Raw genomic sequence first — 51,643 nt, forward strand, 5'->3', positions numbered from 1 at the left:
GGTGGTGTGAGAGGTCGGATAATCAATTAATGGTTATCCTCCTACTCGATTTTAAAAGTAAGTTTCTAAAAAAGTGAAAATCGTGTTACTAAATGCTTTATCCATAGTTGGGTCAGTGGCATACTCAGGTAAGCAGATAAAGTGTGCATCACCTTCTCTGATAAAAGTCTCCACATTATTAGGTGCAACACGCATGAGACGTTCAAAGCTTGAATAAGGAACCTGAGAATCTTGCGTAGAATGCATGAGTAAGGTGGGTCTGTTATTTAACTTTTTCATAGCATTTAGTGGCGTAAACTTTAAGTTATTAAAGCCATATGTAAAGCCAAGATAAGCATTAATAAAAGGTTTATCGAGAGCTGTAAAGAAGTCTGGCACGCCAAAGCGCTTCATTTGGTCTGTGAAAACATCTGTCCAAGAAGAATAAGCAGAACAACTAATTACACCATCAATTTCAGGAATTTCTCCTGTAGCAATTAAGGCCGTTGCACCCCCCATAGAGGTACCAAAGACAATGATAGGTAAATCTTTAAGCTTATCATCTTCTAATATAAAATCAACGCCTGCTTTCACATCCCGCCATTCTTTCATACCTAAGCAGACAATATTTCCTTCACTATCGCCGTGGGAACGCATTTCAATTAATAAACTATCATATCCATAATCAGCAAACATTTTAGCGTAACTAAAAAATTCGGTAACTGAAGGGCTTTGGATTCCTGAAAGTAAAATAATAGTTCCTTTGGTGTTTTCAGCTTCTACATGCCAAGCAGCAAGATGTAATTGGTCAGTTGTTTCTAAACTAATGGAACTAGCATCCAGCCCATAACTACTAGGGCTACATATCTCAACATCCATATGTTTATGTGCCATTTCATTAATCATAGTGCTAGGGATTAAAAATAATAACAATATAAATCCCAGAATTAAAATGCCTAAAATAACAAGTAAAACTTTTTTCCATCGCATTTTTTTAGCCATAATATTTCCCCTTTAAAATAGTATAGATTTCACTTTTATAGAATTTAGTTATTCATTAGGTTATAGCTATGTGAAAAACCTATTTATGTGATGTATCATTTAAAGTTATAGTTGGCTTCTCTATAGCTCAAACAAAAGCTTAAAAAATAAGACAAAATAGTTTTAAAACATAATAATATTGTATCATATTAAAGGCGAAATTAAAAAGACTGCATCTATATCTCTATTTAAAATATATATTTTTAATCTGCCAACCATTTTCATTGACATAGAGTGTAATATCTGCAATGAAGTTACCTTCTTCAGGAATAGCATCATCATTCCAAAGTGTACTTGAGATAGATTTTGTGCCGAAGTTAGCGACTACCTCAGAGATGCGATAAGTTTTGGCGTACTTCGTTGAAACACTTATCGTAGCATTTTTTACTAAAATAATAGGGGCACTATTGCCTGCACCGCAAGGTAGGAAGTAACGTAGTTGCGTTTCAAGCTTTAAAAAATCATAATCATGTGCATCTTCAATATATTTATCCACATAAACTTTAGGGGTCTTATCGTAGTCTGTGAGTGTACTTGCAGCATTTACAGCAGCAGCGAAAGCTTCAATTTGTTCAATTGAAGTGGCTTTAAGGCCGCATGCCATAGGGTGACCACCTCCACCATCAATAAGATGAAGGAAGGGTTTAAAGCTTTGGAACATATCATATTCTTCGATAGAACGTCCTGAGCCTTTGTAAGTTCCATGAATCGTTTTAGCAAATACAACAGTTGGACGATAATATTTTTCTTTGATTTTACCAGCTACTAGCCCCACAACACTTTCATGAGCTGTTTCATCAATTTGAATAATAATATCAGGTAGTTCACTAATACGAGAGACCTTTTCATCTACTCTGGCGATAGAATCCATTTCTTCTTCTTGACGACGTTTATTAAGATCATCTAAATGTTTTTTAGAAAGGACGAGGTCGTTGTAATCTTTTTTCATTAAATATTGCAAAGCAGTTTCAGCACTTTCTAGACGACCACAGGCATTAAGACGTGGTCCGATTTGGAAACCTAATGTACCTACAGAAATACGAGAGTTAATAATTGTTGCCGCAGGAATTGCATTTTGATTTAATGCACTAAGGCCTGTTTTAACCATATGTCTGTTTTCGCCAACGAGAGGCGCCACATCACAAACGGTACCTAATGCTACAAGGGACTGAATACGTGCAATAAGGGCAGGACTAGGTTTGACCTTAAAATGTGAGAGAAGTGCTTGGCCTAATTTGTAGGCAATGCCAACACCAGCTAAGGTTTTATAAGGGTAAGCACAGTCTTCTTGATGTGGATTAATGGTAGCATCTGCATTAGGAAGGATGGCAGGTAATTCGTGGTGATCAGTAATAATAACTGTCATGCCTAAGGATTTAGCATGAGCGACAGCTTCAGTAGCAGAAATACCATTATCTACGGTGATAATAAGTTTTACACCAGCACGATGCGCCGCCTCTACAATGCTAGGATTAAGTCCATAGCCATCAGTTTCGCGAACAGGAAGGTAGTGATCCATGTGTGGATAATTTAGAGCCTCAAATACAGAAAGTAATACATATGTACTTGTGACACCATCCACGTCATAATCGCCAACGACACGTATTTTTTCATTACGTGACATAGCTTCCTCAATAAGCTTAACGGCAAGATGAATATCTTTAAGTCCATCAAAATGCTTAGGGCGTTTGGTCCCTATAATATATTCTTTTACTTCATGTAAATCAAAGTTATTACGTTCACAAATAATTGCCGCAATGAAATCGTATAAGTCATAAGTTGCAGCAACTTCTTGTATGATGTCAACTTGCTGCGGTGTATAGTTCTTTTGGGCATGTTCTAAAATAGCTTTCATACAAATCTCCTATCTAATAGTCATAAAGGTATTGTAGTCCATAGAAAACATAAATGCTAGTACTAAAATTTAGAAAGGATACTTAAAAAAGTACTAAACAAAATATAGATTAAAAAAATTTGCAAGGGTATAAATATTTTATGTAAACATGACGAAAATAATAGATGTGTATAATTTAAAGTGATGTAGGAGGATAAGATGACTTTTAAATGAAATTTTGATGCATTTAAGGCACAAGAGTATTATGTTCAAGCTGTTAAAGAAAAAAACATTGCTAATAATATACCTGGAATGAACATGAAACAGGTAAATAGCAATAAGCTTAAGATAGAAATAGACGAAATAGCTATCGATAGCATTAAGATTTCAAATATAGATAGGATCCAGCAGGCAGATATATCAGGGGTGTTTAAAGTAATCTATAAGGAAGGATTACCTGAATACTTAACAGAAACGGAGACTGAACTGAATACAGTCTATAAAAGAGAAATGGAAATCAAAGTGGAAAGAGAAGGGGATAACTGGAAGATATCTCAAGCTTCAATATATCCAAAAGAAAAAGCGTAGGAAAAGGTAGTGGAGGAAAGAGCATGAATGAACAAAATAGCAATAAAGCTGCCAATAAAAGTTTATTATTAAGAATCATTACTGTACTGACTATTATTATAGTAACAATCTGTACAACGTTAGGTGCAATTAGTTACAATAAATCAGCCAACTTAAATAGTTAGGCATATATTGATTTAATTCATAAGGATATAGAATTTTTAAATAAAACGTTAGGTGACATATTAGAAAATACAAAGCGTAATGCACATCTTATTGAGAACTATGAATATATAAAGGAAGATTTAACGGCGGAAGATATTGATAAAATTAATACATATTTTGCATTTTTAATAGAAAATAGTCCAGAAATTATTAATATCATTTACTGTACAGATGAAACAATTTATATGTATCCACCAAGTGATTATGCAGATGGGAAAAAACCAAAAGAACTAAGTTGGTACACTAGTCGCGTTAATCAAGATGGATATATGTGGGAACCGCCTTATATTGATGCTGCAACAGGTGAGTGGGTTATTTCTTTATTCAAATCCATTAAAAAAGATGGGAAAACTTTAGGCCTTTTAGAATTAGATATTTCACTAGGACAAATTGAAGAGGTACTTGCTGAAGTTAATACAGGTGAGATTGGGCATATGATGCTTGTAGATGAAGCAGGCATTATCCAACATCATAAAAATAAAGAGATGATTGGCATGAGTATACCAGATGAGGAATTATTAGACTTTACGGTAGCAAATGAGTCAGGTGAATTAGAATATCAGTCTATGAGTGAGAAAAAGATTGTAAGCTTTAAGTCATTAACATCTACAGAAGGCACTTTTAACTGGAAGGCAGTAGGGGTGTTATCTAAAGTAGGCGTAGCACGATTAAGTAGGGATTTATTAATCAGTACAGCACTTACAACACTTTTACTTACAATTGTTGGGATTGTCATAAGTAGTATAGGTATGAAATACATCATTAGAAGATTAAAAGACTTCTCAGAGCAGTTTGAGAAAATGGGAGAAGGTTATTTAAATATTCAAAGTGATGATAACGGCAAAGATGAAATTGGCCAAATGGCACGTGTATTTAATAGCATGATTCATAAATTAAATGCTTTAATAAAGACTACAAAAGCAACTTGTACAGAGCTTCTAGAAAAATTTGTAGAAATAAAAGGCGTTTCAGAAAGAACAATTTCTACCTCTAATGAAATCTCAAATGCCATTGAGAATGTATCAAATGGTTCTTCAGAGCAGGTTAGACAAACAGATGAAATGGTAGAGCATTTTGATGAACTTTCAAGTGCCATGACACATATTACAGATTCAATTCATGAGGTAAATGAATTATTTGGGCAGGCAAAACAGATTAATGACGCAGGAATGGAAGTAGTAGACCATCTTGTAAAAATTACTGAGCAGACTAATGAATCAACACAACATGTGAAGGATACAATTTATGCTATCAATAAAAGTTCTATTGAAATTGATTCTATTGTAGAAACTATCAATTCTATTTCTTCACAGACCAATTTACTTGCATTAAATGCTAGTATTGAAGCTGCACGTGCAGGTGAAAGTGGTAAAGGATTTGCTGTTGTTGCTGAAGAGGTTAGAAAACTAGCGGAACAAGCTGGGGACTCAGCAGGTGAGATTAGAAGTCTTATTGACCGTGTTAAAGAGCAGACAATGAGTGCTGTAAAAGAAATTGAGGAAACAAGAAATACAGTGGAAGCACAAAATGAAGCTGTTAAAAATACAGGAAATTCATTTGAAGCTATTTCAGTATCTATTGAAAATCTATCTTCCAATGTGGCACAAATTGATTTACTTAATAGAGAGATGATTACTATTAAAGGTAAGATGTTTGAAATTATTCAAAATGTAGCCAATACAGCCAAGGATACATCGAAATCAACAGATGAGATGTCGGCATATATAGAAGAACAGCTTGCAACAATGACAGAGATTATTGAAATGTTAAATGCCTCTTCAATTACGGCAACTGAGCTTAGTGAATCAATTAAAATGTTTAAAACTGAATAAAGGCTTTAGATATTATATCTTTATACGTTATATAAAAAAACGTTATATAGAAGGACGTTATATAGTTATATAGAAGGACGTTATTATAGAAAGAAAGGACATGCAACTTTTTGAGAAGCATGTCCTTTTATGATATATTTAGTAGAATATGTATATATTTTTTTACAGGGGGAGTTGAAAGTCTTAAAAAGGTATATTATAATGACAAGGAACAAATAAGTAAGAACATTATACAACTTCAGACAAGAAGTCTGCATATAATGGTTAATAAGAAAACAGCTATACAAATAAAAGCAATGAAGGAAAGAGTATTATATAAGGCTATGTCAGAGAATAATCCATTTGGCTGCGAGGATTTCATAGAACTCATATAAGAAGTGCATTCTGGAGCTAAATATGTGAGCAAAGTTTTTAAGCATTATGGTTAGAAATGCTTAGGCTAGCATATTTCGTAGACCTGCGTTAAAGGTGAGAGATGAAGCAGAAAATTATTTTAAGGCTGCTTTAATCAGAGTGGAACCGCGAGACACCTTGCCTCTGAATATGGAGGGAGGGCTTTTTTTATGCCAAAAATTACTTCTTATAAATTACTTAGGATGGATATGGCTTAAGTAATAGAATGGAGGATTATGATGGGAATAATAAGAGAAGAAATACGAGTTATTAAAGAAAGGGACCCTGCAATTAAAAGTAGTGCAGAGGTACTTTTATATCCTTGTTTTTATGCTATTTTGTTTCATAGATTAGGTCATTTCTTTTATAAACATAAATGGTTCTTTATAGCAAGGCTTATTTCGCAGATTAGTAGAGGTTTAACAGGAATAGAGATTCACCCAGGTGCTAAGATTGGTAAGGGGTTATTTATTGACCATGGTATGGGCGTTGTCATTGGGGAAACTTGTGAGATAGGTGATAATGTTACAATTTATCATGGGGTAACATTAGGCGGAACAGGTAAGGATCATGGTAAACGTCATCCTACTATTGGTAATAATGTTATGATAAGTACAGGTGCTAAGGTATTAGGTCCCTTTAAAGTTGGGGATAATTCACGTATAGCAGCCAATGCCGTTGTACTTCAAGAAGTACCAGAAGATAGTACAGTAGTAGGTATACCAGGTAAGGTAGTAAGAATACAAGGCAAACGTGTAGACCCTTGCAAAGAATTAGACCAAGTAGATGTACCAGACCCTATCAAAATGGAACTTTGCAGGATGAATAGTCGCATTAAGGAACTTGAAGAAGTGATTGAAAAGATGAATACACAGCTAGAGACCAATATTAAGTTACAAGAAGAAAATATTCCAGATAATGCTAGTGATGAAATATGTAAGCAGTGTACACAAGATGAGACCTGTTATATGTACTATATTTAAATGTATAATAATGAAGAAAGAGGGATTAAAATGATTAAGATTTATAATACACTTACAAAACAAAAAGAAGAGTTTAAACCAATTGAGCCAAATAAAGTGCGTATGTATGTATGTGGACCAACAGTTTATAACTTAATTCACATTGGAAATGCCAGACCTTATATTGTATTTGATACAGTACGCCGTTACTTTGAAAGTGTGGGATATGATGTAAATTATGTTCAAAACTTTACTGACGTAGATGATAAAATCATTAAAAAGGCTAATGAAGAAAATCGCACAACAGATGAAGTCGTAGAGCAATATATTGCTGAGACACTTAAAGATGTAGGACACCTTAATGTGACACCAGCGACACATCACCCACGTGTTACAGAAGAGATGGATAACATTATTAAAATGATTGAAACACTTATTGAAAAAGGTTTTGCCTATGAAGTAAATGGCACAGTTTACTACAATACAGCAGCCTTTGAAGGTTATGGGAAACTTTCTAAGAAAGTACTTGAAGAATTAGAAGCAGGTCGTAGTGAAAGGGTAACACTTACAGAAGAGAAAAAACATCATATGGACTTTGTGCTTTGGAAACCTAAAAAAGAAGGCGAACCATACTGGGAAAGTCCATGGAGTCAAGGACGTCCAGGATGGCATATTGAATGTTCTGCAATGGCAAAATGCTATTTAGGGGATACAATTGATATCCATGCAGGAGGTGAAGATTTAGTCTTCCCACACCATGAAAATGAAATTGCTCAAAGTGAAGGGGCAAATGGCACAGAATTTGCACATTACTGGATGCATAATGCTTTCTTAAATATTGATAACAAAAAAATGTCTAAATCACTTGGTAACTTCAAAACACTTCGCGATGTAGGTGAAATGTATGGTTATGATGTCGTACGTTTCTTCATGCTTAATGCGCATTATAGAAGTCCACTTAACTTTAGTGCAGACCTTATGGAATCAGCTAAAAGCAGTTTAGAACGTATTAAAAATGCTAAAACAACACTTGAGTTTGCATTAAGTCATAGTCAAAGTGAAACTTTAACAGCAGAAGAAGAAAATCTTCTTAAAGAATTACCAGGCTTTGAAGCGCGTTTCCATGAAGCAATGGAAGATGACTTTAATACAGCTGATGCAATTAGTATCATCTTTGAACTTGTTAAATTTGCAAATACTTATGCTAAAGAAGGTGCTTCAAAACAATTCGTTAAAGCAGTACTTGACTTATTCAACAAATTAAACGATATATTAGGTTTATTATATGCTCAAAAAGGCGATACTGAAGATGGCTTAAGTGATGCAGAAATCGAAGAGTATATTGAAAAACGTAAAGCAGCTAAAAAGGCAAAAGACTTTGCAGAAGCTGACCGTATTCGTGAGTTCTTAAAAGATAGTGGCGTTTTAATTGAAGATACTAGAGAAGGTGTACGCTATAAAAGAGTGTAGGAGATAATATGAAAAATACAGTAGTAGAAAAATTGCTAGAAGTAACATCAGGGCCAATGTGCCATAAGGCAAATAGTTATTCACCATTGGCACTAGCATATATTGGTGATGGTGTATATGAAATGTTTGTGCGTACTTATGTCATCAACAAAGGAAATGCACCTGTTAATAAAATGCATAAGGCTTCTAGAGAACTCGTAAGAGCTAGTGCACAAGCTAAGATTTATTACCTTATTGAAGAAGCTTTAACAGAAAATGAGATGGCTGTTTTAAAAAGAGGCCGTAATGCGAAAAGCATTTCAGTGCCTAAAAATGGTGATGTTACAGAATACAGACATGCCACAGGTTTAGAAGCCCTCATTGGATACTTGTATATAGATGGACAAATTGAGCGTATTAAAGAGCTAATTGACTTAGGCCTTAGACGACTTCATGAAGCAGAGACAAAATAAAAGGCTTAAAAAAGGAGAAACAATAATGACAAAAGGTAAACATATGCCAAAGGGTAAAAAAGAAGGTTTTAGAGAAAGCGTTAAAGAAGAAAGCTTCAGAAAAGATAACTTCAAGAAAGATAATTCCAAAAAAGAAGGTTTTAAAAAAGGTGGTTTTAAAAGAAATCGCTTTGAAGAAGAAAACGTTGAACCAGTAGAAATTGATGAAAATGTACTCTTCGGTAGAAATGCAGTAATTGAAGCCTTAAAAGGTGAAAGAACAATTGATAAAATCCTTGTTCAAAAAGGTGAAAAAGAAGGTTCAGTTATTAAAATCATCAGTGGGGCAAAAGCTAAAAATATCGTAGTTCAAGAAGTAGAAAAATCTAAACTTGATGAACTTACAGGACGCGAAAAACATCAAGGTGTTGTAGCTTATGTAGCAGCACATGAATATGTAAGTGTAGAAGAGATTTTAGAATATGCAAGATCAAAAGGAGAGCAACCTTTCGTTCTTATCTTAGAAAATATTCAAGATCCACATAACTTAGGTGCAATTATCCGTACAGCGCATACAGCTGGTGTACATGGTATCATTATTCCTAAGAGAAGAGCAGTAGGCCTTACAGGTACTGTTGCTAAATCTTCAGCAGGTGCCTTAGAGCATACTAAAGTAGCAAAAGTAAGCAATATCCAACAGACAATCAAGGAACTTAAAGAAGAAGGCTTATGGATTGCTTGTGCAGATATGGGTGGTAAAACATTATTTGAAGAAGACCTTACAGGTCCAATCGGTATCGTAGTGGGCAGTGAAGGGGAAGGAATCTCTAGACTTACACGTGAAAATTGCGACTATATTGTAAGTGTACCGATGTATGGCAAAGTAACATCGCTTAATGCTTCAGTAGCAGCAAGCATTATGGTTTATGAAGTTGTAAGACAAAGAAATTTTAAATAAAGACATGAGAGTGGCTGTAGCAAAGAATTCATAATTTGTTACAGCCACTTTTGCTATTATATAGATTTCACATTTATAAATTGTAGTTATTCATGATTTTTAGTCATGTGAAATCATTGAGAGAAACCAATTTACCTACACGTATATTTCAAGGTTTTAGTTGGTTTCTCCCTGTATATATAGTTAAAATATACAAAATTTATAAAAAACTATATACAAATGGCAATAAATTCCGAAATATAGACGATTAGTTAAATAGATTAAGGGGGGATGAATGTGAGGCATAAATTAGGGGGGCAACAAAGAGTCACATTAATGTTAGTAGTTTCTCTTATATTACAACTATTTGCAGGAATGAATGTTTATGCTGAAGGCAGTAGTATAGTAACAAAACATTTAGGAGGAATGACGGCTATTATTAATGAAATCGTACTTAAGGATAATCAGACGAATGAAGAGAAAACGCAAGAAAACATTGGAAATGATAAAGAAAATGCCATTACAAATGATGAAATAGTTAATGTTTATTATAAAATACATTTAGATAATCCTATGGATTATACAACTGGAGAAGCACTTGTAATTGAATTACCAGAAGCATTAAAAGTAAATACAACTGAAGAAACGTATATGAGTAGAATCATAGCAAGTAGCGAAGATGGCGGGGATAAAGTAGAAATAGGAACATGTGAAATAGATAAGACGACAGGTAAAGGAAATATTAGATTTTATGACAAAATAAAAGCGATAGATGTTGATTTTATGGATATTACAGTAGGAATTCAAACAATAGCTCATGTAGAAGCAGGAAATAATGAAGATGAAATTATTAAATTACCTTTTATAATAGAAGAAGTCAAAATAGAAGTACCTGTTTATATGAAAAAGACTGGGGATAATCCGGGTTCAAATACGGAAGTACCTACTATTGAAAAATCTTGTGTAGGATTTGATGCATCCACAGGAGAAATGATATGGGAAATCAATATACAAGGTGGAACAGAGGATGTTTCCAATATAAGACTTGTAGATTATTTCGACGAAACGCAAATGGAATTTAAGAAGGCATATTGGGAGGGTGATACAACTGCATTAAAAACAGAAAAAAATTATGTGCAAGATAATACACGTACACTAGAAATAAATATAGGAGATGTGTTAGCTAGAAAAAAGAAAACCCTATTCATTACAACAGTAGTTAAAAATAGTGCATTAACAAAAGAAGAGGCAGGTAAGATGCATAGCTTCACGAATAATGCAAAGCTAATAGACCAAGCTGGGGATGATTTGACGCCTGAAGTAAAGGCGATGCAAGATGTTAAAGTAGAATGGATTAGTAAGGATGGAAATACAGAGGCAGCAGGTGTACGCACAATTAGTTGGAAGGTTAAAATTAATGCCATACATAGTAATATAGGTGGATATATTGTAACGGATAAGCTACCCAAAGGATTAGAATTAGTAACAGATAGTGTGAAACTAAGAAGAGCTGATGGCACCGCAGTTGAGTTTGGAAGCGTTCAACAAGGGGGAATATAGCTGAGGGAGAGTATATTTATAAGCCGTATAATTTAGAGCAGACGGAACATGTAAAATATAGTAAGGAAGGACTTACAATAGATGAGGATATAACCTATATTGGAGAATTACAATATCAATTTCCAGGGGAAGCGGATTATACAAGTTATGAACTTACTTATGAAACTAAAGTGACAGCAAGTAGTATTGAAAATGTTAATAAGAAGGCGATGTTTTATAATTATGCAGCACTAGGTGATGGAAAAGATATTTTACAATATGATTATGAAGGAGTAGGCTATGAACCTAACCTTATTGAAAAAACAGGAGAATATAGCAGAAGTAATCATACAGCCACATGGACAATTACAGTGAATAAAAGTTGCTTGAGCATAAAGGATAGTAAGGTTATAGATGATATTCCTGAGGAATTCGAATTAAAAGAAGATAGTGTTCGAATAAAAGTGGCGGGAGAAGCGGACAGAGTAATTGGTAGGGAAAAATCTATAATTGATGACGATATAAGTGCCTATTATACATTAGAGGGTCAAAAATTAACGATTAATTTTATTGGAGAAATGAAAAAAAGTTATGAGGTTGTTTTTGACACACCTATAAAAGAAAGTAATAAAAAACTGTATACAACGAATTTAGGAACAATTAAACGTGTAAATGAAGCAATACTATATGATAGTAATGAAAAATCTTTGACAGAAGAGCCTGAAAAATGTGAACTAGAAATAAAAAGTTGGATGACAGATAAGATTGGTGCCACATATAATTATGCGACGAGAGAAATAACTTGGCTTATACATGTAAATTATAATGCCATGTCCATCACAAATGCTAGAGTAAAAGATATAATCCCTGCTGGGCAAAGGTATGTTGAAAATTCTATGAAAATAAAGGCAGGGTCTAATAATTATGAGAAGATGAAAGATGTAAGTATAAGTGATATTGTGCCTAGTATTACTTTAGAAGATAAGGAAGAAGAAGTCCTGCTAAATATAGGGATAGGAAATATAAGTAAGACTTATACAATAATGTATAAGACAGAGTTGACAGAGGAATATGCTAAACAACTATTAGCCACAACAGGTCACAAAGTAGTTGAAAATACAGCTATATTATATGGTGATGAAATTGTAGAAGAAGGGGTAAAAGCTAAGGGGACTCAAGAAATCAATAGCGAGCTCCTGAGCAAAACAGGCGTGCAAGATGCAACGAATGAGCCTATTAAGTGGACCATTACAATTAATAAAAATCAAAAGCTATTAGATCATATAGCAGTGATAGACACATTAGAAAGTGGATTGAGCTTAGAGACGGACAGCATACATTTATATTTAATGAATGTGACTGAAGATGGGACGCTAACAGTTAAAGAAGAAGTCTCATTGAAAGATAATGATGCTTATAAGCTAGTATATGATAATGAAATGAATAAACTAGAATTTAGTTTTTTGCAACCTATTGCGCGGTGTTATCAACTTGTTTTTGAGACGGAAGTAATAGATGAAAATCCTGCAAGCAGTTATTCAAACACAGCTTATATAAGTGGTAGTGGTATTGAAGGAGAACAAGAAGCTAATAGTGATAAGGTAGATACAACGTTTATTAACTCAGGTGGTACTATGGGGAAGGTGCGAGGCAGCGTTGAGATAACTAAAGTAGATAAAGACAATCCAACGCAAGTGCTTTCTGGTGCAGTATTTAGGCTTATTGACTATAATGGTTATATTCAGGGGGAAAAGGCTACTGATGAAAATGGAAAAGTGAGATTTGATAATCTAAGATTGAACAAGGCATATACAGTTCAAGAAGTAAGTTCACCAGAAGGATATAAATTAGAAGAAGAACCCATTATAGTTAAGCTTACTGAAAAAGGAGAAGTAAAATATTATAGTTTCACAAATAGCAAAAAAGTATATAATATACAATTTAAAAAAGTAAATGAAGAAGGAGAAGGGTTACAAAGTGCCCGATTTGAGTTATATAGTAGTGAGAAGTTAACGCAAGTTATAGGGACGGGAACAAGTGACTCTAAGGGGAATGTAAGTATTGAGGGGATTACTTTTGGTGAGTATATTTTAAAAGAAATAGCTGCACCAAGCCATTATGTAAAGGATGAAGGAAGTTATAGCGTAGTTGTGGCTAAAGATGGTAGCTATGTCATTAAGAATAGTGAAGGTGAGACTGTTACAACGATAATTAATAAACAACAAGAAACACCTTCTGGCGGCGGTGGTGCACCAAGTCCAAGCCCAAGTCCAAGTCCAAGCCCAAGTCGACCAGTAACGATAGTGACTAAGGGAGATGAACCAGTAACGGAAATTGAAGAAGGTATAAACCTTCAGCAATCAGAGGAGGCTACCGTTAATAACAATGAAAACCAAGGCAATAGAGATGAGAAGGTAGAAGCTAGTTTGGAAGATATAGATAATGGCGGAAGAAATAGTTTGAATCCACAAGAATTAAATAGCCAGGCGTTAGAAGGCAATTGCTTACAGTGTGTCAATGAAGAAGAATTGCCTAAGCTGGGGGATAACATTACACTAAAGTTTATTATTTTATTAGGTGGCATAATGATTTTAACGGGTAGTGGATTATTAAGTTATAGAAGAAAGTATTATAAATAAAAGTATTGTAAAAAGGCCTTAGAAAAGAGATTCTAAGACCTTTTTTAATGTTTTTCTACAGTATGCCAGTATATAACTTGCAAAAGAACTTTTTAAAATATATAAAAAAACAAGCTATTTGTACAAAAATGTGCTTTTGTGTACTAAAAATTATATCTTGTCAATATAGTATAGAGAAACCAACTATACTTCTAAATTATAAATTCCATAAATAGGTTTTTCCAAATGATTTCACATTGCTAAAAACTATGGATAACTAAAATTTATAGAGAAACCAACTAAAAACTTGAAATATACATGTAGGTAAATAAGTTTCTCTTAATGATTTCACATGACTAAAAAGCATGAATAACTAAAATTTATAAATGTGAAATCTATATAGAGAAACTAACTAAAAACTTGAAATATACATGAAGGTAAATAGGTTTCTCTTAATGATTTCACATTGCTAAAAATTATGGATAACTAAAATTTATAAATGTGAAATCTATGGATATAACAAAGTAGCAAAATATAGCAAGATAGGGGGGAGCAACATGCAACATGGTACAATAAAGCATTTTAAAAGGCGATGGGTATATCTTGTAGTACTTGCTATGATTTTTCAGCTTATGACAGGTATGGGAATTAGTGCAGAAGCAACAGGTAAGATATTTGTAGGCGGCATGGAAGTGGAAGTAGTGGATATCTCATTGAAAGATGAACATAATCAGCTCATTGGAACAGCAGAAAATCCAATTACAACCAACTCAACAATATCAGTAGCTTATCAGTTTAAATTAGATAAGTGTAAGGAAATCAGTACTAATCAGGCAATCAAAGTTAAATTACCAGAGGTTCTTAAACTTATTAAAGATGAGAATATTGTTTTGAGAGTGGAAGATGAAGAACAGAACATAAAAGAAGTGGGTATATGCGAATTTAAGGCTGAAACTGGTGAGGGGACAATTAGATTTAATGAAGAATTAAAAGCATATGATACAGCGACACTAGGATTTAAGATAGGTGTTAAGATAGATGAGAGTGGTATACAAGAGGGGGGGACAAAGAGAGTAGCCTTTGAAGTTGGTACAAAGGAAATTGGTGTGAACCTAACATTTAAGGGCGATGATGAAGGCGATAAAGAGGAGACACCTCCAACTATTGAAAAAAGTGTAGAACAGGTAAATGAAGCAGCAGGCACTATTACTTGGAAGGTTATTGTAAAAGCAGGAAACAAAGGACTTGAAGGTGCCATTGTTAAAGAGAGTTTTAATTGTGATGAACTGACATTTAAGGGTGTAGAAAAAGATGATGAAGCGTATAATGACTATGAAAAACCCATAGAAGTAGATGGACGAACAATTATAAGAATACAAGTTCCTAAATTAAATGCTAATCAGCAATGTATTTTTAGGGTGATAACTGAGATTAATGACAAGGTTTATGACGTAGAGAATAGTTCTAAAGAAATTAAAAATACAGCTTCTCTAGTCGATCGCACAGAATGTAATTTAACAGGAGAAGATGCCACAGCTTCTACAACAATTGTAGTAGAGTGGATTAAAAAGTCAGCAAAACTAGTTGAAACAATACAAAATGGTGAGTATATCAAGAAAATTAACTGGACAGTCACTGTAAATAGTAATCATCGTAATATTGCAGGATGGAATTTTATGGATTACTTGCCTCAGGGAACAGAATTAATGAAAGAGACTGTTAAACTTAATAACAAGACTGTTAAGTTAGATTATGATTCCAATAGTACAGGTAAAATAAGCTACAAAGATAAAAATAATAATATGCAGACATTAACGTATCAGGGAAAGATGACATATAAATTTGGACCACAAGAAGATCATAATACGTATGTATTTACGTATGCTACTAAGATTGTTGATAAGCAGAGTTTGGATATAGGAAAATATATAGAGTATATTAATTATGCTGAATTTACAGGTTTGGGTACGGGAATAGATGAAACAGTGCATAAATATTATGATTGTGCAAGTGGAAAGGTAAGTATAAATGCTACTAAAAAGTTTGGAAGCTATAATAAAGCAAATCATACAATTACTTGGAATGTTATAGTCAATGCTAATAATGTGGAACTAACAAAAGCAAGAATGGTAGATAAGATACCAGCTGGTTTGGCATTAGACCAGAATTCAATAAGTGTAGAAGGAACCAAGATAGGCACCGCAGAAACAGCTATACCTCATACGAGTTTAAAAGCTAGTTATGATGAAAACAAACTAAAGGAAGGGATTTTAGAATGTACAATTAGTGGTCAGTTAACGAAAGAATGCATGATACAATTTGATACAGTAGTAACAGACCCTAATGTATATGGCACTAATAATCCAAAAACAACATATAAGAATAATGTAGATGTTTATACCCAGGATGGAGAAAGCGAGAAAGAGATGCATACGACTGCCTATGCTGTAGTTCCAATCAAGAGCACAGTTATTAATAAGCAGATTGGAAAGTATGATTATGCATCAGGAACAGCCACATGGCTTATTGTTATTAATGAGAGCTGGTTATCAATAAAGAATTTAGTCATAACGGATGTGATACCAAAAGGACAGCAATATGTTGAAGGTTCTTTTAAAATCTTAAGAGGTAAATTTACATATGATGAAACGAAGCAGCAATATAGTAATGGCAAACAAAGTTTAGATAGTGTGACGAATTATGCCTCTAAGCAGCCAGAAATCATTAATGTAGCGGAAGGACAGCAGCTAACGTATAGCTGTGAGGGAACACCTTTAGAGACAATAGATGCTATTTATACAGTTGTTTTAAAAACTAAGATTAATCCAGAGGTAATCTATAAACCAGGAGAGAAAGCGAAGATAAGTAACAAAGCAACTATTACAAGTCCAACGCTTGTTGAAGGCGGTGTTTCAAGTGAAGCAGAGAAGACACTCAATAATAGCTTTGTTTTAAAGAGTGGTAAGCAGGCGAGTATAGATGAGCCTATAGAGTGGAAAATCGTAATTAACCCTAATCAGGTAGCGATAACAGATGTAGTCATAACGGATGTAATTAGTAAAGCTTTAAAATTAGATACAGATAGTATTAAGCTTTATAAGGTAGCCATTACATCAACGGGAGCCATTGATGAGGAGAATAGAGAAGCTGTAGCATTTGATGCTAAGAATGTAACATACCGTGCAGATACAAATACTTTTACATTTAGCTTTGGAAAGGATATTACAATTCATGAATGTTATGAGCTTGTATTTAATACGGATGTTGTGACGATTAAATCAGAAGCTGACTATACGAACACTGTTTCTCTGAAGGGGGCAACCTTGGAAAAAGTAGAAGAGGCAACAAGTGAACCTGTAAAAACTCAGTTTTCAGATAGCTGGGGTAAAGTGACTAAGAAGAAGGGAACAGTAAAGATTCGTAAGATTGATGCAGAAACGGAGAAAGCATTAGTTGGTGCAGAATTTATCTTAAGTGATGGTAAAGTAAGCTTCGTGGCAGAAACGAATGAAGAGGGTGTTGCTCTTTTTGAAGACATTCCTTTAAATAAAGAGTATACAGTAACTGAAAGTAAGGCACCAAGCGGTTATAAGCAGCTTATGGGAGCCCTAGATAAGATTACATTAACCCATGCTGAGACTAGAGAGATAACCGTTGAAAATACACTTATTAAAAATGGTCTAGAGTTTAAAAAGCTAGACCAAGAAGGAAGAGCAGTAGAAGGGGCAGTCTTTAAGTTATACAGTAGCAAAGATGAGAGTAAGAATTGGACTAAGACAAGTGATAAGGATGGTTTAGTAACCTTCACGCAGATTCCATTAGGTAAGTATTTATTAAAAGAAATAGCAGCGCCAACTGGATATATGCTTTCTAATACGATTTACGAGGTGGAAATTAAGAAGGAAGCACCTGCAAGTATTATTGTTCAAGGAGACAGTACATTAACTCAGGTAAGTGAAATAAGAAATGAGTCAATTAGAGGAAGCATAAAAGTTATTAAAGTTAATGAGAGTCAAAAAAACTTAAAGGGTGCTATGATTAGCTTATTAAATAGTGATTACCAGACTATTAGAACGCTAGAGACAGATGAAAATGGTATTGCTTATTTTGAGAATATCCCGTATGGGACTTATTATATTCAAGAAACACAGGCACCGAGTGGCTATCTTTTAATTGAGGGATTACATGAGATTCAGATTCAAGAGAAGGATGAACAAGAACTTATATTAGTTAACAAAACAAAGCCGAAGGATGATGATAAACCAGCGGATAAAGATAAAGATAAAGATGATGGAACAACCACTACTACGCATGAGGAAGAGAAGGGCGATATAGAATATAATGAATATAAGGAAGATAATAAACCTATCACACCACAAGAAGCAGATATTGCCCTTGAAGAAAATAAAGAGAATTACAGTGCAGCGGATCAGTCTGTTAAAGAATATGCAAGTATGAATGATGCACCAGGTTACGCGGCGTGCATTGTATCAGATGATGAAATGTTGCCTAAGACGGGGAGTCATGTCAGGATTCCGCTTGAAATGTTATTCGGTGGTATTTTTATTGGACTAGGTAGTGGTATAAGTTTTTATAGAAGAAAGAAAAAACAATAAGTGGTAAAAGGAGTGTTGTGAGAATCATTAAGGAGCTCACAACGCTCTTTTTAGTGGATAAATTTGTTAATTAGATTAATCAATATAATACATTTGAAAAATTTGAAAATTATGATATATTCAATTGATGACATGAAAAGCTACATATTAGGAAAATTACATTACTTACTTATAAACTAAAACCGATATAAATGAATCTAAATTGTAGTATATAGGAGTATAGATAAGGCAATATTTATAAATGTAGGGAGAAAAATATATGAAACATATATTACTAGTAGATGATAATTTATTAAATCTTAAATTAGCAGCTAATTTATTAAGAGAGTATTATAAAGTAAGTGCAGTTAAATCAGGCGTGCAGGCGTTAGAATTTTGCAAAGAGAATGCTCCAGACCTTATTTTATTAGATGTAGATATGCCTGAGATGGATGGATTTGAAACAATTAAACACTTAAAGGCGAATCCACACACATGCAAAATACCAGTAATTTTTCTAACAGCTTATAGTAGTAGTGAAATAGAGGCTAGGGGATTTGAATATGGCGCTGTAGATTTTATTATTAAACCATTTGCTAAGAGCAGTATGCTACATCGGATAGAAACACATTTGCAGCTTTATGCATATCAGCAACATTTAGAGGAAGTTGTGGAGGAATTAGAAGATAGCATTGTAACAAGTTTTTGCAAACTTATAGGCTGTAGAGACTGTGAAACTGGTGAACATGTGGAACGGACAAGAAAATATGTAAAACTTTTAGCGGAAGAGCTTCAAAGAGAAAGTAAGTTTCAAGATATATTAGATGAAGGCTATATAGAAAAGCTTGTTAGAAGTGCACCCCTTCATGATATAGGAAAGATTGGGATTAGTGATGCTGTTTTATTAAAACCAGACCAACTGACACCTGTAGAGTGTGAAAAGATGAAACAGCACACAATTGTAGGGGCAGAGATACTTGAAAAGATTATAGAGATTACACCTTCTCAAAATTATTTAAATATTGCTAAAGAGATTGCAGGAAGTCATCACGAGTGGTATGACGGCAGTGGCTATCCCTATGGCCTTAAGGGAGAAAAAATCCCTCTTAGTGCACGTATTATGGCGGTAGCAGATGTATATGATGCACTTATTTCACATCGCATATATAGGGAAGCTATGTCTCATGAAATGGCCTGCGATATTATTATTATGGGGCGCGGTAAACAATTTGATCCCGTTATTGTAGATGCCTTTATTAATATTAAAAATGAATTTTATAATGTGGCTGAGCAAATAAAAGAAGGCATACAAGATGAGGAAAGACATTTAAAGATGCAATCAAAGAATTAGTATAACGTATATTAGATTAAAAATATGGAGTGCTGCGAAAATATTTATTTCGCGACATCTCCATATTTTTTTTGTTTTTAAAGAATAAAAATTCAATATATTTGAAATAATTAGTATTGACATACAATATTATACGCCATATAATATAGAAAAATAAATAGTATTAGAAGTAACTGACAAGTAAGCAACATGTGATAAGCAAAAATATGAAAGACTGGAGGCGTGTTTATGGCATTTCAAATAGGAGGTAGTTTGTTAGAAACGTGTGTATTAGCCTTATTAAGGGGAGAGGCGACATATGGCTATAAGCTAACTCAAGAAGTTAGAGAAGCAATTGATGTATCAGAATCTACATTATATCCAGTGCTTAGAAGATTGCAAAAGGAAGGGTGCTTAGAAACATATGATGCGCCATATCAGGGGAGAAATAGAAGGTACTATCGTATTACACCTTATGGAGAAGTCAGAGTATGTGAACAGATTAAAGAATGGAATGTATATAAAGATAAGATAGATCATGTATTAATAGGAGGTAGTAAGGATGAATAAAAAGGAGTTTTTACAAAGATTAAGAGACAATCTTACACCAATGCCGGAGGAGGAAGTAAGTGCTGCACTTAGATATTATGAGGAGTATTTTGATGAAGCTGGCATTGAAAATGAAGCAAGAGTATTAAAGGAACTGGGGAATCCTGAGCAAGTGGCAAAACAGATTTTAGCAGATGGCGGCATAAGAGAAGATAAGCGAGAGAACAAGGTAAAACAAGGAAAGATGCCGATATGGATAGCACTTGGCGTTGTATTATGCATTATTGTAGTGGGCTCTATTTTAAATAGGTCTTCAAGTAGTACTTATAATGAGGGAAATATAATAAGTCAGCAAGGTAAAGTTGGGTATACAGATGTAGATAAGGTGCTAAAGTCTTTTGAGAATATAGATGTGGAAATTGATATGATGGAAGTCCAAATTGTAGAAGGAGAAGATTATAAAGTAGAAATCCATTACTTATCTTCTGATGAGATGAGCTATGAGGTTAAAAATGATACTTTAATATGTGTTGAACGAAATACTAAAGAATTTAAAAATAGACAAAATAGCATGACCATTTATGTACCAAAGGGTGTAGCACTTAATAAAGTAAATATTGCCTCAGGCATGGGAGATAGTACAGTTACAAATCTTACAGCAGCCAATATTGTAGTAGAAAATGGTATGGGTGATTTTGATGCAAAGGAAGTTATCTGTGAAACAATAGATGTGGAATTAGGCATGGGGGACGCAAAAATAGCAGGTACTATAAAGGGTGACATTAATATTGATAATGGGATGGGAGATGTTAAGTTAGACTTAACAGGAAAGCGACAAGATTATAATTATGATATAGATAGAGGCATGGGCAGTATTAAGATTGCTGGGACAAAGCATGAAGGCATGGGAGAGGTAAAAGAAGATAATAAGGCACCAAATACAATTGTAGTAAGCAATGGTATGGGCGATACAGAAATTGAATTTAAATAGAATTTAAATAAATAAAGGAGGGGTGCCTAAAATGGCAACCTCTCTTCTTTTTGGAAGGATTTACTTTTAACTTTACTACTTCTCTTTTTAGTGTATTTGCTGTATACTAAAAATAATATCTAAAAATATGACAAAGTTTGAGAGCTACGTCACAAGCAGTGATGGGAGGAGAAATCTATGCCTATATTAGAGACACATTATAATGCAGCAGAGTTAGAGGATATGACGGATGAAGCATTAATAGAAGCCTATAGAAATAATAATAGACAAGCTATAGAAATTTTAGTACAACGTTATAAAAAGTTCGTACGTCATAAAATAAAGACAACGTATTGTGTAGGAGCGGATAAAGAAGACCTAATACAAGAAGGGATGATTGGATTATTTAAAGCCATTAATGATTACAATAAAGAGCGAGAAGCAAGCTTTAAATCTTTTGCAACGTTATGTGTAACGCGACAACTTAGCACAGCTTTTAAAACGGTTACTAGACAGAAACATATGCCCCTAAATACAAGTATTTCACTAAATCTTCCAGTTAACAAAAGCGGAGAAGAAGATGAAGAAGGCGTTACTTTAATGGATGTTCTAAAAAGCAAAGAAGAATTTTCACCAGAAGATGAAGTGATTAATGAGGAAAATTTTAAAGTGCTTAATGAATATATTTCCAAAGTTTTAAGTGAGATGGAACTCAAAGTACTAAAATCATATATTGATGGTAAAAACTACCATGAGATTGCAAAAGAGATGGACAAAACACCTAAGGCAATAGATAATGCACTGCAAAGAATCAAAAAGAAATTAGAAGGTATTAGTAAGTAAATGTAGGGTAAGGATGAGGTAAATGGGTAAAGCAGAGGAAAATAAGCGAAAAAAGCAAGAAGCACTATTTAATACAGCCTTTGAATTATTTTCAACAAAAGGGATTAATAATACAGCTATTAATGATATTGTAGAAAAAGCTGGTGTGGCAAAGGGAACCTTTTATCTATATTTTAAAGATAAGTATGATATTAGGGATAAACTTATTATTCGCAAAACAACGGCTTTATTTGGAGAAGCACTAAAGGCATTAAACAATAAAGAAACGATAGAAAGCTTTCCAGAGCAAGTGATTTTTGTGATTGACCACGTTATTGAAGATCTTAGAAAGGATAAATTCTTAGTAAAGATGATTTCAAAAGATTTATCTTGGGGAGTCTATAAAAAAGCACTTACACAGATGGTAGAAGAAGAGGATAAGTCTTTGAGTTTTTATCATATGTTTATGAAGGGTGCCAATAGCGGTGGTACACATCTCGGAGATCCAGAGGTCACATTGTTTTTAATTGTAGAATTAGTAGGAAGTACAGCTTATAGTTCTATTTTATTAGAACAACCTAAGCCTATAGATGAATTAAAACCACACTTATATCAAAGTATCAGAAAGATATTAGAAGTGGAACAAATTAAGGAATAAGGAGCTGTTGCATTAACTATGGTTGTTAGTGCAACAGCCCTATTTTTTTAGAAGACTTTTTTAGAAAATAAATAATCCCTAGCCCTAAAAGGGCTAGGGGATAAAAGATTAGAAATTACAGCGTGGTAAGACATCTTCAATATTGTCGATACGGTTTAAGTTAAAGTATATAACCTTTTGAGAACAAGGATTAATTGCTTTAATGAAGCATTTACCGATACTAACGATTACAACACACATTCTACAGCCTTGAACATGGATAATAACTCTTTGATTAGTTAATTTACAAGCAACTTCTCTAAGGCTATCTTTACAGCTACAATCATTGTTGTTAATATTTGGGCAAGAAATACCTGGGCAATTATCCTGGAAGCGATCACAGTCATCCCAATCATCACAGTCATCACAGTCGTGGAAACGATCACAGCGGTCACAGCAATCATGGCGATCACAGCAATCATGGCGGTTACAGCATTTTTTATGATTTCTGCCACAGAAATCATCATCAAAAGAACGTGTTAAAAATGTTCCGTTATTTTTACAACAACTCATATTAAGTCCTCCTTATTTAATTAGAATATTATTTGGGTCAGATTAGCATTGAGGTAAGCATTCTTCGATAAAATCGATACGGTCAAAGTTAAAGTATCTAATATTACCACTACCAAGTTCAATTGCTCTTATATAGCAAGGGCAAACTTGACAGATAATAACACAAAAGCTACAACGATCAGAATGAATAATTGTTTTTTGATTTACGAGACAAGCTAAGTCATGTTGAAATCCCATAGAAATACCTCCTAAACATTATAAGTGTACTAACACATATAGAGAAGCGGGCGTGCCGCGTAGTTTTCTCTACTATAAAGTATGAACCTTTTGGAAGTAATGTTACAAAGAAGGATAAAAAAATACATAATAACTGTTTTTATAAAATTTAATATAAAGAAGTTTTGTTAATAATATTTTGCAATTTTATAGGAAAATGTTATAATCTCTATATATAACAAAAAATGAGTGAAAGATTAGAAGGGAGATTTACATGTTTTATACTAGTACACGCAAAAAACTTGAAGAAATTACAGCTACAAAGGCTATTTTACAAGGAATCTCAGAAGATGGTGGTTTATTTGTACCAACAGCCTTACCTAAGATAGATTTCAAATTAGAAGAAATGCTTGATTGGAATTATCAAGAACTTGCATATCGTGTGATTCGTTTATTCTTTGAAGATATGAAAGAAGAAGACCTCAGATATTGCACAACCCATGCATATGATACAAAATTCGACAACGACGAAATTACACCACTTGCTTCTACAAGACAAGCAAATTTCTTAGAACTTTTCCATGGCCCTACAATTGCCTTCAAAGATATGGCGCTTTCAATTTTGCCATACTTTATGCTAGTAAGTAAGAAATATAATAATGAAACAGATGATATTGTTATTTTAACAGCAACATCAGGTGATACAGGTAAAGCTGCTCTTGAAGGATTTAGCGGTGTAGAAGGTACAAAAATTATTGTATTCTTCCCAGAAGACGGTGTAAGTGATGTCCAAAAACAACAAATGGTTACAACAGAAGGGGATAATACTTTCGTAGTAGGGGTAAAAGGTAACTTTGATGATTGTCAGACAGGCGTAAAAGAAATCTTTGGCAATGCAGCATTTAAGAAAGAACTTGCAGATAAAAATTATAAATTCTCTTCAGCCAACTCTATTAATATTGGTAGACTTGTACCACAGGTAGCATATTACTTTGCAGCCTATGCAAAAATGGTGAAAGCCGGTAAACTTGAACTTGGTAAAGAAATGAATGTGGTTGTACCTACAGGAAACTTTGGAAATATCTTAGCTGCGTACTATGCTAAAAATATGGGACTTCCTATTAAAAAGTTGGTTTGTGCATCAAATACAAATAAAGTACTTTTTGATTTCTTAGAAACAGGCACATATGACCGCAATCGTCAGTTCCATTTAACAAGTTCACCATCTATGGATATTTTAATTTCTAGTAACCTTGAACGTTTACTTTATCATGTAAGTGGGGAAAATACTGCTAAAGTATGTGAATTAATGAAAACACTTAAAGAAGACGGTGTTTATACGGTAACTGAAGAAATGCGTGCCAATATGAAAGATTTCTATGGCGGTTATGCAGATGATGCGATGACAAAAGCAACAATTAAAAAAGTGTATGAAGAAGAAGGATACCTCATGGATACACATACAGCTGTAGCATATGCTGTATATGATAAATACGTAGCAGATACAAAAGATGAAACACCTACAGTAATTGTTTCTACAGCTAGTCCATATAAATTTACAAGTAGTGTTATGACTGCTGTTTCAGAAAAATATGAAGGCATTGATGATTTTACGTTACTTGAAGAAATGAAAAAAATTGAGAATGGCTATATGCCAAAGGCAATGGATGGTATTGCAGAGCGCCCTGTTAAACACAAAACCGTTTGTGAAGTTAGCGAAATGCCACAAATGGTAAGAAACTTTTTAGTATAATAGTATTATTTTTCTAATATTATACATAAGAAGATTAAGATTTATGGTTAAGATGTAAAAATAGGGAGTGGTCAAAGTGAAAGAAGTAATGTATAATGGTTATGCTAAAGAAGTATTAGAAGCATTTCCTAAAGGGGTCTTTCTGAGCGTATCTGATGGTCAAAGAGATAATACGATGACGATTGGATGGGGAAGTATAGGCTTCATGTGGAAGAAACCTATTTTTATGGTGATGGTAAGACACACCAGATATACTTATGAACTTATTGAAAAAGCAGACTGTTTTACAGTAAGTGTGCCACTTTCAACAAATCTCCAAAAAGAGTTAGGTATTTGTGGCAGTAAGTCAGGAAGAGATGTAGATAAATTCCAGGTGGCAGGTCTTACTAAACTTAGAGCTAATAAGGTAAATGCACCACTGATAGGTGAATGTGATCTACATTTTGAATGCAAAATTGTAGGAAAACAAAAACTAACGAAAGAAGTACTTTTGCCAGATATAGATACAGCCTGGTATAGTGATGGTGATTATCATACACTATATTATGGAGAAATTGTCGGCACTTACACAAAGTAGTATATCTACTGGCGTGACGCACGTACTTTAGAGTAAGAAAAGGAGAATACAAATGACATTATTTGAACTTTGGAACAACTATGGCGAAGAAGCTAAAGACAGATCAGTAGAAGAATACAAAAAAGTAGTAGAAAACTACTTAGGTAGAGAAAGAGATGTATACAGCTACTTACTTTCACACACAGATGAAGTAGTAGAAGGTACAATTGCTGAACTTGGTAAACGTTTCAACATGAACGAAGTAGAATTCTTAGGATTTGTTGATGGAATCAACACAAGCCTCGTAAATGGTGAATATGATTTAACAAACTTCACAGGTGAATCAGTTGTAAGACTTGAATTTGACCTTAAAAAATTATACTGGAACATGTTAGATGCTAAAGCTGAATGGCTTTACGGTTTACCACAATGGGAAACATTATTAACAGCAGAAGAAAGAGCTGAAGTTAAAAAATCTTACAACCAAAGTAAAACAATCGTTAAAGCGAAAAAAGTTGGACGTAATGAGCCATGTCCATGTGGAAGCGGCAAAAAATACAAACAATGTTGTGGAAAATAACTGCTCATTATGAGCAGTTATTTTTTATAGAGTAGGAAAGTTGGTCTTGTAACTTTACTGCTCTATACTTAAAAGCAATAATATCAGTTGTTTTATTATAGAGTAGGAAAGTTGAATTTTTAGCTTTGCTACTCCAAACTCAAAATTTGAGTTGATAATGTGACGCTAGTCGCTTTATTTTATGAAGGGAAGTGTAGAGATGGACATTAAATGGTCTTATTATTTAATTGCCCTAATTTATGTATTAGTCATTGTACTTAGACTTATTAATATGGGAAAAGCAACTAAGTTCAAAGAAGAGCATGTATCGCATTTAAAATTCTTTACAATTAAAAAGGATTTCTTTACAACAGTGACGATTATTTGTATTGTTGTAACTGTTGCAATTAATGGTGCCGCACTTATTGGTGGCAAAAATCTTAATATGAACAGCATTATTATTACACTTTTAGTTATTGGTTTCACATTAATTAATAGCTTTACAAGTATTTTACTTGATGAAGAAGGGAATAAAGCACTGTTCTATGGTTATACCATTGAGGAAGGTGAAATTGAATCCCTCAAAGCAAAAGAAAAGAGTAAAAAAACAATTTATGATATTACTTTTACAAAAGAAGTAGATAGCTATAATTATGCAAAACTTATTGTATATGGTAGTAATAGAGAAAAACTTAAGGCTGCCTTTGAAGGTTTTGTAAAAAAAGAAGAAGTGCACAACTCATAAAAACGTTGTGTACTTCTTCTTTTTTACATTGTAGGCTAGTTGCTACTTAACATAAGTATGATATAATAGAAGATGCATGTAAAAATATGTAAATTTGTAGTCAATAATATATTTAAAGGAGAGGGGCATATTATTGATTACATCGTAAGGGAGTAGGGTGAAATATGAATAACAATGAGATTATGCTAGAGAATGAGCGACAAGTTAATGAGCTGATGAAGGGGATTGGGAAAAGGATGCTCTTGATTACGCCAATAATGCTAATTTTATGGGGACTAAAGATATTTATATTGGATTTGGTACCTATGCTTGTATTAACTGGATTGGCAGTTATAGCATCATTTATGCCGATGATTGCGCCTAAGATAGTAAGACGAGAACAACATATTAAGTGGATAATTGTTGGGGTATATATTTTAATTATTATGTGTATATATACGCTAACATTTGCAAACACCTTATTATATTGGGCAATACCTATAGCTATAGCAACGCTGTATTATGATGTGAAGTTTATTATAGGGACAGCACTATTAATAGTGCCAGCGATTATAGTAGGTGAAATAGGGTCTAGTTTACTCGGATTAGTATTTGAAGCGGGTATTGAATGGATTCCATTGCATTTAGGAATGTATTTATCAGGAATTGCTATTTTGGGAATTATCTTAATAGGGCTTGCTAAGCGAACAGTAGAAATGTTAGAAAAATCTTATGCATTAACAGACAAAGTACAAGAGTACTTAAATCAAAATATAGAAACTTCACAAGTTGTGGGACAAGCTATAGCAGTTGTTAATGAAAATATTACAGAAACCAATCAGGTTATTCAAGAGGTAGGAGAATCGATTGAAAATATTGCTTTAAGTTCAAATGATATTATTGTAGTAGCACATGAAACTGAAAACATTGTACATGATACGGTAGATAAAATCAAAGAGGCAGAGTATCAAGCTAGAGAAATCAATGAAATTAATGCTAAGATTGTAGAAGTAACAAATGAAAGTAAGGGAAAACTGGGTAGATTCTTTGAGGCGATTGAACAGATTAAAGATAAGACAGATTATAGTAAATCCTGTATGCAACATTTAGAGGTAAAGCTTCAAAATGTTACGGAGACATTGAGTCATATTGGACAAATATCAGACCAAACAGAACTATTAGCACTTAATGCATCAATCGAAGCAGCTAGAAGTGGGGAAGCAGGTAGAGGCTTTGCTGTTATTGCAGATGAAGTGAAAAAGCTTGCGGTAGAATCAGTTAATTATGGAAGCAGCGTAGAAGAAATTATTAAGGGTGTACGTAAGGATACGAGTGAGGTTGTAGCAGCTATTCAAGAAAACTATAATGAGGTTGTTAGAAGTGCTGTGTACATAGAAGAAACGAATAAGAGTTTTGATTATTTCTTAGAAGTGCAACAGAATATGGTAAATCAAATTAATGCTATTTCAACAGCAATGAACGGGTTTATTAAAGATGCGTATGAAATGGAAAATGGCATTAAGCTTCTTTTATCTAAAAATGAACATAATGCAAATGAAATAGAAGAAATAGAGCGAGCTATTTTAGAATTGACGAAGAAGTCAAGGGTTATAGATGAAGAAATTAAAGAGGTTGCAGTACAAGCAGAAAGACTTACAAGTAAAGAGATAGAATAAATAGACAAATAGGAGTTTATCAAACCAAAAGGTGAGATAAGCTCCTATTTATTTTGGCGTAATAAGGGACAAATCGTATAAAAGTAACTAAATATTTGAGTTGAATTTATCTAAATTAATAAAAAGGTAAGGAGATAAAATTAATATGATATAGAAATGGACGAGATAATTGCATAAGTGACCAAAGGTCATTAAATTAAGAAGCGGTTAATTGTTTATAATAAATAACTAAACAATAAATAATAAAAAATATAGAAAAATAAAATAATATTTTATTTTTTCAAATAAAGTGATAGAATGAGGAGGTAAACCTAAAGCACTAGGTTTATAATGCTATGAATAAGAGAGGGAATGTTATGGAAGATATTATTAAGCAAATAGTCCAAATCGATTCTGTAGCGCTCAATACGAAGAAGCTAAATGAAGAAAGCTTAAAACTTAAGAGAGAGCAGTATGAGAAGGAGATTAGTGACTATAGGGACGAAGTAATAACGCGTGCTTATAAAAGAGCGGATGAAGTATACGAACAGATTGTAAGTACAGGAACGCAGCAACATGATCTTGAAGAACAAAAATGTAAGAAGATAGCATTAGTAGTGGAAAATCGCTATTTGCAGATTGAAGAAACATTATTACAAAATACCTTTAATGAACTTTTCGGAGTGGAGGGATAGTATGAATCCTTTTGCATCCTATAATGCAATTAATACAAAGTTAAGTGCAAAACGTAGAACTTTTCTTTCTGAAAAAGAATGGGGAAAAGCAGCTGAATTAAAAACTGTTCCTCAAATGATTGAATTTCTGAAGAAACGAGAAGGTTATATAGATATTTTTACAAAGTATAAGATGGAAGAATTACGCCGTGGTGATTTAGAAGTCTTGCTAGAACGCTATATGGTAAGTCAGATAGAGTCTATATTACATTATTATGCAGGAAGCTATAAAGAATTTTTCAAGGTATTTCTCATGGAATATGAAATTAATGACTTACAGATTATATTACGTACCATTGCTAGAAATGAAGATAAAAGTGGGCTGGAAAAGTCTTTTGTACACTCTGAGAAATATGAAAAGTGTAATTATCAAAAGCTTCTAAGTAGTAAAAATGTAGCTCAGTTTATTGATGCTTTAAATGGAACCATTTATTATGAGGCACTTAAGACAATGGTTCAAGAAGATGTGAATAAACGAGAATTTCATATGGAGATGAAACTTTACATTTTATTCTATAAAGGTTTAATGGAAGGTATTAATAAGTTAGAGGCAAAAGATCAAGAAGTAGGCAAAAAGATAATAGGTACCAAGGCAGATTTGATAAATATTCAGTGGATTTATCGTGCCACTAAATATTATGCAATTAGTCCAGAGGAAATACTAATTTACAGTTTACCTTTTGGTAACAAGCTAACGTATCAAAAGCTAAAGACCTTATGTTATGCTAAAAGTTTAGAAGAATTTAAGCAGATGGCAGAGAAGTTTATCGGCTATCAATTGTTTACTGATTCAGAGGATGAATTTTTAGACCGTAACATTGATAAATGTATTTATGAATTTGTGCTTCGATTCCTTAGAGGAGATGAAAGCATAGCACAAACCTTGGCATATATTTATACCTTGGAAATAGAGGTTAAAGATTTAACCTCATTAACGGAAGGTATCAGATATACTTTGCCAGAAATTGAGCTAAGTAAATATTTAGTTCATAACCTATAATGAGCGGAGGAAGCTACACATGGCTATTGAGAAGATGAAACTCTTAAATCTAGTGGGCGCACTAGATGAAGAAAATGCAATACTACAAGAGCTAGTTCTTTGCGAAAATGTTCATTTAAACCTAGAACATAGCGACGCGTACGACAATAGTTATATTATGCATGAGTATGAAGCCATGATGCCTAGCGGCACGGCCACAAGAAAGGAAGAGAATTACTCTGAAATACAAAGTAAGCTTGGTGAAGTAATGAATCAAGTAGATAAGATGAGTAGTGATTTAAGGCTTAAAATAAAAGTCGCTAAAGATGGCATTAAAGCTTACACAAGGCAGCAAGCTATTAAAGATTTTGAAGAACTTCAGGGAAAAATAGGTTCAGACCTTGAAGCTATAGGGCAAAAGAAGTCAAAAGTAAGCGAATTAAAATTACTAGATCAGAGACTAGGTTATATTACTAAAGATATTGATTTTAGCACACTTGATAAATTAAATTATTTCGAGTATGAAATAGGTATGTTATCTCGAGATAATAGGGTACATATAAGAAAAAATTATGAGAACATTAGTGCACTTATTTTTGAAGTTGGTGAGATTGAGGATAGTAGAGAAGATATCTATATTGTTTTCTATCTCAGTGAGTTTAAGGATGAGACACAAAAAATATTAAAATCTTTAAATTGGAGTAAATTAGATATTCAAGTCAATCTTGTTGGAAATGTTGAAAGTACGAGGAAAGATCTTGCTTCCAAAATTAGTGTATTAGAAAAACAGATTGAACGGTTAGAAAAGGATGTATTTGAAAATAAAGAAGAAACCAATCTTCTTTTAGATAGAATTTACTCTAGATTACAGTTGGAATTAAAAATTTATGCTTTAAAAGAGCAAATCTTTAGAGGAAATAATGTCTTTGTACTGAGTGCTTGGATTAAGGCAAGAGATTATGATGTTTTAGAGGAACACATTGCAAGTGTTACAGACAAATATGTCATGCTTTCAAAAGATCCGAAGGAATTAGGTGACTCAGTAATGCCACCTACAGAACTTAAGAATAATTGGTTCTTTAAACCTTTTGAAATGATTGTTAAACTTTACGGACTTCCAACCTACAATGAAATTGACCCAACACCATTTTTAGCAATTACATTTTGTTTAATGTTTGGCATTATGTTTGGAGATGTTGGGCAAGGCGCAGTATATTTTTTAGCAGGTGTTTTTCTTGCTAAGAAGATGCCTACACCAGCCGGTATTTTAAAACGACTAGGTGCAACTTCCGTTATTTTTGGCTTTGTATATGGTAGTATATTTGGACTTGAAGAGATTCCTGTGATTAAAGACATTGCCCTTGTTCATGGTGGCCCACTTAATACGACCAATATTATGCCTATTTTAGTTGCAGGTGTAGCATTTGGTGTTGCAGTACTTACTGTTTCATTTGTCATTGGTATTATTAACTGTCTTAGAAGAAGAGATATAGAGGGCGCATTGTTTGGCAAAAATGGTGTAGCAGGCTATTTATTCTTTATGGGATTTATTTGTACAGCATTATGTATTGTAAAAGCTATTCCAGTATCAGTGGTTGTACCTGTTGTAGTGATGGTTTTAATGATGGCTATTATGGTACTTAAAGAGCCATTAGCACATCTCGTAGAAGGTGAAAAAGAACTTATAAAAGGTGAGACGAGTGCTTACTTTGTAGAAAGCGGATTTGAAGGTTTTGAGACATTACTTTCTACACTCAGTAACTCTATTTCATTTATTCGTGTGGGGGCATTTGCATTAAACCATGCGGGATTATTCTTAGCCTTTTCCGTTATGGCAAGTTTAGTACCTTATATATGGCTTAAGATTTTGATTATTATATTAGGAAACATACTTATCTTAACACTTGAAGGTTTGGTTGTATTTATTCAAGGGTTAAGACTTCAGTACTATGAAATGTTCAGCAAATATTTTGGTGGTGATGGTATTCCTTATACACCACTTAAAATAGAAGAAAGATAATATAGAGAAACCAACTAAAACCTTGAAATATACATGCAGGTCAATAGGTTTCTCTCAATGATTTCACATGACTAAAAATCATGAATAACTAAATTTTATGAATGTGAAATCTATAATAAATTCAATAATTTTAAGAATTAGAGAGGATGAAATACAATGATGCAATTAACAATTTTTTTAGCAGCAGTTATAGCAGTAGGAACAATTCTTTATGGTGTTAAGATGATGAAATCTCAAAAAGCAGGAAACTTAAGAAATACAATGCTTACTTCAATTGGTTTATTTAGTGCAATGATTATTATGTTTACGATAGCTGGTACAGGAGACCTTATGGCAGCAGAAGCCGCAGCAGATGCAGCTGGCACAGCGCTTTCTTTTGGTGATGGTTTAAAATATGTAGCAGCAGCACTTAGTACTGGGCTTGCAACAATGGGTACAGGGCGTGCAGTTGGATCAGTAGGTGCGTCAGCTATTGGTGCAGTTTCAGAAGATTCAACAATCTTAGGTAAAACACTTATTTTCGTAGGTATGGCAGAAGGTATTGCTATTTACGGTATGATTATTTCTATTCTTATTCTTTTCATCTAATAAAGAATAAGGAGTGGAGGGTAGCTATGAAATCATTTTTATTAAGTGATAATCATGATACCTGGGTAGGTATGAGGCTTGCTGGTGTAGATGGCGTTGTACTTCATGAAAGAGAAGAAGTATTAAAGGCGCTTAAGGCAGCTACGCTGGACCCGGAGATCGGTATTATCTTATTAACAGAAAAGGTCGTGGACATGGTGCAAGATGAGGTCATGGACTACAAATTAAAAAATAAGAAGCCATTAATTATAGAAATTCCGGATAGACATGGTACAACAAGAGGGACTGATATAATTACTAATTATATCAGGGAGTCTGTGGGCATCCGAATATAGAGGTGAAAAAAGATGGTTACAATTGAACAGAAATTAACCTTATTTTCAAAGCTTTTAAACCAAGAATTAAAAGAAGAAGTTGATAAAAAAAGTTTAGAACTTGAAAAAGAATATGAAGGAAAAATTGCTGAGAGTAAATATAAGATTGATAAAAAAGCCGCAGATATCATAGATGATGCAAGAAAACGTGCGGAGACAAAGAAAATAGAACTTATTAGTAAGGGCAAAATGAGTAGTAAAAAAGAAACAATGTTAACAAAAGAAAAAGTAGTTGTACGTTTTATGGAAGCCCTTATTGAGCGTACAAGAAAGTTTACGGATAAACCAACGTATGAAAATTACTTGGTAAAAACAATTAAAGAATTAGATGAACTTAAAACGTATAAAAATCCTTTAATTGTTTATATGACAGCAAAGGATTTAGAAAGATATCAGAGTCTCGTAAAAAGTAGTTTAGTAGAACTGGGATTAAAGCCAGAGCAAGTTCAATTAGAGGCAGCAGCTAATGACATGATAGGCGGATTAATTATTACAGATCCTATTTTAAATATGAAAGTTGATTTGAGTATGCGTAGTATTATTGAAGAATCTAAAGAACGCATAGTAGAACTTGTAACATTAGCTTTAGGAGAGGCTGGTGAAGGCATTGAATAATTACGGCATAGTAGAACTTATAAATGGACCCGTTGTAAAAGGAACTGGCATGTCTGACTTTAAAGTTAATGAAATGGTTACAGTAGGTGAAAGACAACTTATTGGTGAGGTTGTTTCATTAGATGGCGATGTTGCAACTGTTCAGGTATATGAAGAAACAGAAGGCTTAAAAGCTGGCGAACATATTATTTCTACAGGTGCGCCCCTTTCGTTAACATTGGGGCCTGGTATGCTGAGTAATATGTTTGATGGAATTCAAAGACCACTGAAAAAGATTCAAACACTTTCAGCAGATTTTATTCCTGAAGGTATTGGTCTTCTATCTCTAGATGAAGATAAAGAGTGGGATGTAGTACTTACAGTTAAAAAGGGAGACTTCTTACCAGGAGGTTTCCCTTATGCCGAAGTACAAGAGACACAAAGTATATTGCACAAGATTATGGTACCTCCAAATCTTAAAGGAACGATTGTAGAGGTTAAACCAAATGGCAAATATCGCATTAATGATACAGTCGCAGTTATAGAAACACCGGAGGGTAAAAAAGTAGATTTAACACTTGTTCAAAAATGGCCAGTACGAAAACCACGCCCTATTGCAGAACGTATTCCTATTTATAAACCGCTTATCACAGGGCAACGTGTCATTGATACATTTTTCCCTATAGCGAAAGGTGGTACAGTAGGTCTTCCAGGAGGATTCGGTACAGGTAAAACAGTTACACAACATCAACTTGCTAAATGGTCTGATGCAGATATCATTGTTTACATTGGATGCGGCGAACGTGGGAACGAGATGACCAACGTACTAGAAGAATTCCCTGCACTTATTGACCCTAGAACAAATAGACCACTGATGGAACGAACAATTTTAATTGCCAATACTTCTAATATGCCCGTTGCAGCCCGTGAAGCAAGTATTTATACAGGAATCACAATGGCTGAATACTTTAGAGATATGGGATATGATGTAGCCATCATGGCAGATTCGACATCTAGATGGGCAGAAGCCCTTCGTGAAATTTCAGGACGCTTGGAGGAAATGCCAGCAGAAGAAGGCTATCCAGCTTATCTGCCATCACGACTTGCACAGTTTTATGAAAGAGCTGGTTGTGTGCATACATTAGGCGGAGATGAAGCTTCGGTTACGATTATCGGTGCTGTTTCTCCAGCAGGTGGAGATTTCTCAGAGCCTGTTACAGAAAATACGAAACGTTTCGTAAGTGCATTTCTTGCCCTAGATAAAAAATTAGCTTATGCAAGACACTATCCATCTATTAACTATTTGACAAGTTATAGTAGTTATGTCGGTCTCTTAAGTGAGTGGTATAAGGAAAATGTAGCACCAGATATGATTGAACTTCGTGGTAAGATGGTAAGACTTTTACAAGAAGAAGAAAAACTTAATGAGATTGTACAATTAGTAGGTGAAGATGTTTTGCCAAATGATCAGTGTCTTGTACTTGAGATTGCAAGAACCATTAAAAAGGGATTCTTACAACAAAATGCACTTCACCAAAATGATACCTATGTTTCATTAGAAAAACAATATAAGATGCTCCATGTCATTGATGATTTATATGAAAATGCACTTAAGTGCGTTAAGATGGGCATTCCTATTTCAAGTATTCGTAAAGAGCCAGTTTTTGAAGAGGTTATTAAAATGAAATATGATGTGCCAAATGATAATATTAGCATGTTAGATGACCTGCGCACTAAGATTGTCAATGACTATAAAGCATTAATGGAAAAATATCAATAAAGGAAAGGAATAGAGCGAAATGAGAAGAGAATACTTAAAACTTGATAAGGTAGAAGGCCCCCTCATTGTCCTTTCCAACATTGATGGTGTAGCCTATGATGAAATCGTAAATATTAAGCTAGACAATGGGGAAATGCGTAAAGGTAAAGTAATAAAAGTAGATGGGAAAAGTGTCGTTGTACAGGTCTTTGAAGGTACAACGGGTATTTCTACCCACAATGCTTCTGTTAAATTTACAGGTGAACCATTAAAGTTACCACTTTCAAGAGAAATCCTAGGACGTTCTTTTAATGGTATTGGTGAACCGGTAGATGGGGCTTATCAAATTATTTCAAAAGATAAATATAATGTTAATGGACGTCCTATTAATCCAGTAGCACGTCGTTATCCAAGAAACTTTATTCAAACAGGTATTTCTGCAATTGATGCCTTAATGACACTTATTCGTGGTCAGAAGTTACCTATTTTCTCTGGAAATGGTATTGCCCATAATGAACTTGCGGTGCAAATTGTAAAGCAAGCTAAAATTGAAGGCGCCAATGCAGATAACTTTGCTGTAGTATTTGGTGCCATGGGTGTACGTCATGATGATGCGGCATATTTTACAAGAAGTTTCGAGGCGGCTGGGGTACTCGACCATGTAGTTATGTATCTAAACTTAGCCGATGACCCTATTACAGAAAGAATTTCAACACCACGTTGTGCGCTAACTGCAGCAGAATATTTGGCATTTGAAGAAAACATGCATGTTCTCGTTGTGCTTACAGATATGACAAGTTATGCAGAAGCATTACGTGAAATGTCTTCAACCCGTGGGGAAGTACCTTCTCGTAAAGGTTATCCAGGATATCTTTACAGTGACTTATCAACGATTTATGAACGTGCAGGGATGCTTGAAGGCAAAGAAGGTTCTATTACAATGATTCCAATCTTAACCATGCCTAATGATGATATCACACATCCAATTCCTGACCTTACTGGATTCATTACAGAAGGGCAAATCGTACTTAACCGTGAGCTAAATCAAAAGGGTATTTATCCACCTATTGATGTATTGCCATCCCTTTCTCGTTTAATGAAAGATGGCATTGGTGAAGGCTATACAAGAGCTGACCATGCAGACTTATCTAACCAGATTTTCTCTTCATACTCTCACGTACAAGATGTAAGATCACTGGCACAAATCATTGGTGAAGATGATTTAGGGGATGTAGATAAACTGTATTTAAAATTCGGTAGAGCTTTTGAGGAAGCTTTCGTGGCACAAGGCGCAAATGAAAATAGGAGTATGGTTGAAACGTTAGAGCTTGGCTGGAAAATCTTATCTATCTTACCAAAATCAGAACTCGATAGACTAGATCCAGAACTTATTGAGCAACACTATAAAGGTAAAAAGGACTGATAACTTATGGCTGTTCTTGTTGCACCAACCAAATCAAATCTTATTAAAGCCAAATCTTCATTAGAACTTTCTAGTAAAGGTTTTGAGCTCTTAGACAAAAAGCGAAACGTTTTAATCAAAGAAATGATGAATCTTGTAGACCGTGCCAAAATGATTCAAGGAAGTATTTATACGACGATTCAAGAAGCTTATGATTACTTACAACAAGTCAATGTAAGTATGGGAATTAAGAATGTAGAGAATCTCGCTAAGAGTATTCCAAAGGATGAGGAGTTTGAGATTCTTTTAAAGAGCGTCATGGGTGTAGATATCCCAACGATTAAATATGAAAAAAAGCAAGTGTCACCTAGCTATGGTTTTCATAATAGTACACTCGTACTTGATGCAGCAGCAGAGAAATTCAGAGAAGCACGTTATATGATGTATGAACTTGCAGAAATTGATAACTGTATTTTTAAGTTAGCAAAAGAAATTCAAAAAACGCAAAAACGTACGAATGCACTTCAACATATTCAAATACCAAAGTACAAAGAACAAGTGAAATATATTCAAGAAGCCCTTGAAGAAAAAGAGCGTGAAGATTTCTTTAGACTTAAACGTGTCAAGGGAAGAAGCGACTCATAAAGTTATTTTTGTACCACAGTATGCATATAATATAGAAGGAATTGGAAATCAAAGTTTAAAAATTCCCTTGCAAAAAAAGTAGAAAATGATATAATAAAGACAAGTTAAAACAAGGCGGATAACCTGGAGTGTACGACAACCTGTTATTTTGAACCTACAAATTGTGCACGGGAGTCTGATTTCCCATGCGAGCTATGCTAGGCCACAAGCTAATTCCCTTTGGGCAGTGGAAAGCAAAATGCGCAGGAAGGACACCCACCTAGACTAGTCTAGGGCGTCAAAATTGCAGGACCGGCATTTTGGGAGCATTGTTAAAAAGCATCAACTTCTATGAGTTGATGCTTTTTTCGTATGCAAAATAAAAATAAACATGATATAGTTATCATAGATTAGAAAATGCCTATATAAAATAAATAATAGTGAAAAGTTATAATATAGTAAGGTTATAAGAAGATTATAAGAAAGTTTCATAGATTAAAAGAGAGGAGCGAGCTATGATTTATCGTATAAAGCAGTTTATACAGGCTATATCGGCGAAGATGACAGTAGAAGATATAGAATTTGTAAAAAGTTATTTAAGTAAAAAAGAACAAGAACTTTTTTTTCAGCTAAAGATTTATGAACAAAGTCATTCTTTAAGAGTAGCAAAAAACATGATTAAGGAAGACGGCTCTTTAAATGCAGAGGATAAAAGAGAGCGTATTCGTATTGGATTATTACATGATATTGGGAAAATCAAATATCCTTTAAATCCTATAGAAAAAAGTATAATTGTTGTATTAGATAAGATTACTGGGGGAAGAATAAGTAAAGCGAGAAGACTAAAAATTGTGAAATGTTATTATGAGCATCCCCAGTTAGGGTATGAGTTACTGAGTGAGATAGGTGGTTATGAAGTAGAATTTTTACAAGCTATTAAAAATCATCATGAGCCACAACCTAGAACTGAAAAAGTCCGCCTTTTAAAGCAATGTGATGATGCTGCATAAAAACGGTTTATTTGACATTGCAAATCATTTGCAACTGATGTATAATAGAATGCAGATGCAAATTATTTGCAAAAAGGAGGATTAGACCATGCATGAGATATTACATGGATTAGAGCATGCAATAGAGCACGCGTTTTTAGATAGTTTTACAGTATTACCATTTTTATTTTTAGTATATTTATTAATCAATTACTTAGAGCAAAGCAAGAGTAGTGCTAAATATGAGAAGTTAATTGGCAAAAAGGGCATTGGTCCTATTGTGGGTGGCTTAGTAGGATGCCTGCCACAATGTGGTTTTTCAGTAGTAGGTTCAAATCTTTATGGCAAGCGTTTAATTAGTCTTGGGACTTTAATGGCAATTTTTATTTCGACATCAGATGAAGCCATTCCTATTTTATTTGCAAATCCAGGGATGTTAAAAACAGTAGGTTTAGTACTTATTATGAAAGTTATTTTAGCGATTGTAATTGGTATTGTACTTGACTTTATTATGCGTCAAAAAGAAGGTTCAGTAGAGGCGGTAGAGAAGGAACTTAGTCACAAACATTGCTGCGGCGATACTTGTTGCGGTGGTGAAACAGGTGGGATTTGGAAGCGTACTTTAGTACATACTTTCAAAGTTTTTGCATATATCTTAGTGATTAACTTAATACTTAATGGTATAATTGAGTTTGTAGGAGAAGATTCATTAGGTACAATCTTACTCACAGATAGCGTATGGCAACCAGCATTAGCTGCATTAATTGGACTTATCCCAAACTGTGCTGCATCAATTGTAATTACAGAAATGTTTGTTGCAGGCACATTAAGCTTTGGGGCACTTATTGCAGGATTATGTACAGGTGCAGGGATTGGTCTTGTAGTTTTATTTAAAGCAAATAAAAACTTAAAAGAGAACTTAAAAATCGTAGGGCTCTTATACATCTTAGGGACAGTAGCAGGTATGCTTATACAGCTCGTGATTTAAATGAGTGAAAAGAGGGGTTTAATATATGGACGAAGATATCTTGGTGCATCTAGGTATAAAAGTAACAAAGCAACGTAAAATAATTATGGAGATCTTAGAGGGGGCAGAACAACCTTTAACAGCCGATGAAATTTACGATAAGGTAGAAGATAAAGACACCATCAATTATTCAACTGTCTATAGAACCCTTGGCACTTTAAGTGAAAAAGGAGCAGTTACTAAAGCAGGTGAGCCAGGTGGCAAAACCTACTATCAGTTAAAACGTCATAATCATGCACATGAACTGGAATGTGTAGAATGTCATAAACATATTACAATCGAGCAGTGTCCATTAGAGGCATTTAGTCGAATGTTGAGTAAAGAAACAGGCTTTGTAATAACAGAGCACAACTTACAAATTAAAGGGATTTGCCCAGAGTGTGCAAAGCATCATAAATAAATTGATATGGATAAAAAAACTAGCGAGATGCCATGTGTGGAACACGGTAATCTCGCTAGTTTTTTAGTAAGGAGTTCTTTTTAAGGACAGGCGGGCATAAGTATATATGAAAAGATTTTATGAGTTACTTATGAGGAGGGATGAGGATGTTCATTAAAAAACAGGTGAAGGAAGTAGCACCCGTTAAGCAAAAAGAGCCTAGACGTATTAAACCATTACAGACAGTATGTGGGGTATTGTTATTGGTGGCATTTTGGTACATTGCCGTGGGGCAAGCTATTTTACCAAGCGGTGGTGGTGGACTCTTTGGTAAAGCAGAGCAAATGAAAGCATATGAGATACCTTGCACACAAGCTTATGTGGCTAAAATCATAGATCTGACATTAGCAGAAGACAAGATAGAGGAAGTGCAAGATGCACTTTGGTATGAAAAATACTACAAGGTTTTAGAGGAGGAGTTAGGGGTAAGCAGTTTAAATATAGAGGAGGCTTTAAATCCTATTACATATAAACAGGTGGAAGAGATTTTAAAGGCTATCTTTGGAGAACAATATCATATTAGTTTAGGTATGGATGAGCAGGCTCTTGCAAAAGACATCTCAGTCAATGAATTTATGCAAGCTTATCAAAAAGTGCTAGAAGGTGTTGGAAAAAAATTGGATTTGGAGGAGCGAGATATTGTTATATTGGCTACTCCTGCTGATAATGTAGGATTAAATGCTTGGCAGTTAGCTTCAGCAGGAGGCATTTATCATTTTGAAGGACTTATACTGGAACCTTTAAAAGGCAAAACAGTACGCGCTTTAGTTAAAAATAGTGAAATATTAAGTATAGAAGGTATTTTGAGCCAGCAAAGTGTGATTAAAACATGTAAGATAGAGAAAATCAATGATAAAACAGTAACTGTGGAAGTCAATAAATTACATTTAACTTATGTAAATAAGGGGATTTCAATTGAAAGCGAAGGTAAAAATGGTGCTTTAACACTAGATGGAGAAAAGGCTATAGCCTTTGAAGAACGCATTGGAGAAAATAAAGAAGTAGGCCAAGCAGTAAAAACAGCTAGCAGTGGAACGGGCAATATAAATATACGGGTACTTCTTTCGGATGGCGGAGAATATAATCAGATAAGTGTGAAGTTGAAGGGAAATGGGCAGTATAAAGTGACTTACAATGGAAAGACCTCTAAGCTAGATGCAGATACCTATTGGGAGGATAAAGACTTTAAATGGGTAGAGGGCGCTGATGTCGTCCGTTTTGAACCTATAAAGGCAGAAAGTGAATTAACGATTTATACAATTACGAAGGCAAGTGGAGTACCTACCTATAAGGGAGCTTTAGAAGTTAGAAAAGATGGAGACCATTATATCCTTGTCAATGAAGTGAATATGGAAGACTATGTCGCAGGTGTCATTCCAAGCGAAATGCCAACGAGTTATGGGATTGAGGCATTAAAGGTTCAGGCTATAGCAGCTAGAACGTATGCATATGCAGCAATGCAGGGGGAAAAGTTTGCGGCATATGACGCGCAGATAGATGATACTACCGCGTCTCAAGTGTATAATAATACATCCCCAGATGAAGCTGCTTATGAAGCAGCGCAATTAACAGCAGGGCAAATCTTAGAAAATAAAGAAGGGCAGCCTATTAGCAGTAAGTTTTTTGCAACTTCCTGTGGGTATACAGCAAACTATGGTGATGTATGGGCAGGTGAAAGCTTCCCTAGCTATACGCCTGATTATTTAGTTTCAGAAAAGCAATATGAGGGCAATGATGTAGTAAGTGATATGCAAAATGAAGAAGATGCAGAGAAATTCTTTAAGCTTGGGGCGGATGACATTGAAGCTTATGATGAAGAGTCACCTTGGTTTAGGTGGCAGGTAACCCTTACCAATAAACAGCTGACAGCTCTTATAAGTCCAGCTATTGCAAAACTCAGTGAAAGTTCACCAAGCCTTGTAAAAGTTAAGACTAAGACGGGAGATTGGGAAAGTCAGACAGTTAAAGATATTGGTAGCATTAAAGCACTTAAGGTGATGGGCAGAGGTGAAGGCGGGAATATATTGGCCTTACAAGTAGAAGGTGAAAATGCCACAGTTAAGGTCAATACAGAATATCTTATCCGTAGCTTGTTTGCAAGTAATGAGAATCAGTCGCTACAGGTGACAAGAAGTGATGGCAGTTTATCAGGAAGTATGTCCTTACTACCAAGTGCATTTTTTGCCATTGATACCAATAAAGATGACAGCGTAACACTTTATGGTGGTGGATTCGGACATGGTGTAGGCATGAGTCAAGATGGCGCCAAAGGTATGGCAGAAATGGGCAAAGATTATATGGAGATTATTGAGCACTTTTACCCTACTTTGGAAGTTGCGATGATTTCCAATGAATATGTTAATTGACAAAGAGATGTGCAATTATAGATTTTGAGTAAAGAGGTCTGCAATTATAAGTGAGTTTTATGGTAACAAAAAGTGCTTAAATGATAAGTAAGATTACAATAGATATGCAATTATAGAACTAAGTTAAGTATAAGAGTTATTTTATACTTAACTTAGTTTTTTTGTTATAATAAATTAAATATTATAAGAATTAAGTATATGGTGAGGGATAATAGATGGAATTAGTGTATATATGGGTGGAGAAATATAACAATCTAGAAAATATAGAAATAAACTTTGATACACAGTATGCAATTCATTATGACAAAGAACAAAATATAATAGATGTAAAAAAGAAAGATACTAAAATTAGTGAAGGTTTTTTTGGAAAAAATATATCTAATATAACTGCTATAGTAGGAAAAAATGGAGTTGGAAAGAGTACGTTATTGAGATGTATTATGGATATTTTAAGGTATAGATCAGAAAACAGTGGAAAAGGTTTTAAGCATATTTTATGTCTTAAGACTGAAGAAAATAAATTAAGATTTATAGCTTCTGATAATGAAAAGGTGGAAATAAAACATGAATTAGATAATGATTCTATAGAGTTAGAAGTAAGAAAATACATAGAGAAGAAATATGTGGAAAACATTACACAATCAATGATATCTAAGATTATATATATAAGTAATGCAATTGATTGGAATGACTTTTTGATGTCTAAGGGCGAAGAAGTAGATAATATAAAAGATATGTCTACAGGAGCATTATTAAGAAGAAAAGAAACAGGAAATAATAGTTATCAACAAAGTAGAGAAAATAGTATACTTGATTATCATTATGATGATATATTCAGACAAGTAAATTTTATTAGTAAATATTCGAGATATAGGGAACAAATTCAGTTTAAATTACCTAATAAAATAGGTATAAGTGTAAAAATTATAACAGGAGAGACGAGGATACAAGAGGAAAAAAATGAAATATTAAAAGAAATCAATTTTGAAAGAGATATTATAGAGAGTTTTATTGCTAGGTTTTTTAGTGATAGCTGGCAGGACAATAAAGAAGATATAATAAGAAGAATCTTAAGGGGAGTACTAGTAAATTATATTTATGGTACACTAGCATCATTTGGAAAAGATGATAAAGAGTTTGAGAATGTATATAAGATTATAGTTAAACTTGAAAATGAAGAGTCATTAAAACAAGATTATATTAAGATCATAAATAAATTTTTAGCAGAATTAGATGAGAGAAAGTTGGAAGATACTAAAAGACTAGAAAAGCTTAAGGAATTTATTGGGTGGATTATTGAAAATAAATCAAAAATAAAATGTAATCAATATAATCTTAGTGCGTTCTATATGGAGTTAGAAGAAATTGATATATTAAAAGAATTTTTTAATAAGTATATGGCAACTTGTATATATAAATATTATTTAACATTTTCTTGGGTACTTAGTTCAGGAGAGTGTATGCTACTTAATATGTATGCAAGAATTTATGATGCACGGAATAGTTATTGGGGTGAATGGCAAGATGAGAGTAATGATTTATTGCTTATTATTGATGAAGCAGACATGGGATTTCATCCAGAATGGCAAAGAAAATATATAAAATCATTATTGAATTTTATATCAATAGTATGTGCAGATGCTCAAGTGCAAATTGTTTTATCAACACATTCTCCATTGATACTGTCTGATATTCCAAGTAGCAATATTGTTAGACTATCATATAGTAATGATGGAACTATTGTGGAACAAATGAGAAAAGAAACGTTTGGTGCTAATATACACAATTTATTTAGAGATACATTTTTTATGGATTCAACCATAGGGGAGTTTGCTAAGAGCAAAATTGATGAAGTGATTGAACTGATTAATAGTGGTGAAGAAAGCGAAAAGATGAGTAGAGATAGGGCAAAAGAAATTATTCAATTAATTGGAGAACCTATTATTAGGCATAAATTGGAACATATGTATTATGAGCGTTTTCCAGAGGAGAAGGAAATGGATATAAGTAGCTATAAAGAGTATATACAAGTATTAGAAGAAAGGCTTAATAATAAAAATATAGATAGTATTCAATTGAAGCAACTAGAAACTCAAATGGAAAGTGTATTAAAGCAAATAAAAACAATAAATAATAGGGGTATAGAAGGATAAGATGATAAAAATAGATGTTAGTAAGTTTGAATGGAGCGAGATTTATAAAATTTATGGTTTAGAAGATGATGATGGAATAATAAAAACAGTATATGACAATATAAATAAATATATGAATGAGAATAAAGATAGTATAAAAAGTGAAAATAATAGGCTTGTAAAATTTTATGATAAGGTATTTGTGAGCAAAGGAAAGGTTGATATTAATAAGATTAAAAGATGTTTATTAGGTGAAAAAATAAAGAGTGGTTATGAAGAGCAAGGAATAGTAGAAAACAGAAGGTTGTTAAATTATTATATTGATGAATTTGAAAAAATAGAAAAGGAAGTACTTATAGGATCATATGGATATTGCATAAGAAAATTTTTAGGCTGTGAGAAGATTTTAGTAAAGAAAACAAATAGAATTAATACATGGAAACAAGCTTATAAAAATAATTTAGCAAAGCAGGGAGAGAAGAAAAAAGATATAGACGAAGAAGTTGAACTAATTAAAGAACAATGCAATGTCTTTCTTGATGATTTAGAAAGATGGTATGAAGAGCAAGGCTATGAACAAGATGGTGATAAACATGAAATTAAACAAAGATTTTTGAATGAGAAGTACTCAGAAGAATATAAGGATTATAAGGAATGGCTAAAGGGGATGAATGATATAGAAGAACATTTTTCATATGAAAAGTTGTTGAAAGATATAAAGAGGCATAGGATTATGGCAGCAATGAAAGTTCGTGTATGCCCCTATTGTAATAGACAGTATATAGATAATTATACCGATGAAAGAGGGAATGCAAAGACTACAGCTGATTTAGACCATTTTTATCCTAAAAGCAAATATCCATACTTGGCGTTATCTTTATTTAACTTCATTCCGAGTTGTCAAATTTGTAACTCAAGATTTAAACTGGATAAAAATAGTCATCAAAATCCACATTTATATCCTTATCAAGAGGGGTTTAATGATGAAGCAAAATTTACAATTAGGATTAAGTCAGTAGACCAATTGATTAATGGAAAAAATGAACTTAGTTTAGATATAAATACGAAAAATATAGGTGAACATAATCCAATTCAACAATCTATAGATGTATTTAGATTAAAACAAATATATCAAACACATACAGACTATGTAAGTGAAATTATTGATAAAGCAATTTATTATAATAAAATGCAAATAGAAGAATACATAAAAGGTTATAATGGACTTTTTTCATCTGAGGAAGAATTAATGGAAATTATTTTTGGAAAATATATTGTAGCAGGTAATTATTCAGAACAACCATTATCTAAATTAGCACATGATATTTTAGAAGAGTTAGGCATTAGATTTAATAGATAAATAATAAAAATACTTAAGACAGAGCTATGGGGGCGATAGAATGAGTCGAATAAATGCAATAGAAAATGCTATTCTAGAGTTAGATGGAGGGAAATATCAAAAGCTAATGGATGCATATTTAGTAAAAAAATATAAATATGAAAATATCCAAGCATTAGGGGTACAAACAGGAACGGATAAAGTAACGAAAGGAACTCCTGATTCATATGTAAAACTAGATAATGGTAAGTATGTATTAATAATGTATGGTTCCGTTACAGCAGTTCCTTTTAATAAACTAAGGGATGATATTTTATCTTGTTTTAATGAAGATAAATTGAAGTTAGAGAATGAAAAAATTGAAAAGATAATATGTGCATATACATCTACTAATATTCATATTGAACAAAGTGAAGCATTAGAACATTTGGTAGAGGGTGTATCAATAGAATTAATTAGCTTAAGTACGGTGGCAAATGATCTATTAGTAAATTATCCATTTATAGCAGCAGAGTTTTTAAATATTCCTATTGATACACAACAGTTATTTGCTATTGATGATTTTATAAAACGATATGATAAGAATGGAATGAATGCACCACTAGATATTAAGTTAATAGGAAGAGAAGAAGAGAAGAAAAGCTTAAAGCAATATATAGCTGAATCTAAGGTGACGTTAGTAACGGGGGCATCAGGTGTAGGAAAAACAAGATTGGTACTTGAGGTATGTAGAGAGTATCAAAACGAATTAAATTATAATGTGATTTGTGTAAAGAATAATGGAGGATTATTATATAACGATTTGCACTATTATATATCGGATAAAGGGAAATACCTTCTATTTATAGATGATGCAAATCAAACGACCTGTATGGAAGCTATTATGGATTTAGTCTTGAATCCACCAGTAGGAATTGAATTAAAAATAGTAATGACTGTAAGGGACTATGCTAAAGATAGAGTTAGAAAACTTGTTTGTGAAGTATTATTACCTAAAGAGCTAAATATATCAATATTATCTAAAGAAGAGATAAATAGCATTCTAAAAAATAATTTAGAAATAAAAAATGAGTACTATTTAGAACAGATTAATAAAATTGCCAAAGGAAATGCTAGATTAGCTATTTTAGCAGGAAGGAATGCAAAGGATAGAGGATATATAGCGATACATAATGCATTAGATATATTTAAAAATTATTATGGTGGGATTATAGAAAAAATACAATTAGATGATAAACAAATTATATCGATGTTTATCATAGCATTGTTTAATGTTATAGATTTAAAAACAAATGATATGGCAATAAAGATATTAGAGAAAACTGGTATTAGGAGAGACGATTTTTTTAAGATATGTCATGAGTTAAATGAGTTAGAAATTGTTGATTTATATGAAGATGAGATTGTAAAGATAAGTGATCAAAGCTTAAGTAATTATATATTAGAGTATAGCCTTATCGAAAAAAGATATATAACTATAGTTGAATTATTACAGGTTATGTTCCCTAAATTTAAGAATAAGATAGTTTATGCATTTAATACAATTATTAGGATATTTAATAATGAAAGCATGATAAGTTATATTAAAAGTCAAGTAAATGAGGCTTGGGATAAGGCATCTAAAGATTTTGATATAGAATTTATTAGATGTTTTGCATTATTTAATGAAGAAAAGGCATTGGGTATTATTAGTAGTAAAATAAAAGACATGTCCATAGTAGAATTAGATTTAAGAACTTTTGATTTTGAAGCTAAGAGGAATAGGAATGGTATTAAGGAAGAATTAGTAGATATATTAGTAGCATTTAAGGAATCTGAGTATTTTAGTGATGTGATTGAATTAATGATAAAGATGTTTAACAAGAGACCAGATTTGGTCATGGATTTTTATTTTGCATTTTCAGATAGATTATCATTTGATAGTTACTCAGCAGTATCTAATTATACTAAGGAATTTCAGATGGTAGAGAAGTTATGGAGTGCGGCAGAGAATGGAAGTAATATCAACTGTACTTTACTTTTACTACATGTATTATTTGAAATGATGCATGATCAATATAATAGGACTGAGGCAGGAGAAAGTAAGCATAGTATTTGTATGAAGACTATACCATTAAGTTTTAACGAAGGATTACAGAAGTTAAGAAGGTTAATTTGGAAAATAATATCTTGTTTATATGAAAATGAAAATTATCAAGAACTTATTGAGAAAAAGATAGTATTATATCATATATATAATAAAAATAAAGAAGCAAAGAAGATAATGTTATTTGATTTAGAGCAATTTGATAAATATTTTCTTTCTAGATGGAATCCAGCTACATTTGAACAATGTGATATAATTAGAAAATTACGCGATAAAGCAAGAAGACTTGGTATAGAATGTGATGAAAGATATAGTAGTTATAATGAAGAATATACGATATATTATACATTAATTAAAGAAGAGAGGAATCAAAAAGGACTAAAAGAAAGCGGACAGGATCAAGAAGAAAATGTTAAAAAGCTAATTAGTAAATATACTGAACAAGAGTTTCAAAAGCTATTTCAGATTTTGATGAAGCTAGATGGTGGAAAAGAAAATAGATGGAAATTACAAAATGCCATAGGTATTATATTTAAAGAACTAAGATTAGAGCCTAATAAATTTATTGATATAGTAAATATCTATCTTGAAGAAGGAGCACCATATGGTGATTTATATTCCACAGATATAATAGAGGGGTTATTTGAAAATATAGGTATAGAGGCAACTTGGAAATTGTTAAATTTATACAAGCATAAATATCAAAGTAATTGGAAGTGTATATTTTTTAGTGATATTCCAGAGACAGAAATAAATAAGAAGTATTCAAAGGAGCTTATTAATTTCATTAATACTGAATTAGATAAGGACAACCCTGTTATTCCATTATTATATTATTTAGGGAAATATAACAAGGTTATGCCTAATATAGCAATTGAGATAGGAAAATTAATATTAGCAAAGGCTAATGATAAAAATTATCTGATTGGAAGCTTTTTGCTGAGAGGAGCTGAGTCTAAAAAAGAAGAAAGAATATATAGTTTGTTTAGTAATGACATTAGTATTTTAGAGAAATTATATTTACAAGCAATGGGCGAAGGATTTGACTATGAAGGAAAATTGTTAATTAAACTTATAGAATCTAATATGGATTTTTATAGACAAGTTCTGTTAGAGCTATTTGAAAATAATAAATATAGTACATATGAAATAAATATACTTGATTTGATATGGGGAATGGAAAATTATAATGAGTTTATAGAAATAGCATATTCTATAGCAGAGCGAGCAGATGATGGCTTTATAATAGGAGAAAGTGAATTAATAAAGTTATTTATTAGTAGAGATAACGAGTCGTTGACTATAAGAGAAAGAAAACTAGAATGGGTAAAGGATTATATAAATAGATTTTATAATGATATAAAGAAAATAAGAAGTATATTTGTTGTAATAGCTAAATTAGGATATGAGGAACGGATAAAGTATATTTCTTTATTTTTAGAATTAAATAATAATATAGAGGATTTTAAGGCTATACAGCTTGAACCATATTCATGGTCATGCAGTGGAAGTGAAATTCCATTAATAGAAAGAAGAATTGAGTTTTTACAGAGGTTATTAGATAGCATTTCTGGAGTGGATTTTTTTGAACATAGGGCATATATAAGAGAAAAAATAGATACTATAGAGAAATATAAACAAAGGGTATTAAGAGAAGAATATATAAGAAATGCAGATTTAGCATAGGAATTAGTTTATTCATATATTTATAGTAAATATAAGTAGGGAGTTAGATAAATATGTAAGGTAACAATATAATTGTAAATCTATTGTAAAAAGATTTGCTTTAAAATTGCAATTCAATTGTAAAATAATCATCTTTATAGAGATAAATCAAAGGATATAATTGCAAATCTATTAGACATGTCCATAAGATATGAACACGAAAAATCAAGGATTTAATAAACTTATAATTGCACACCTTTTTGTCGAATAACAGAAAGAGGTATGCAATTATAAGCGGGTTTTATGTTAATAAAATGGGTTTAAATAGTAGGTAAGCTTACAATAGATATGCAATTATAAAACTAGGATAATAGTAAAGTGTGAACTTAGTTATTATCCTAGTTTTAGTTCTTTTAAGGAATATATCTAGAACATTGAATTTGATATTGATATCGACTTTAATAATTTATAGGAATATGTACTTAAAATAATAATTATTACTATTGTTAATAAGAATAATAGTTATTTTAAGCTTTTGTACCTGTCCCCATAATATCTTGACCAGTAATTTCTGTAGCAATTTCATCAATAAATTGATCCAATGCTAAGGTAATAAATTCATGAAGTAACCAGTTTTCCTTAGATTTCATCAAATGTGCGAGTTGTTCTGGTTTATATCTAACTATTTCACTAATACGATGCATAGCAGCCATAGTAATCAACATACTATTCATTTTCACTATATCACTGGATATAAGTGTAGAACGTCTTAAATACCAAAGACGTTTGCTGGAACGAATATACTGAAATTCTTGTCTCAACTCTTTATTTAATTGTTTAAAATCACTAGAAAGGCTTTCTGTATTATTCCATCTTGCCCCCTTGACACTTTGAAGTATAAAATTTTCTTTATGAGATACTCGAAATTCGGGGGAAATGCTAGATATATATGTAGGTGGAATTGCAACTGAATTTGAAGGAAAGTAGCTCTTATCTATATTAATTACTAGGTAGATATTTCCATCATTTCCTTTGTGATAGCATGGAGATTTAAAAGCTACAACTGGTATAAACAATTCTGGAATCTTAGCACTTCTTGGAGTGTTATATGTAGTAATATAGGCTCTATGTATATAGGCTAAATTATATAATAGTTTTTTTAGTGTTATAGTATTAGTCTTTCCACTTGGCCAGATAGTATCAAAATTTTGTTCTAAATATTTTCCAAATAAGGGGAAAACGCCTTTATTTTTTCTTCCGACAGCAATTGTATTTAAATCAGTTCCTGGCAAATTAACGTTCTCAAATAATCCATGTCCTGCAAAATTTTCAACAAAATCTTCAATGTACTCACTTTTAAAGGATAAAAATGCTTTTGCTGCATTTAACATAGAATAATATGATAGTAATGGAACGGATTCAATCGGCAATGATTTTGTTGCGTAATAAAACGTCATTGCTTGCTTCCAATAAAATGTATAATGGTATTTTTTTTCACTTCCATACTTACTCTTTGATGATGGATTGCGATATTTTAGAGCTTTTGTGTGACTAGAAAAATAAAATTCAATATAAGTAAAGACGTCATCAGTTAAAATTGTATTGCTTTGAAAATTTGAATCTGTATAACTCTTATACATACGTAATAATTTCCCTTTATATGAAACAGGGTTGTCTGAAATTTCGAATGTTGTTCTTTTAGGCATATGTTTTCTCCTGTATTAATTTGTTTATTTTTAGAATATTATATATATTATAA

41 protein-coding genes, 1 other RNA gene and 1 other annotated feature are annotated in these 51,643 nt (G+C 32.9%); of the genes, 37 read left to right on the forward strand and 5 right to left on the reverse strand.

Features of this window, described 5'->3' with window-relative positions:
- Positions 1 to 51 precede the first annotated feature (51 nt).
- Positions 52 to 981 (reverse strand): alpha/beta hydrolase, encoded by a 930-nt coding sequence (locus AC1VAQ_RS12215; protein WP_302595981.1) that lies wholly within the window; start codon positions 979 to 981, stop codon positions 52 to 54.
- 223 nt (positions 982 to 1,204) lie between these two features.
- A complete protein-coding gene (gene recJ, locus AC1VAQ_RS12220; protein WP_302595982.1) occupies positions 1,205 to 2,875 on the reverse strand; it encodes a single-stranded-DNA-specific exonuclease RecJ in 1,671 nt (556 codons plus the stop codon).
- 297 nt (positions 2,876 to 3,172) lie between these two features.
- Here recJ and AC1VAQ_RS12225 point away from each other — a divergent pair, with 297 nt between their 5' ends.
- From AC1VAQ_RS12225 to AC1VAQ_RS12295, 15 genes are all read left to right on the forward strand, one after another.
- A complete protein-coding gene (locus AC1VAQ_RS12225; protein WP_302595983.1) occupies positions 3,173 to 3,442 on the forward strand; it encodes a hypothetical protein in 270 nt (89 codons plus the stop codon).
- Between the two features lie 23 nt (positions 3,443 to 3,465).
- The gene (locus AC1VAQ_RS12230) at positions 3,466 to 3,606 is read left to right on the forward strand and encodes a hypothetical protein (protein ID WP_302595985.1); all 141 of its coding nucleotides are present in this window, start codon (positions 3,466 to 3,468) and stop codon (positions 3,604 to 3,606) included.
- Positions 3,607 to 3,633: 27 nt separating this feature from the next.
- Positions 3,634 to 5,478: a methyl-accepting chemotaxis protein gene (locus AC1VAQ_RS12235; RefSeq protein ID WP_330697491.1), complete on the forward strand. Its 1,845-nt coding sequence runs from the start codon at positions 3,634 to 3,636 to the stop codon at positions 5,476 to 5,478.
- A gap of 287 nt (positions 5,479 to 5,765) precedes the next feature.
- Positions 5,766 to 6,020 (forward strand) — a binding site (T-box leader).
- 90 nt (positions 6,021 to 6,110) lie between these two features.
- A complete protein-coding gene (gene epsC / locus AC1VAQ_RS12240) occupies positions 6,111 to 6,854 on the forward strand; it encodes a serine O-acetyltransferase EpsC (protein WP_334306941.1) in 744 nt (247 codons plus the stop codon).
- Positions 6,855 to 6,887: 33 nt separating this feature from the next.
- Entirely contained in the window at positions 6,888 to 8,303 is a 1,416-nt protein-coding gene (cysS, locus tag AC1VAQ_RS12245; RefSeq protein WP_302596122.1) for a cysteine--tRNA ligase, read from the forward strand.
- An 8-nt stretch (positions 8,304 to 8,311) separates the two neighbouring features.
- Positions 8,312 to 8,755, forward strand: coding sequence for a Mini-ribonuclease 3 (locus AC1VAQ_RS12250; RefSeq protein ID WP_302595987.1), 444 nt, complete (start codon positions 8,312 to 8,314; stop codon positions 8,753 to 8,755).
- A 25-nt stretch (positions 8,756 to 8,780) separates the two neighbouring features.
- Positions 8,781 to 9,692 (forward strand): 23S rRNA (guanosine(2251)-2'-O)-methyltransferase RlmB, encoded by a 912-nt coding sequence (rlmB, locus tag AC1VAQ_RS12255; protein WP_302595988.1) that lies wholly within the window; start codon positions 8,781 to 8,783, stop codon positions 9,690 to 9,692.
- 276 nt (positions 9,693 to 9,968) lie between these two features.
- Positions 9,969 to 11,231: a hypothetical protein gene (locus AC1VAQ_RS12260; protein ID WP_302595989.1), complete on the forward strand. Its 1,263-nt coding sequence runs from the start codon at positions 9,969 to 9,971 to the stop codon at positions 11,229 to 11,231.
- A 170-nt stretch (positions 11,232 to 11,401) separates the two neighbouring features.
- On the forward strand, positions 11,402 to 13,849 hold the full coding sequence (locus AC1VAQ_RS12265) for a collagen binding domain-containing protein (RefSeq protein ID WP_479903962.1): 2,448 nt from the start codon (positions 11,402 to 11,404) through the stop codon (positions 13,847 to 13,849).
- A 536-nt stretch (positions 13,850 to 14,385) separates the two neighbouring features.
- Positions 14,386 to 18,444: an MSCRAMM family protein gene (locus AC1VAQ_RS12270; RefSeq protein WP_302595991.1), complete on the forward strand. Its 4,059-nt coding sequence runs from the start codon at positions 14,386 to 14,388 to the stop codon at positions 18,442 to 18,444.
- Positions 18,445 to 18,703: 259 nt separating this feature from the next.
- Positions 18,704 to 19,774, forward strand: coding sequence for an HD domain-containing phosphohydrolase (locus tag AC1VAQ_RS12275; RefSeq protein WP_302595992.1), 1,071 nt, complete (start codon positions 18,704 to 18,706; stop codon positions 19,772 to 19,774).
- A gap of 228 nt (positions 19,775 to 20,002) precedes the next feature.
- On the forward strand, positions 20,003 to 20,323 hold the full coding sequence (locus AC1VAQ_RS12280) for a PadR family transcriptional regulator (protein ID WP_302595994.1): 321 nt from the start codon (positions 20,003 to 20,005) through the stop codon (positions 20,321 to 20,323).
- On the forward strand, positions 20,316 to 21,293 hold the full coding sequence (locus AC1VAQ_RS12285) for a DUF4097 family beta strand repeat-containing protein (RefSeq protein ID WP_302595995.1): 978 nt from the start codon (positions 20,316 to 20,318) through the stop codon (positions 21,291 to 21,293). Before AC1VAQ_RS12280 ends, AC1VAQ_RS12285 begins: the two co-directional genes overlap by 8 nt.
- 177 nt (positions 21,294 to 21,470) lie before the next feature.
- Positions 21,471 to 22,115, forward strand: a complete 645-nt coding sequence (sigH, locus tag AC1VAQ_RS12290; RefSeq protein WP_302595996.1) for an RNA polymerase sporulation sigma factor SigH — start codon at positions 21,471 to 21,473, stop codon at positions 22,113 to 22,115.
- A gap of 22 nt (positions 22,116 to 22,137) precedes the next feature.
- Positions 22,138 to 22,752: a TetR/AcrR family transcriptional regulator gene (locus tag AC1VAQ_RS12295; RefSeq protein WP_302595997.1), complete on the forward strand. Its 615-nt coding sequence runs from the start codon at positions 22,138 to 22,140 to the stop codon at positions 22,750 to 22,752.
- A 108-nt stretch (positions 22,753 to 22,860) separates the two neighbouring features.
- Here AC1VAQ_RS12295 and AC1VAQ_RS12300 read toward each other — a convergent pair whose 3' ends face one another.
- Entirely contained in the window at positions 22,861 to 23,304 is a 444-nt protein-coding gene (locus AC1VAQ_RS12300; RefSeq protein ID WP_303243910.1) for a hypothetical protein, read from the reverse strand.
- A gap of 42 nt (positions 23,305 to 23,346) precedes the next feature.
- A complete protein-coding gene (locus tag AC1VAQ_RS12305; RefSeq protein ID WP_302595999.1) occupies positions 23,347 to 23,541 on the reverse strand; it encodes a hypothetical protein in 195 nt (64 codons plus the stop codon).
- Positions 23,542 to 23,794: 253 nt separating this feature from the next.
- Here AC1VAQ_RS12305 and thrC point away from each other — a divergent pair, with 253 nt between their 5' ends.
- The 22 genes from thrC (at position 23,795) to AC1VAQ_RS12415 (ending at position 49,905) form a co-directional block, all read left to right on the forward strand.
- Complete coding sequence (gene thrC / locus AC1VAQ_RS12310) at positions 23,795 to 25,273, forward strand: threonine synthase (RefSeq protein WP_302596000.1); 1,479 nt, start codon at positions 23,795 to 23,797, stop codon at positions 25,271 to 25,273.
- A gap of 76 nt (positions 25,274 to 25,349) precedes the next feature.
- Positions 25,350 to 25,850 (forward strand): flavin reductase family protein, encoded by a 501-nt coding sequence (locus AC1VAQ_RS12315; protein ID WP_330697486.1) that lies wholly within the window; start codon positions 25,350 to 25,352, stop codon positions 25,848 to 25,850.
- A 52-nt stretch (positions 25,851 to 25,902) separates the two neighbouring features.
- On the forward strand, positions 25,903 to 26,409 hold the full coding sequence (locus AC1VAQ_RS12320) for an SEC-C metal-binding domain-containing protein (protein WP_302596004.1): 507 nt from the start codon (positions 25,903 to 25,905) through the stop codon (positions 26,407 to 26,409).
- 199 nt (positions 26,410 to 26,608) lie between these two features.
- Positions 26,609 to 27,133, forward strand: a complete 525-nt coding sequence (locus tag AC1VAQ_RS12325) for a hypothetical protein (RefSeq protein ID WP_302596006.1) — start codon at positions 26,609 to 26,611, stop codon at positions 27,131 to 27,133.
- A 164-nt stretch (positions 27,134 to 27,297) separates the two neighbouring features.
- Positions 27,298 to 28,788, forward strand: coding sequence for a methyl-accepting chemotaxis protein (locus AC1VAQ_RS12330; protein ID WP_302596008.1), 1,491 nt, complete (start codon positions 27,298 to 27,300; stop codon positions 28,786 to 28,788).
- A 356-nt stretch (positions 28,789 to 29,144) separates the two neighbouring features.
- Positions 29,145 to 29,462, forward strand: a complete 318-nt coding sequence (locus AC1VAQ_RS12335; RefSeq protein WP_302596009.1) for a hypothetical protein — start codon at positions 29,145 to 29,147, stop codon at positions 29,460 to 29,462.
- A 1-nt stretch (position 29,463) separates the two neighbouring features.
- Positions 29,464 to 30,501 carry a V-type ATPase subunit gene (locus AC1VAQ_RS12340; RefSeq protein WP_302596010.1) on the forward strand — a complete coding sequence of 346 codons (1,038 nt, stop codon included), beginning with the start codon at positions 29,464 to 29,466 and terminating at the stop codon, positions 30,499 to 30,501.
- Between the two features lie 19 nt (positions 30,502 to 30,520).
- Positions 30,521 to 32,500, forward strand: coding sequence for a V-type ATP synthase subunit I (locus tag AC1VAQ_RS12345; RefSeq protein ID WP_302596011.1), 1,980 nt, complete (start codon positions 30,521 to 30,523; stop codon positions 32,498 to 32,500).
- A gap of 156 nt (positions 32,501 to 32,656) precedes the next feature.
- The gene (locus AC1VAQ_RS12350) at positions 32,657 to 33,088 is read left to right on the forward strand and encodes an ATP synthase subunit C (RefSeq protein WP_302596013.1); all 432 of its coding nucleotides are present in this window, start codon (positions 32,657 to 32,659) and stop codon (positions 33,086 to 33,088) included.
- A gap of 26 nt (positions 33,089 to 33,114) precedes the next feature.
- Positions 33,115 to 33,423 carry a V-type ATP synthase subunit F gene (locus AC1VAQ_RS12355; RefSeq protein WP_302596014.1) on the forward strand — a complete coding sequence of 103 codons (309 nt, stop codon included), beginning with the start codon at positions 33,115 to 33,117 and terminating at the stop codon, positions 33,421 to 33,423.
- A 12-nt stretch (positions 33,424 to 33,435) separates the two neighbouring features.
- Positions 33,436 to 34,077: a V-type ATP synthase subunit E gene (locus AC1VAQ_RS12360; RefSeq protein WP_302596015.1), complete on the forward strand. Its 642-nt coding sequence runs from the start codon at positions 33,436 to 33,438 to the stop codon at positions 34,075 to 34,077.
- Complete coding sequence (locus AC1VAQ_RS12365; protein ID WP_302596124.1) at positions 34,070 to 35,836, forward strand: V-type ATP synthase subunit A; 1,767 nt, start codon at positions 34,070 to 34,072, stop codon at positions 35,834 to 35,836. The genes AC1VAQ_RS12360 and AC1VAQ_RS12365 overlap by 8 nt, the downstream gene beginning before the upstream one ends.
- A gap of 19 nt (positions 35,837 to 35,855) precedes the next feature.
- A complete protein-coding gene (locus AC1VAQ_RS12370; RefSeq protein WP_302596017.1) occupies positions 35,856 to 37,238 on the forward strand; it encodes a V-type ATP synthase subunit B in 1,383 nt (460 codons plus the stop codon).
- Between the two features lie 6 nt (positions 37,239 to 37,244).
- Entirely contained in the window at positions 37,245 to 37,862 is a 618-nt protein-coding gene (locus tag AC1VAQ_RS12375; protein WP_302596019.1) for a V-type ATP synthase subunit D, read from the forward strand.
- 117 nt (positions 37,863 to 37,979) lie between these two features.
- Positions 37,980 to 38,172, forward strand: a non-coding RNA gene (gene ssrS, locus AC1VAQ_RS12380) — 6S RNA.
- 184 nt (positions 38,173 to 38,356) lie between these two features.
- Positions 38,357 to 38,851: an HD domain-containing protein gene (locus AC1VAQ_RS12385; protein WP_302596020.1), complete on the forward strand. Its 495-nt coding sequence runs from the start codon at positions 38,357 to 38,359 to the stop codon at positions 38,849 to 38,851.
- 88 nt (positions 38,852 to 38,939) lie between these two features.
- Complete coding sequence (locus tag AC1VAQ_RS12390) at positions 38,940 to 39,818, forward strand: putative manganese transporter (RefSeq protein WP_302596022.1); 879 nt, start codon at positions 38,940 to 38,942, stop codon at positions 39,816 to 39,818.
- 25 nt (positions 39,819 to 39,843) lie between these two features.
- The gene (locus tag AC1VAQ_RS12395; RefSeq protein ID WP_302596023.1) at positions 39,844 to 40,257 is read left to right on the forward strand and encodes a Fur family transcriptional regulator; all 414 of its coding nucleotides are present in this window, start codon (positions 39,844 to 39,846) and stop codon (positions 40,255 to 40,257) included.
- 146 nt (positions 40,258 to 40,403) lie between these two features.
- Complete coding sequence (locus AC1VAQ_RS12400) at positions 40,404 to 42,662, forward strand: SpoIID/LytB domain-containing protein (protein WP_479903963.1); 2,259 nt, start codon at positions 40,404 to 40,406, stop codon at positions 42,660 to 42,662.
- A 215-nt stretch (positions 42,663 to 42,877) separates the two neighbouring features.
- Positions 42,878 to 44,815, forward strand: coding sequence for an AAA family ATPase (locus tag AC1VAQ_RS12405; protein WP_479903964.1), 1,938 nt, complete (start codon positions 42,878 to 42,880; stop codon positions 44,813 to 44,815).
- A gap of 1 nt (position 44,816) precedes the next feature.
- The gene (locus AC1VAQ_RS12410) at positions 44,817 to 46,154 is read left to right on the forward strand and encodes a hypothetical protein (RefSeq protein WP_479903965.1); all 1,338 of its coding nucleotides are present in this window, start codon (positions 44,817 to 44,819) and stop codon (positions 46,152 to 46,154) included.
- A 40-nt stretch (positions 46,155 to 46,194) separates the two neighbouring features.
- The gene (locus AC1VAQ_RS12415) at positions 46,195 to 49,905 is read left to right on the forward strand and encodes a hypothetical protein (protein WP_479903966.1); all 3,711 of its coding nucleotides are present in this window, start codon (positions 46,195 to 46,197) and stop codon (positions 49,903 to 49,905) included.
- 506 nt (positions 49,906 to 50,411) lie between these two features.
- On the opposite strand, the gene AC1VAQ_RS12420 is transcribed toward AC1VAQ_RS12415, so the two are convergent.
- On the reverse strand, positions 50,412 to 51,590 hold the full coding sequence (locus tag AC1VAQ_RS12420; protein ID WP_479903967.1) for a YaaC family protein: 1,179 nt from the start codon (positions 51,588 to 51,590) through the stop codon (positions 50,412 to 50,414).
- Positions 51,591 to 51,643 lie beyond the last annotated feature (53 nt).

It is taken from the genome of Cellulosilyticum sp. (genome assembly GCF_982396655.1).

Bases quoted from the DNA above. Each gene is read 5' to 3' on its own strand.
- AC1VAQ_RS12280 (WP_302595994.1), top strand. From the start codon at position 20,003: ATGGCATTTCAAATAGGAGGTAGTTTGTTAGAAACGTGTGTATTAGCC.
- AC1VAQ_RS12385 (WP_302596020.1), top strand. From the start codon at position 38,357: ATGATTTATCGTATAAAGCAGTTTATACAGGCTATATCGGCGAAGATG.
- AC1VAQ_RS12295 (WP_302595997.1), top strand. From the start codon at position 22,138: ATGGGTAAAGCAGAGGAAAATAAGCGAAAAAAGCAAGAAGCACTATTT.
- AC1VAQ_RS12285 (WP_302595995.1), top strand. From the start codon at position 20,316: ATGAATAAAAAGGAGTTTTTACAAAGATTAAGAGACAATCTTACACCA.
- AC1VAQ_RS12250 (WP_302595987.1), top strand. From the start codon at position 8,312: ATGAAAAATACAGTAGTAGAAAAATTGCTAGAAGTAACATCAGGGCCA.
- AC1VAQ_RS12270 (WP_302595991.1), top strand. From the start codon at position 14,386: ATGCAACATGGTACAATAAAGCATTTTAAAAGGCGATGGGTATATCTT.
- recJ (WP_302595982.1), bottom strand. From the start codon at position 2,875: ATGAAAGCTATTTTAGAACATGCCCAAAAGAACTATACACCGCAGCAA.
- AC1VAQ_RS12275 (WP_302595992.1), top strand. From the start codon at position 18,704: ATGAAACATATATTACTAGTAGATGATAATTTATTAAATCTTAAATTA.
- AC1VAQ_RS12320 (WP_302596004.1), top strand. From the start codon at position 25,903: ATGACATTATTTGAACTTTGGAACAACTATGGCGAAGAAGCTAAAGAC.
- rlmB (WP_302595988.1), top strand. From the start codon at position 8,781: ATGACAAAAGGTAAACATATGCCAAAGGGTAAAAAAGAAGGTTTTAGA.
- AC1VAQ_RS12340 (WP_302596010.1), top strand. From the start codon at position 29,464: ATGAATCCTTTTGCATCCTATAATGCAATTAATACAAAGTTAAGTGCA.
- AC1VAQ_RS12410 (WP_479903965.1), top strand. From the start codon at position 44,817: ATGATAAAAATAGATGTTAGTAAGTTTGAATGGAGCGAGATTTATAAA.
- AC1VAQ_RS12330 (WP_302596008.1), top strand. From the start codon at position 27,298: ATGAATAACAATGAGATTATGCTAGAGAATGAGCGACAAGTTAATGAG.
- AC1VAQ_RS12325 (WP_302596006.1), top strand. From the start codon at position 26,609: ATGGACATTAAATGGTCTTATTATTTAATTGCCCTAATTTATGTATTA.
- AC1VAQ_RS12230 (WP_302595985.1), top strand. From the start codon at position 3,466: ATGAATGAACAAAATAGCAATAAAGCTGCCAATAAAAGTTTATTATTA.
- thrC (WP_302596000.1), top strand. From the start codon at position 23,795: ATGTTTTATACTAGTACACGCAAAAAACTTGAAGAAATTACAGCTACA.
- AC1VAQ_RS12375 (WP_302596019.1), top strand. From the start codon at position 37,245: ATGGCTGTTCTTGTTGCACCAACCAAATCAAATCTTATTAAAGCCAAA.
- AC1VAQ_RS12350 (WP_302596013.1), top strand. From the start codon at position 32,657: ATGATGCAATTAACAATTTTTTTAGCAGCAGTTATAGCAGTAGGAACA.
- AC1VAQ_RS12420 (WP_479903967.1), bottom strand. From the start codon at position 51,590: ATGCCTAAAAGAACAACATTCGAAATTTCAGACAACCCTGTTTCATAT.
- AC1VAQ_RS12360 (WP_302596015.1), top strand. From the start codon at position 33,436: ATGGTTACAATTGAACAGAAATTAACCTTATTTTCAAAGCTTTTAAAC.
- AC1VAQ_RS12395 (WP_302596023.1), top strand. From the start codon at position 39,844: ATGGACGAAGATATCTTGGTGCATCTAGGTATAAAAGTAACAAAGCAA.
- AC1VAQ_RS12225 (WP_302595983.1), top strand. From the start codon at position 3,173: ATGAAACAGGTAAATAGCAATAAGCTTAAGATAGAAATAGACGAAATA.
- epsC (WP_334306941.1), top strand. From the start codon at position 6,111: ATGGGAATAATAAGAGAAGAAATACGAGTTATTAAAGAAAGGGACCCT.
- AC1VAQ_RS12305 (WP_302595999.1), bottom strand. From the start codon at position 23,541: ATGGGATTTCAACATGACTTAGCTTGTCTCGTAAATCAAAAAACAATT.
- AC1VAQ_RS12400 (WP_479903963.1), top strand. From the start codon at position 40,404: ATGTTCATTAAAAAACAGGTGAAGGAAGTAGCACCCGTTAAGCAAAAA.
- AC1VAQ_RS12405 (WP_479903964.1), top strand. From the start codon at position 42,878: ATGGAATTAGTGTATATATGGGTGGAGAAATATAACAATCTAGAAAAT.
- AC1VAQ_RS12215 (WP_302595981.1), bottom strand. From the start codon at position 981: ATGGCTAAAAAAATGCGATGGAAAAAAGTTTTACTTGTTATTTTAGGC.
- AC1VAQ_RS12300 (WP_303243910.1), bottom strand. From the start codon at position 23,304: ATGAGTTGTTGTAAAAATAACGGAACATTTTTAACACGTTCTTTTGAT.
- AC1VAQ_RS12415 (WP_479903966.1), top strand. From the start codon at position 46,195: ATGAGTCGAATAAATGCAATAGAAAATGCTATTCTAGAGTTAGATGGA.
- sigH (WP_302595996.1), top strand. From the start codon at position 21,471: ATGCCTATATTAGAGACACATTATAATGCAGCAGAGTTAGAGGATATG.
- AC1VAQ_RS12355 (WP_302596014.1), top strand. From the start codon at position 33,115: ATGAAATCATTTTTATTAAGTGATAATCATGATACCTGGGTAGGTATG.
- AC1VAQ_RS12390 (WP_302596022.1), top strand. From the start codon at position 38,940: ATGCATGAGATATTACATGGATTAGAGCATGCAATAGAGCACGCGTTT.
- AC1VAQ_RS12345 (WP_302596011.1), top strand. From the start codon at position 30,521: ATGGCTATTGAGAAGATGAAACTCTTAAATCTAGTGGGCGCACTAGAT.
- AC1VAQ_RS12335 (WP_302596009.1), top strand. From the start codon at position 29,145: ATGGAAGATATTATTAAGCAAATAGTCCAAATCGATTCTGTAGCGCTC.
- AC1VAQ_RS12370 (WP_302596017.1), top strand. From the start codon at position 35,856: ATGAGAAGAGAATACTTAAAACTTGATAAGGTAGAAGGCCCCCTCATT.